The following is a 45,528-nucleotide window of genomic DNA, read 5'->3' on the forward strand; positions in this document are numbered from 1 at the left end:
CGGCCGGGGCGCTCGACTGTAGCAGGAACGAGGGGAGCTATTTGAGGATGCGTCGTGTGGCGAGCGCGGCGCCTGCGATCGCGGCGATGCCGGCTGCTCCAAGCGCCACGCCGAGCGGCGCGTTCGTGGTGCCGTCGCCCGTCTGGCTGAGCTTCGAGGTTTTTGCGGCTGTTTCGTTGCCGTTCTTCTCGTCTCCGTCGGCCTTGGGCAGGTTGACGGGCTCCTGCGCAGGGGCGGTTGGCTCTTCAAGGGAGGGCTTGCTGCTGTTCGCCACTTCTTTCGTCGGCTCTTGCAGACCTGATCCCGGCGTCGTTTCCGGGCTTTCGGGCGGCGTCGTGCTCTCCGGAGGCTTTGTTTCCTCGGGCGGCGTCGTTTCGGATCCAGCGGGAGGCGTCGTGTTCTCGGGGTTCGACGGCGATGCAGGCGGAGTTGGAGCCGCGCTGTCTCCGTCCGGCTTCGGGGTTTCGTCGGGATCGGCCTGTCCGGCGCCGTCGTTCGCGGGCGGGGCGGGTTCGTTCGGAGCGCTCGGCGGGTTCCCTTCGGGCGCTGCCGGCGGGTTCACCTCGGGCGGCAGGACGCTCTCGGGCGGTTTCGTCTCGCTCGAAGGCGCATCTCCGCTGCCTTCCTCGGGAGGGGTGTTCCCGACCGGCGGAACCGCAGGGGAATCCGCCGCAGGGGGCTCTTCCTCGACAGGAGGCACGGTGGGTTTCTCGGGAAGCAGGCTCAGGCACAGCTCCTTTTCCTGTTTGTACCTGTTCGTCCAGCCTTCGTGGTACTGCGGCTGGCCGTGGTAGAACTCGGCCACGTGCGCTATCACGTAATCGCACAGCGTGGTGACGAACTGTTCGTCGGTCATGTCGTTCGTCAGCCCGGCGCCGGGGTAGTTGTAGCTGTTGTAATATGTTCCGTTCACGTAGCCGTCGGACCAACCGCCCACGAATTTGTGCCATCCCGACGTGCCGAACAGGTTCGCCAGGCCCCAGCAAAGGCCTTTGACGCTGTCGGCGCGATTCGAGATGTCGATGCCGCGGCTTGCGAGGTACGTTTCAGCGGGGACGTAGTAGTTGTCGTATGCGAAGGTGTCCTGCAGTGCCGAGAACTCCGCGGGGTCGGCGGCGTATGCCGCATGCCAGGATTCGTTCAATTGCTGGCCGATGTCGGTCAGCCGATCCGCGTTCCCGTCGTACAGGTCTCCCGAAATGTTCGCGCTGGGAACCCAGGAGAACATCCGGTACTTGACCGGGTCGAAATTGTAGCAATAGGAAATAAAGCTTTTGAGCGAGTATCGGTTGTCGAATTGATAGTAGCCCATTGCATGGTAGCCATCGCCCCATGAGAGCCCCTGGTCGTAGTTCTGGTTGCTCTCGAATCGGGCGAAGTACTTCATCTCGTTCGAGAGGCTGCGCAGCTGCGTGTTGGCTGCCAGCGGGACGGCCAGCGTCCGTGCGATTGGCGCGACGGGGTTGTCGGAGTAGAAGTCGGCTTTATCGTAGCCATCGGGCTTGGCGGCCGCGCCCGAAGGGGCGGAGTCGGCGCCGCCGGCCGTTCCTCTAGCGGAATCGGCGGCGTTGGCGGACGCATCGTCTTCTGGGGCTTCGTCCGCAAAGGCCGCGCCCGGCAGCAGGCCGCACGCGAGGGAGAGCGAAACACCCAAGGCGAGCGCCTTCGGCGTAGTGGATTGTCCCATGAGGACCTCCTAGTTCTGCAAGTATGCTGCGTTTCAAGTGCGTTCGTAGTGTGTTTGCGCGCCCGCGGGCGCGTTGAAACTTAAGTCTCGCATGCGATTGCGGGCGGAGCCAAGTCCCGATAGCCCGTTTCCACAGCTCCCTGACAAACAAAACAAACTTCAGCAGGGAGGTGAGCCTGATGATGAAGATCATCGTTTCGCCAAGTCAGCGACTTTTTTGCGGGGCTTTCCAGCTCGGAATTCGTCGAAGGGGTCTTGAACCGGCAAAGCTATCCAGCTCGCATAGCGTCGGCGGAGCCTCGAATCGACCGAAGATGCCGTCCCGATGTCGGGATCGGCCTGAAACCATACTTGCATTCTCCCAGATAAAAGGGCAAATCAACAAAGAATTTCCACAGTTCGTAAAAATTTTTCTTGACTCGCCTTGACTTTCGACATATCTTAGGCAATTGCGACTTTTTCGCAGAAATGCGGGTGCACATGAAGGAGGAAAAGCCTCGTGGCTCAAGGAAAAACGACTGATCAGACCAGCCTTTACAGGGATCGGCGCAGCTTTGCGAAGATTCCGGACGTCATGGACGTCCCCAACCTCATCGCCATCCAGACGGACAGCTTTGAGTTTTTCAAGGGCGAGGGCCTGGCGCAAGCGTTCCAGGATATCAGCCCCATCGAGAACAACACCAAGGACATGTGCGTGGAGTTCGGCCGCCACGAGTTCGGCGAGCCGAAGTACACCGTGGACGAGTGCAAGGAGAAGGACGTCTCCTACCAGGCACCGCTGTTCGTGGAAATCCGCTTCATCAACCGCGAGACCGGCGAGATCAAGGAGCAGGACGTCTTCATGGGCGACTTCCCGCTCATGACGCCCCGCGGCACGTTCATCATCAACGGCACGGAGCGCGTCGTCGTCTCCCAGCTGGTGCGCTCCCCGGGCGTGTACTTCGCCTCCGAGCGCGACAAGGCGTCCGACAAGACGCTGTTCAACGCGAAGGTCATCCCCAGCCGCGGCGCGTGGCTTGAGTTCGAAACCGACAAGCGCGACATCCTGTCCGTGCGTATCGACCGCAAGCGCAAGCAGCCCGCGACGCTGCTCGTGCGCGCCCTCGGCCTGGCCGAGACGCGCGAGGAGATCATCGAGCTCCTCGGCAACGACGAGATGGTGCTGCGCACGCTCGACCGCGACCCGGCCACCACGAAGGAAGAGTCGCTGATCGAGCTGTACAAGCGCTTCCGCCCCGGCGAGCCGCCCACCATCGATTCCGCCCGCACGCTGCTGGAGGGTCTGTTCTTCAACCCGCAGCGCTACGACCTGGCGAAGGTCGGCCGCTACAAGATCAACAAGAAGCTGGGCTTCGACCCCGACTACGAGGCCTCCACGCTCACTGACGACGACATCGTGCGCACGATGCAGTACATCGTGGCGCTGCATGCCGGCGACGAGGGCGTGCAGACCGACGACATCGACCACTTCGGCAACCGCCGCATCCGCACGGTGGGCGAGCTGATCCAGAACCAGTTCCGTATCGGCCTGTCCCGCATGGAGCGCGTCGTGCGCGAGCGCATGAGCATGCAGGAGCCCGACGAGATCACGCCGCAGAGCCTCGTGAACATCCGCCCCATCGTGGCGGCCATCAAGGAGTTCTTCGGCTCCTCGCAGCTGTCCCAGTTCATGGACCAGACGAACCCCGCCGCCGGCATCACGCACAAGCGCCGTCTGTCGGCTCTGGGACCGGGCGGCCTGTCCCGCGAGCGCGCCGGCTTCGAGGTGCGCGACGTCCACACGTCCCACTACGGCCGCATGTGCCCCATCGAGACGCCTGAAGGCCCGAACATCGGCCTCATCGGCTCGCTGGCCACCTACGCCCGCATCAACCCCTACGGCTTCATCGAGACGCCGTACCGCCGCGTCGTCGACGGCAAGGTCACCGACGAGGTGGACTACCTCACGGCCGACGAGGAGGAGAACTACACCATCGCGCAGGCCAACGACCTGTTCGACCCCGAGACGCGCAAGTTCGGCACGTTCGACGACCAGGGCGTGTTCCACGAGGCCGTCCGCGTGCTCTGCCGTACGAAGGACGCCGCCGGCGTGTTCGGCGAGCCCGACGAGGTGGCGCCCGAGCTGGTGAACTACATGGACGTGTCCCCGCGCCAGATGGTTTCGGTGGCCACCTCCCTCATCCCGTTCCTCGAGCACGACGACGCGAACCGCGCCCTCATGGGCTCGAACATGCAGCGCCAGGCCGTTCCGCTGCTGCGCCCCGACGCGCCGCTGGTGGGCACCGGCATCGAGCACCGCATCGCGGTCGACTCCGGCGAGATCCTGGTCGCCCAGAACCCGGGCGTCGTCGACTACGTGGACGGCCAGACCATCATCGTGCTGAACAACGACGGCGAGTACGACGAGTACCTCGTGCCGAAGTTCCAGCGCTCCAACCAGTCGGGCTGCATCAACCACCGCCCCATCGTCCGCAAGGGCGACGAGGTGCAGGCGGGCGACGTGCTGGCCGACGGCCCCAGCTGCGACGGCGGCGAGCTCGCGCTCGGCCAGAACCTCATGGTGGCCTACATGCCGTGGGAAGGCTACAACTACGAGGACGCCATCATCGTGTCCGAGCGCGTGGTTGCCGAAGACCTGCTCACGTCCATCCACATCTCCGAGTACGAGGTCGACGCGCGCGACACGAAGCTGGGTCCCGAGGAGATCACCCGCGAGATCCCGAACATCTCCGACGACATGATCAGCGACCTCGATGCCGACGGCATCATCCGCGTGGGCGCCGAGGTGTTCCCGGGCGACGTGCTGGTGGGCAAGGTCACGCCGAAGGGCGAGACGGAGCTCACGGCCGAGGAGCGCCTGCTGCGCGCCATCTTCGGCGAGAAGGCCCGCGAGGTGCGCGACACGTCCCTCAAGGTGCCCCACGGCTCCGGCGGCCGCGTCATCGGCATGAGCCGCTTCAGCCGCGACGCCGGCGACGAGCTGGCTCCGGGCGTCAACGAGCTCGTGCGCATCTACGTGGCCCAGAAGCGCAAGGTGCAGCAGGGCGACAAGCTGTCCGGCCGCCACGGCAACAAGGGCGTCATCTCCCGCGTGCTGCCGGTGGAGGACATGCCCTACCTCGCCGACGGCACCCCCATCGACGTCATCCTCAACCCCCTGGGCGTTCCTTCCCGAATGAACGTGGGCCAGCTGCTGGAGAACCACCTCGGCTGGGCTGCGAAGTGGGGCTGGGACGACGCTGAGGAAACCGACGCCGTGGTGGAGGGCCCGATGCACGTGGCCACGCCGGTGTTCGACGGCGCCACGGAGAAGGAGATCTCCGATGCCATCGAGAAGGCGAACCGCAACCTCATCAACAAGAACCATGCCACGTACGGCGACCTGGCGCGCGACGAGTTCGTGCCGCAGCTGTCCCGCACGGGCAAGACGTGGCTGTACGACGGCCGCACGGGCGAGAAGTTCCGCGAGCCCATCACCGTGGGCCAGAGCTACATCCTGAAGCTCGGCCACATGGTGGACGACAAGATCCACGCGCGCTCGACCGGCCCCTACAGCCTGATCACCCAGCAACCGCTGGGCGGCAAGGCGCAGTTCGGCGGCCAGCGTTTCGGCGAGATGGAAGTGTGGGCGCTGTACGCGTACGGCGCATCGAACGTGCTGCAGGAGATCCTCACGGTGAAGTCCGACGACACCGCCGGCCGCGTGAAGTCCTACGAAGCCATCGTCAAGGGCGAGAACATCCCCGCCCCCGAGGTGCCCGAGAGCTTCAAGGTTCTCGTGAAGGAAATGAAGTCGCTGTGCCTGAACGTCGAGCTGGAGGGCCACGATCATCGCACGATCGACGTGACCCAGGACATCGACGGCCAGGAAGACGGCGATCGCGCGCTGTACGAGGCCATCGCGGCCGACGCGCGCAAGACCGAAGAAGACGACGCGGCCAATGCGCTCGACAGCATTGCCGCCGAGCTGGGAGAGCTGATGGGCGATAGCAACAACGATACGAACGACCTGATCGGTGAGGGAGAGGAGCGATAAATGACGACGGAATTCGACGTGAGCAATTTCGACGCCCTGCGCATCTCGCTCGCCAACGCCGAGGACGTGCGCAGCTGGTCGCGCGGCGAGGTGAAGAAGCCCGAGACGATCAACTACCGTACCCTCAAGCCCGAGAAGGACGGCCTGTTCTGCGAGAAGATCTTCGGCCCGACGAAGGACTGGGAGTGCGCCTGCGGCAAGTACAAGCGCGTGCGCTTCAAGGGCATCGTCTGCGAGCGCTGCGGCGTCGAGGTGACGCGCAGCAAGGTTCGCCGCGAGCGCATGGGCCACATCGAGCTGGCCGCCCCGGTCAGCCACATCTGGTACTTCAAGGGCTCGCCCTCGCGTCTGGGCTACCTCTTGGACATCGCACCGAAAGAGCTGGAGAAGGTGCTGTACTTCGCATCCTCCATCATCACCTCGGTGGATAAAGAGGCCCGCGAGGAGGACGCCGACGAGCTGCGCGACGAGCTGGCCGCCGACCTCGAGGAGCTGGACGCCGAGCGCGACCGCCTCGTGGAGGCCACGCGCAAGCTGTCCGTGGACTACGTGCCCGAGGACGACGACTTCGTTGACGACGTGGACGAGGACGAGCGCATGACGGCCGAGGAGGTCGACGAGGAGATCGCCGACATCTACGAGGAGTTCAACGAGCGCAAGGCGCTGCGCCAGGACGCTTTCGACGCCTTCATGAAGATCGAGCCGAAGCAGCTGGTGCCGGACGAGGCCCTCTATCGCGAGATGCGCCTCAACTACCGCGACTACTTCACGGGCGGCATGGGCGCCGAATCCGTGCGCGACCTGCTGGACGCCATGGACCTGGCCGCGACGGCCGACGAGCTGCGCGACGTCATCGCCAACGGCAAGGGCCAGAAGCGCGCCAAGGCCATCAAGCGCCTCAAGGTGGTCGACGCGTTCCTCAAGTCCGAGAACAAGCCGACGGACATGATTCTCGATGTCATCCCGGTGATCCCGCCCGACCTGCGCCCCATGGTGCAGCTGGACGGCGGCCGCTTCGCGACGTCGGACCTGAACGACCTGTACCGTCGCGTCATCAACCGCAACAACCGCCTCAAGCGCCTGCTGGACCTCGGCGCGCCTGAGATCATCGTCAACAACGAGAAGCGCATGCTGCAGGAGGCCGTCGACAGCCTGTTCGACAACGGCCGCCGCGGCCGTCCTGTCACGGGCCCGGGCAACCGCCCGCTGAAGTCGCTGTCCGACATGCTCAAGGGCAAGCAGGGCCGCTTCCGCCAGAACCTGCTGGGCAAGCGCGTCGACTACTCCGGCCGTTCGGTCATCGTCGTCGGCCCGCAGCTCAAGCTGCACCAGTGCGGCCTGCCGTCGCAGATGGCGCTGGAGCTGTTCAAGCCCTTCGTCATGAAGCGCCTGGTGGAGCTGGAGTACGCCGCCAACATCAAGGCCGCCAAGCGCGCCGTCGACCGCGGCGCCAGCTACGTGTGGGACGTGCTGGAAGAGGTCATCACCGAGCATCCCGTGCTGCTGAACCGCGCACCTACCCTGCACCGTCTGGGCATCCAGGCCTTCGAGCCGGTGCTGGTCGAGGGCAAGGCCATCAAGCTGCACCCGCTGGTCTGCACCGCCTTCAACGCCGACTTCGACGGCGACCAGATGGCCGTGCACGTGCCGCTGGGCGCCGAGGCGCAGGCCGAGGCCCGCGTGCTCATGCTGTCCGCCAACAACATCAAGTCGCCGGCCCATGGCCGTCCGCTGACCGTGCCCACCCAGGACATGATCATCGGCCTGTACTACCTCACGGCCGCCCGCGACGGCTTCGAGGGCGAGGGCCGCTCGTTCATCGACTTCGACGACGCCATGAACGCCTACGACGCGCGCGCCGAGCTTGACCTGCAGGCCAAGATCTGGGTGCGTCTGACCAAGGACACGCAGGTGGCCACGGCCTTCGGCGTGTTCGAGGAGCACAAGGCGGGCGAGCGCATCGAGACCACCATCGGCCGCATCACGTTCAACAACGTGCTGCCCGAGGACTACCCGTACCTCAACTACGAGATGAACAAGAAGGAGATCAGCCGCCTCGTCGAGGACGTGTGCAACCGCTACGAGCTGTCCAGCGTGCCGGCGATTCTCGACGGCCTCAAGGACGCGGGCTTCCACTACGCCACGCGTGCCGGCGTCACCGTTTCGGTGTACGACGCCACCGTGCCGCCGAACAAGGCCGAGATCCTGGCTGCCGCCGACGAGAAGGTCGCGGCCATCGACGAGGACTACGAGATGGGCCTCATGAGCCCCGACGAGCGCCACAAGCAGGTCGTCGACATCTGGAACGCCGCGAACGAAGAAGTCGGCGAGGCCATGGCCGAGAACTTCGACAAGTTCAACCCCATCTACATGATGGCGTTCTCCGGCGCTCGAGGCAACATCAAGCAGATCCGCCAGCTGGCCGGTATGCGAGGCCTCATGTCCGACCCGAAGGGCGAGATCATCGACCGCCCGATCAAGGCGAACTTCCGCGAGGGCCTGTCCGTTCTGGAGTACTTCATCTCCACGCACGGCGCCCGTAAGGGTCTGGCCGACACCGCGCTGCGTACCGCCGACTCGGGCTACCTGACCCGCCGTCTGGTGGACGTGGCCCAGGACGTCATCATCCGCGAGATCGACTGCGGCACCGCCGACGGCGTGCCGTACCCGCTGCACAACGAGAAGGGCGACGTCGACGAGAACCTCATCGGCCGCTGCCTGCTCAACGACGTGGCGGGCGTCGACGGCGAGGTGCTGCTGGCCGCGGGCGAGTACATCACCCATATGGACCAGCTCAAGGCCATGGACGCGGCGGGCGTCGAGACGCTCGTCATCCGCACGGTCATGACCTGCCATGCCGAGCACGGCGTGTGCCAGAAGTGCTACGGTTGGGATCTCGCCACGTCGCGTCCGGTGAACATCGGCACGGCGGTGGGCATCATCGCCGCCCAGTCCATCGGCGAGCCCGGCACCCAGCTGACCATGCGCACGTTCCACACCGGCGGCGTCGCCGGCGAGGACATCACCCACGGTCTGCCTCGTGTCCAGGAGCTGTTCGAGGCGCGCAAGCCCAAGGGCCTCGCCGTCCTCGCGGAGATCTCCGGCACGCTGCAGATCTCGGGCGACAAGCAGTCCAAGACCATCACGATCCACGACCAGCAGGGCAACTTCCGCGAGTACGTCGTGTCGGCGCGCGCCCAGATGCTGCCCGGCGTGATGGACGGCTGCGAAGTGAAGGTGGGCCAGCAGCTCACCAAGGGCTCGGTGAACCCGCACGACCTGCTGCGCCTCACCGATCCCAATACGACGCTGCGCTACATCGTCAGCCAGGTCCAGGGCGTGTACGTGTCCCAGGGCGTGGACATCAACGACAAGCACATCGAGGTCATCGCGCGCCAGATGCTGCGCAAGGTGGCCGTCATGGACGCCGGCGAGTCCGACTTCCTGCCGGGTCGCCAGGTGAACCGCTTCGAGTTCGAGGATGCCGCCAACGCGCTCATCGCCGAAGGCAAGGAGCCGCCCGTGGGCCAGCCGCTGCTGCTGGGCATCACGAAGGCGTCGCTGGCCACGGATTCGTTCCTGTCGGCCGCCTCGTTCCAGGAGACGACGAAGGTGCTCACCGACGCCGCGATCGAGGGCAAGATCGACCACTTGGCCGGCCTCAAGGAGAACGTCATCATCGGCAAGCCGATCCCGGCGGGCACGGGTCTGTCGCGTTACCGCGAAGTGGGCCTCACCTACAAGGGTCGTCCGGTTGCGCCGGTGGTGGGCGAGACGCTGCCCGACTTCGCGCCGGAGGCTTTGCGCGATATCGAGGAGCTGCTGCCCCAGCCGCAGGATTGGTCGCTCGACGGCGACGGCTACCTCAACATGGGCACGAACTACGGTAGCTACTACAGCGGGCTTTCGCTGGGCCATCGCGGCCCGCAGCTGTCCGACGAGGACGCGCGCCTGTACATCTACGACGACCTGGGCGTGTCGCAGCGCTGGGCCAACAAGTTCTCCGAGGCGGGCATCGAGACGGTGGCCGACCTCGTGGGCCACACCGAGGAGGACCTGCTGCGCATCGAGGGCATCGGCGTGAAGGCCATCGAGGAGCTGAAGGAAGGCCTCGAGGCCCACGATCTGACGCACGTGATCGAGGACGACCTCGCGGCTACGAGCGACGACATGTCGCAGCTGCTGGACATGGTGTTCTCGCCCGATGACACCATCCTCATCGGCGGCGACGAGCCCCCGACCTTCAACACCGAGGGCGAGGACATGCTGGGCGAGGCTCTGCCGCCGCGCTCCTACCAGCGCAACCTGGAAGAGCTCGACGCTCTGCTGGGCTCGGTAGGGTCGCTCGGCTTCGGCCTGACCACCAAGGAGTCCGAGGAAGCTTCCAACGCCGACGACGACGTGGAAGAATAAGTTCGACCTGCGGGGGCGCGCTTGGCGCGCCCCCTTTGCTTGCGGCTCTTGTGGCGGAGGATGCGGCGCAATGCCCAGTCGCTCAGACAGTCCTGCTCGCACGAAACGTCCGCTGGACGTTTCGGCTCGTGCGGAACTCGCTTGGTGGGCAACGCGCCGCACCCTCCTTCGCGAGTCTCTTGTCATCCTGAGCGGAGGCGGCGCAGCTGCCGGAGTCGAAGGATCCCGTGCGGCGCCAGCGGGTACGGCTGCGACCTGCGAGAGGCGGTCGGACCGGGACTCGCTGGAAAAGGGTTCTACCTGTGCGGTTCTCTTTAGTAGGAGGAGCATCATGTCTCAGAAAACCTATATCCCTTCCGGCGAAATGCCGCCTTCGTCGCAGATCGGGGCGACGTTCGAGGCGCTTGCCGCCACTATCGCAGCCCGGCGCGAGGCGGGGGAGGAGAGCTACACCTATCGTCTGCTCACCGGCTCTCCCGACGGGGTGCTGAAGAAGGTCATGGAGGAGGCGGGCGAGACGGCGCTTGCGGCGAAGGACGTGGAGTCGTGGGCGTGCTCGTCGCTGGCGGCATCGATCGCGGCAAGCGGCGCTGTCGACGAGACCGACGAGCTGGCCGTCGATCTGCCGCCCGAGTACGACGCGGCCATCGATCATCTGCGCTACGAGGCGGCCGACGTGGTGTACCACCTGCTCGTGGTGCTCGAGCGCTACGGCATCGGTCTCGACGAGTTCGCCGCCGAGCTGAACAACCGCATGACCGACGCGGAACGCCCCGAGGGCGGCGTCCGCTTGCATGAAGACCATGTGAAACGGGGGAAGTAGACCTTCCGGCGGTTATCCGCCGCCTCGAAAGCCCCGCTTACTTTGTTGAACCTGCTGGAAAGGAAAGAGCATGGCACGTTTATTTGGAACGGATGGGGTTCGCGGCGTCGCGAACAAGGAGCTGACGTGCGAGACGGCCTTCAAGCTGGGTCAGGCCGCCGTGGCCTTCCAGGGCAAGACCATCCTCATCGGCAAGGACACGCGCCTGTCCGGCGACATGCTGGAGTCGGCCGTGGCGTCCGGCATCATGTCGATGGGCGGCACGGCGCTCCTGGCCGGCATCATCCCGACGCCCGCCATCGCGCTTCTGGTGCGCGAGCTGCACTGCGACGGCGGCATCGTCATCTCGGCGTCGCACAACCCGCCCGAGTACAACGGCATCAAGCTGTTCGACGGCCAGGGCTTCAAGCTGCCGGATGCGGTTGAGGACGAGATCGAGGCTTATCTGGCGGCGGGCGGCCCATCGGCGGACGAGCTGCCGAACGGCGACGAGGTGGGCGTGGCGCTGCCGGTGGACGACGCCTGCGAGCTGTACATCGCGCACGCGGTGTCCACGGTGGCCGGCGAGGGCATCGACTTCGCGGGCCTCAAGGTGGCGCTCGACGCAGGCCATGGCGCATCCTGCATGACCAGCGCCGAGGCGCTGCGCCGTCTGGGCGCCGAGGTGGTTTCGATCAACGAGGACTTCGACGGCACCGACATCAACGTGCAGTGCGGCTCCACCCATCTCGAGCCGTTGCGCGCGCTCGTGGCCGAGACGGGCGCCGATGTGGGCATTGCGCACGACGGCGACGCCGACCGCGTCATGCTTGTGGACGCGAACGGCAACGAGATCGACGGCGACGTGGTGGAGGCCGTGTGCGCTATCGACCTGCACAAGCGCGGGCTGCTTGCCGGCGGCACCGCCGTGTCCACCGTCATGTGCAACCTCGGGCTCTCGCATGCTCTGCGCGATGCGGGCATCGAGCTCGTCCAGACGAAGGTTGGCGACCGTTACGTGCTGGAGGCCATGCGCGAGGGCGGCTTCGTCCTGGGCGGCGAGCAGAGCGGCCATATGATCTTCCTCGAGCACAACTCCACAGGCGACGGCTTGGTGACCGCCCTGCAGTTCCTGGCCGCTTGCCGGCGTGCCGGTTCCTCCATCGAGGATGTCGCCAGCGTCATGACGCGTTTCCCGCAGACGCTGATCAACGTGCGCGTGAACGACAAGCACGCCGTGGACGGCAATGCGGCTGTGCAGGCCGCCGTCGAAGCTGCCGAAGCGGAGCTGGGCGATTCGGGTCGCGTGCTGCTGCGTCCTTCCGGCACCGAGCCGGTGGTGCGCGTCATGGTGGAGGCCGCCAGCGCCGAGGAGGCCGACCGCCACGCGCAGGCCATCGCCGCCGTGGTCGAGCGCGAGGCGTGATTCCGCTGTCATCCTGAGCGAGCGCAAGCATTCGACAGTCCAGCGGACTGTAGAACTCCCGAGCACGCGAAGCGAGCGCAGGGAGGCCCCGCGAAGCGGGGACGCGAAGGATCCCGTGCGGCGTCAGCAGGAAGTCTTTCTGCCGGTGCCGTATTCGGGATCCTTCTATTGCGTAGTGCGCGCTTCGGGACGAAAAGCAAGCAGGGTTGCCCCCCCCTGCGTGCGGGCAAGTTCCCGACTTATGCGTACCTCTGCCATCGAAAACGCCCAAAAAGCACCATGTACGCGACTTATGTGCACCTCGGAAGCGGCCTGCGCGATCGAAGTATTTCATAGCTAACTTTTGACCAGGCTTTTTATTGGGCGACGCTTTGCCGCTTCGTCTGAAAAGGCCGTTTCGGCGTGGCAGAGGTGCGCATAAGTCATGGACAGAGGAGATTTCTCCGGTTTTCGTTGCAGGCGCTCCGTTTGACGGGGTGCCGCCACGTTCGCGTTCGGCCGATCATCGTAGGCAGGATCAAACAATGGCGCTTCGTCTTCGAAAGCGCCGGCTACCGCTTCGACGCCGAGTCGGGCCGCGTGCTGTGCTTCTGCTGCGATTCGGAACGCTTCTGGAAATATGTCGGCCGATGAGGAAAGGCGAGTAGCGGGAGGGTGGCAAGGCGGCAACGCTCAGCTGCGGCCTCTTGCGCACTCGCGCGCTTCATGGGATCGTGGTCGTTGCGACAGGGACGCGGCCGCGATATGCGCGCCGGTCGACCGCGGCATCCTCGGACTGCGCTCCTGCCGCATCATCCGAAAGCAACGCCCTCGGCTCCGAAGAGCCGAGGGCGTTTTCATGCGAGAGGAAGCGTGCCCTTATCGCACGAACAGGCTGAGGAAGCGCACGAGCAGGCTCGGCTTCTTCGCACCGCGCGTTGCGGGCGGGGCTGCCACCATGCCCTGCTCGGCGCACGGGCGCTCGCCGACAGGAGGTTCGATGGCGTCGGCTTCGAGTGCCGGGGCGGTGGCAGAGCCGACCGGAATAGCGGGCGCGGTTGCGGGCGCGATCCGGGACGATGCGGCCACGGATGCCTGAACGGCGGCTTCCGCAGCCGCTTCCGCCTCGCGCGCGGCCGCAGCCGCAGCGCGTTCCTCCGCGCGGATGCTCGCCTCGTCCTCGGTCATCTCGTGTGCCGCCATCAGCTGGGCCGAGCGTCGCCGAGCAGCATCGCGCGCCGCTTCGTCCTCGGCTGCTTCCAGGCGGCGCTGCTGCGCGCGCTTGATGAAGAACTCCTGCGATTCGAACAGCACGGTCTCGCCGTCGGCGTCTTCTTTCGCGAACGCGCCGAGCGGCGTGTAGCTGCCATCGGGCATGAGCTCACGCAGTTTGGCGGTGTCGCTCAGGCTCACGTCGAGGTATCCGAGGATCTGCTCGCGCAGTTCGCTGTCGAGGACGGGCCAGGCTATCTCGATGCGCTTGTCCATGTTGCGCGTCATGAGGTCGGCGCTAGACAGGTACACCTTCATATTGTCGCGCGGGCCGAAGCCGTAGATGCGGCTGTGCTCCAGCAGGCGCCCCACGATGGACACGACGCGCACGTGCTCGGTGTAGCCTTCCAGCCCCGGCACGATGCACGAGATGCCGCGCACGAACAGCGTCACGTTCACGCCGGCCTGCGACGCCTCCACGATCTTCTCGATCACGTCCTTGTCGGTGATGGAGTTCGTTTTGAAGAACAGCCCGCACGGCTCGCCGGCTTTCTTGCGTTCGATCTGCGCGTCGATCCCAGCGAGGATCATCGGCTTGATCTGCAACGGCGCCACCCACATGATGTCGTAGTTGTCGGAGGTGTTCTCGAGCCCCATGTTGCGGAAGAACTCGGTTGCGTCTCGCCCGAACGTCTCGTCGGTGGTGATGAACGACAGATCGGTGTACAGCTTCGCCGTCTTCTCGTTGTAGTTGCCGGTGCCCAGCTGGGTGATGTGCTGCAGCCCCTGGTCGGTTTGACGCGTGATGCAGCATATCTTCGAGTGCACCTTGAAGTCGCGGAAGCCGTAGATGACGTTGCATCCCGCCTGTTCGAAGCGCTGCGACCATTCGATGTTGTTGCTCTCGTCGAAGCGGGCGCGCAGCTCGAACAGCGCGGTCACCTCCTTGCCGTTCTCGGCTGCCGCGATGAGCGCCTCGGCTAGATGCGATTGGCTGGCCAGGCGGTACAGCGTGATCTTGATGGAGATGACGGTGGGGTCGTTCGCAGCCTCGCGCAGAAGCTGCACGAAGGCGTCCATGCTCTCGTACGGGTACGATAGCAGCACTTCCTTCTCGGCCACCTGGTCGATGATGCGACGGTTGCGGTCGAGGCAGCCGGGCCACTGCGGCGTGAACGGTACGTTCGTCAGCTCCGCGCGCGCGGCCTCGGGCAGATGGCCGGCCAGGCCCCACGTATAGCTCATGTCGAGCGGCACCTTCGTGACGTAAGCTTGGTGCGGCTTGAGGTTCAGGCGCTTGAGCAGCAGCTTCTCCAGGGTGGGCGACAGCGGCCGTTCGCTTTCGAGGCGTACCGGCGCCAGGCGCGAGCGCTTCTTCAAGATGCGCTTCATGTGCTCGCGATAGTCCTCGTCGCTCTCGTCGGTGCCTTCGGTGGCGTCGAGGTCGGCGTTGCGGGTGACGCAGATGACGTTCGTGTGCTTGATGGCGTACATGGAGAATATCTCGCTCGCCACCATCTCGATGGCGTGCTCCAGCAGGATGAACTGCAGTCCTTCGCCCGGCAGCGCGATCACGCGCTGGCATTGGCGCGGCATGGGGACGAGGCCCAGCGTCACGCCCTCGGCTCCGAGGTTCTTCCCCTTCTCCTCCTTGGGCGCCTTTTCGCCGTCCTTGGTCTTCGCCGCCTTCTTCTTCGCGCCCGGCTCCTCGTTGAGGCGCAGTACCACGTACAGCGCGCCGTTCTCCAAGTGAGGGAAGGGATGGCGCGAGTTGATGATCTGCGGCGACAGGAACGGCATCACGTTCTTGTGCACGTAATCGGACAGGAAGGCGCGCTGCTCGTCGTCGAGGTCTTCGGGGCGCAGGCTGCACACGCCGCGCGCGCACAGCTGTTTCCGCACGCTTTCGTAGGTGCGTTCCTGGATGGGGTACAGCTCGTGGCAGCGCGCGTAGATGGCATCGAGCTGCTCGGCGGGCGTCATGCCGGACTTCGAGTCGATGATGTGCTTCTTCACTAACGACAGGTCGGTCAGGCTGCCGACGCGCACCATGAAGAACTCCTGGAGGTTGCTCCAGAAGATGGAGATGAAGTTCAGGCGCTCGAGCAGCGGCACCGTCTCGTCGGCTCCCTGGTCGAGTACGCGCTCGTTGAACGTGAGCCATGACAGCTCTCGGTTCTGCAAGTAGGATTCTTTGCTCGGCTCGCCCTCGACGGAGGGGTTTGCGCCCTCGACCTCGTCGATTGACGCGCGCATCTCGTCCGCGCTCGTTTCCGCGAGAGCGTCCGGCGCTTGGCCGGCAGGAGTCTCGGCGGTGCTGGTCGTGGATTTCTTGGCTGTGTCCATGAACGTCCCCTTCCCGTAAACGTTCGCTTCCTGCGCGCCGCTACCGCAGCATGCGGTCGATCAGGTACCCTTCGCGCACGCCGTACTTGCATACGTCCAGACGCTCGGCTCCGCATGCGTCGAACAGCTCGCCGAGGATGATGCAGCCCGGTACCAGCGTGTGCACGCGCTCGGCCGAAGCCTTGAGCGCGGCGTGCGCGAACGTGTCGGGATCGGTGCGGCACCATGCAAGTATCGCATGAATTTGCTGTTTCGTCATGGTTTTCGGACGTACGGCCGCGCCGGTGGCTTGAGCATGCATCTTGGCGGCCGCGCGCACGCTTCCGCCGATGCCGTACAGCGCTTCCGAGCGGTACGCGTCGGGGTCGGGCAGACCGGCGAAGCGCTTGCGGAACGCTTCGGCTATGGCGTCCATCTCGCCGGGGGTCGGCAGGATAGCGCGTACGTGCTGGGCGAACGATGACAACGACCCTTGCCCGATGCTCGCGTTGTCGAAATCGAGGCTGCTTTCGATGCGTGTGAGCTCGGTCGAGCCGCCGCCGATGTCGACGAGCGTGCCCCGCTCTACTGCGCGGTCGCAGGTGGCGCCGACGAAGCCCAGGTGCGCCTCGTCGGTAGCCGACAGCAGCGAGATGGGCAGCTCGGCTGCCTCCTCGATGGCCGCGACGGCTTCCTCGCAGTTCAAGGCGTTGCGGATGACCGCGGTGGCGAACACCTCCATCTTCTCGCAATCGAAGTACCGTGCGCGCTTCGCATGTCCGCGCAGCACGCTGACGGCTCGGTCGATGCCGTCCTGGGTGAACACCCCGTCCACGACGTAGGCCGACAAGCCCGCCATCACCTTGTCGTTTATGAGACTCTTGAAATCTTTGTTCGTACACGTGCGCTTATGCGCGTCTTTCACGTCGTAGACGACGAGGCGTATCGAGTTCGACCCGAGGTCGATCACCGCGTAGTTGGGCATGGCATAGTCCGTCCGAAATCAAGCGGCTCGCCCGGGGCGATCCGCGATGTGCTCCATCGCTTCATTGTAGTGAACCGCGCCGGTCGCGGCCAGGCCGAGCGCGAACTGAAAGCTGGATTTTACTTTTCATCGCCTGCGCTCGGGACGACGGTCTGGTTCGCTCGTTCGGGTGGCGATGGGCCGGCCCTTGCAGGATGGCGGTCCGGTTCTTCGCGATCCTTGTGGTACCATGAGCTTCTCGAAGGAAAGGAAGCGCCATGCTGGAAACCGTCGATTTCTCACGCGAACCGCTCTCGAAGGACGCCTACAAGGCGCGTCGGGACGAGCTGATGGAGCGATTGGTGGTGCTGCAGCAGCAGGCGCGCGTGCAGGGCGTCGGCCTGGTGGTGCTGTTCGAAGGATGGAACGGCGCCGGCAAGGGCAGCCGCATCTCCGATCTCATGTACCACCTCGACGCGCGCGCCACCAGCGTGTACGTCACTGAAAACCTCGACGTGAAAGCCGCCCGCGCGTTCGCGGGCGCGAAGAGCGGCGTAACGGGCTTCTATCCCGTGATGCAGGAGTTCTGGAAGGGCCTGGGCCAGCGCGGCACCATCTCGTTCTTCGACCGCGGCTGGTACACCGCCGCCGTTCAGCACATGCTGTACACCGAGTTCGGCAAGCTCTCCCTGAAAGCCTCCAAGCGCAAGGGCCAGAAAGCCGTCGCGGCCGCCATGGCCGAGGCGCGCGACGAACGCCACATCGACGTGCTGCGCCGCTACCTCACCTCTGCGTCCGATTTCGAGCGGCAGCTAGCCGACGACGGTTACCTTGTGGTCAAGTTCTTCGTGCACGTCACGAAGGAGGCGCAGAAGAAGCGCCTCACGCGCCTGCATGACGATCCGGCCACGCGCTGGCGCGTGGGCGAGGACAAGCTGGCCACCATCGGCAACTACGAGGAGGCGTACCGCCTGTACGACAACCTGCTGAAGGGCAGCGACTTCTCGTTCGCCCCATGGCATCTCGTGAACGGCGAGGACAAGCGCCGCGCCAACCTGCAGATCGCCGAGACGCTGGTGAACGCGCTTACGAGCGCGTTCGAGGCGGCGCCCGACGCCGAAGCCGCCGTAGCGGCGGCCAAGGCGCAGGCCAACTCCGCCGGCGCTCTCGATGAAGCGCCCCTGTTCGGCCGTTCTCCCGAAGAGGAGGCGCGCGTGCGCGAGGAGGCGGAAGCCGCCGCAGCCGCTGCTTCCGCCCGCGCTCCGCGCGTTTCGAGGTTCCGTCAGGTGGACGACCCGCCGTGCCTCGAGAGCGTCGACCACGCGCTCGCGCTCGACCCCGAGACGTACAAGGTCGAGCTCAAGGCCCAGCAGGAGCGCCTCAACAGGCTGGAGATGGAGATGTACCAGAAGCGCATCCCGCTCATGATCATGTACGAAGGCTGGGACGCCGCGGGCAAGGGCGGCAACATCAAGCGCGTGGCCCAAGCGCTCGACGCCCGCGCCTATACCATTTTTCCCAGTCCCGCCCCCACGAAGCCCGAGCTGCTGCATCCGCACCTGTGGCGCTATTGGACGCGTCTGCCGAAGGCGGGCCACGTGGGCATCTACGACCGCAGCTGGTACGGTCGCGTGCTCGTGGAGCGCGTCGAAGGTTTCGCTTCGGTGTCGGAATGGACGCGGGCGTACGACGAGATCAACGAATTCGAGCGCGATCTGGTGCGGTGGGGCGCCATCCTGCTGAAGTTCTGGGTTGACGTGAGTCCCGAAGAGCAGTTGCGACGCTTTCGCGACCGCGAGCAAGATCCTGCGAAACAGTGGAAGATCACCGATGAGGATTGGCGCAACCGCGACAAGTATCCCCAGTACAAAGCCGCGGTCGAGGATATCTTCCGCTTGACCAGCACGCCGTTCGCCCCCTGGATAATCCTCGAGAGCGACGACAAGCGCTACGCGCGCGTCAAGGCGCTCAAAATTATCAACGACGCCCTGGAAGCGCGCTTGCGCGAAAACTGAGATCGCGTTACTATGGGCAGCAGTACTCGAAACGACCGTGCGCATTCGCGCGCTTGAACGAAAAAAAGGGGTAAACAGTCATGACTCTGTTCGGAATCACCGTGCCCATGGAGGCTATCTGGGTCATCGTCGCGATCATCGTCCTCGTCATCGTCGGCTTCATCGCGAAAGGCTTCATCGACGAGATGAAGAAGTAGCCGCTTCGGCGAACAGCGGTCCCTATCGTGAAAATTGCGTTTTTGCGAACATCGCGCCCCCATCATGGGGGCGTTTGTTTATTATGGTAACGGTCTGGCGACGGCGGGGTTCCGCTGTTTGAAGATCATCCCGAAAGGTGAACATGTCCGAGTACCGACAGCATCCCGGCCCTGCTCCAAGCGGGCGACCTGCGCAGCAGCGCGCGCCGAGGGGCGCCGCGCCCGACGTGCGGGCAGGGGCGCAACCGGGCGCCTACCGGCCGGCCACCGCGCAGCATGCCGCCTACCGCTCCGCTCAGCCTGCCCAGCGCAGATCGGCTGGAGGCGGAGGCTACCCGTATCGACAGCAACCGACCTATCAGCAGCCCGGTTCCGGACGGCCTCGGAAGAAGAGCGGGCCGTGGCGCGTGGTGTTCTGGATCGCGCTCGTGGTGTTCGTCGTGGCGCTGGCCGCGCTCGGTGCCATCGGCTTCAGTTACTGGCAGGGTCAGCAAACCTATAACGATGTCGCGCGGGAGGGTTTCACGCCGCCCGACGATCTGTCGGCCACGTCGCTCGCCGACTTCACGGTGGACTGGGATGCGCTCAAGGCCATCAATCCCGACACGGTGGGGTGGATCTACATTCCCGGCACCGTGGTGAACTACCCCATCGTGCAAGCGGCCGACGACGAGAAGTACCTTACGCACGACTTCAAGGGATCGGAAGGCTGGATCGCCACGTTCGGCGCCATCTTTTTGGCGGCCGAGAACAGCTCCGACTTCTCCGACCCGAACAACATCATCTACGGCCATCATCTGAACGACGGCTCGATGTTCGCCTGCGTCGCCGATTTCAGCGATGCCGCCCAGTTCAACGACCATCGCACGGTGTACATCCTCACGCCTGAGGGCAACTACGAGCTGAGCACGTTCGCGCTCGTGCATGTGGCGGCCGACGATCCGTTGGCGCAGACGCGGTTCGCCGATGAGGACGAACGCGTGGCCTACGTGCAGGACAAGATCGACCGATCGGTGGTGCCCGCTTCCGACATACCTGCTGCTTCCGATATCAAACACACCTTCGCCCTCGCCACGTGCGACAATCTGCCGTCGGACGGGCGTTACGTGCTGTATTCGTACGTGAAGGCCAGCACGGTGGGCGAGGGCGACGGCGACGTCATCGACCCCGATGCCGTCGCGGCCATCGATTCCGCAGAACAGGAGATCGCTTCATGAGCACGTCCATCCTGCCGGGCGAGCGCCCCGACCGCCTCGAAGAGGAGTGCGCCGTGTTCGGCGTGTTCGCTCCCGGCGAAGACGTGGCGCGCATGACGTGCTTCGGCTTGCAAGCGCTGCAGCATCGCGGTCAGGAGAGCGCCGGCATCGCCGTGGGCGACGGTGCGACGGTCATGGTGTCGAAAGACCTCGGCCTTGTGACCCAGGTGTTCGACGAAGCAAGCCTGGCCGCGCTCGAGGGCTTCGTGGCCGTGGGCCACGCGCGCTACTCCACGAGCGGCGGCGCCGCGTCGTGGGAGGCTGCGCAGCCGCACATCTCGGCCATCGACGACGTGCTGATCGCGCTGGCGCACAACGGCACGCTCGTCAACACGAACGCCTTGCGCGCCCGTCTCGTCGACGAGGGCGTGCAGTTCCGTTCCGGCACCGACAGCGAGGTGGCGGCGAAGGCAATCGGCCGGGTGACCCAGGAAACGCACCACTTGCGCAACGGCATCCGCCGCGCTATGGAGGAGCTGTCGGGCGCCTACGCCATGGTGCTGGCCAGCCCCGATTCGCTGTACGCGTTCCGCGACCCCAACGGTATCCGCCCGCTGTGCATCGGCGAGCTGCCCGACGGCCGCGGCTGGGCGGTGTCCAGCGAGACGTGCGGGCTCGACATCGTGGGCGCGCAGTACGTGCGCGACGTCGAACCGGGCGAGATCGTGCGCTTCAACCGCGACGGCATGCACGCCGAGCAGGGCGTTGCCGCCCGCAAGTCGGCGGCGTGCATCTTCGAGTACGTGTACTTCGCGCGCCCCGACAGCGTGATCGACGGCCAGAGCGTGTACCAGGCGCGGCGCAACATGGGGCGCATTCTGGCGCAGGAGGCGCCCGTGGAGGCCGACCTCGTGCTGGGCGTGCCCGACTCGGGCGTGCCGTCGGCCATGGGCTACGCGTTTGAGAGCGGCATCCCGTACGCCGACGGCATCGTGAAGAACCGCTACGTGGGACGCACGTTCATCGAGCCCACCCAGGCCATGCGCCAGCTGGGCATCCGTTTGAAGCTGAACCCGCTGCGCTCGGTGATCGAGGGCAAGCGCCTCGTGGTCATCGACGACAGCATCGTGCGCGGTAACACCAGCAAGAAGCTCGTGCAGATGCTGCGCGATGCGGGCGCGGCCGAGGTGCATCTGCGCATCGTGAGCCCCGAGGTGCTGTGGCCGTGCTTTTACGGCATCGACACCGACACGCGCGACCAGCTGATCGCCGCGAACATGGATCTGGACGAGATGAACGCGTGGATCGGCTCGGACTCGCTGGCCTTCATCTCGCTCGAGGGCCTGCGCGCCTCCGTGCCCGATGCGCGCCGCCAGGGGTTCTGCGACGCATGTTTCACCGGCGACTACCCGGTGGCCATCCCCGATTCGGTGGCCAAGAAGAGCTTACTCACGAAGAAGGATTTCGAAGAGACTTACGGCGAAGGTGCGGCCGACGAGGCGCGCCCTCGCACGCGATAGCAGCATGACAGGGGGAACCGCCCCGACATGGACGATACGGCACAAGGAGCAGAGATGACCGAGAGAGTAACCGTGAACGCAGCGCAGACCGACGACGGCCCGCACATGCCCAGCTGGATGGACGAGGACGCGGTGACCTACGCGCAGGCGGGCGTGGACACGGCCGAGGGCGCGCGCGCCGTCGAAGCCATCAAGGGCGTCGTGCACGACACGTACCGTCCCGAGGTGGTGGGCGACATCGGCGGCTTCGGCGGCCTGTTCTCCATCGCGGCGGCCAAGGACATGGACGATCCGCTGCTGGTCAGCGGCACCGACGGCGTGGGCACGAAGCTCAAGGTGGCCCAGATGGCCGGCAAGCACGACACGGTGGGCATCGATCTGGTGGCCATGTGCGCCAACGACATCCTGGCCACCGGCGCCGAGCCGCTGTTCTTCCTCGATTACGTGGCCATCGGCAAGCTGAAGGCCGAGAACGTGGCCGAGATCGTGGCGGGCATCGGCGAGGGCTGCAAGCAGGCCGGCTGCGCGCTCATCGGCGGCGAGATGGCCGAGCATCCCGGCGTCATGGACCCGGACGACTACGACCTGTCCGGCTTCTGCGTGGGCGTGGTCGACCGCGCGAAGATGCTCGATCCCGCGGCGGTTCGCGAGGGCGATGTGCTGATCGGCCTGGCGTCCAGCGGCCTGCACTCCAACGGCTACTCGCTGGCGCGCAAGGTGTGCGTGGAGGGCAAGACCCACTACGAGCTGCGCATCGAGCGCGAGGAGCTGGGCGGGCGCAGCCTGCAGGATGCGCTTTTGGAGCCCACGCGCATCTACGTGAAGCCGGTGCGCGCCGTGCTGGAGGCTTGCGAGGGCGCCGTGCACGCGCTCGCGCACATCACGGGCGGCGGCATCTCCGAGAACCTCGACCGTGCGCTGCCGAAGAGCTGCGCCGCCGAGGTCGACCTGGGCACGTGGCCGGTGCCGGCCATCGCGTCGTTCGTGTGCGACGCGGCGCACCTCGACGAAGCCGAGGCGCTCAAGACGTTCAACATGGGCCTCGGCATGGTGCTCATCGTGGACGCGGCGCGCGCCGACGAGGTGGAGGCCGCGCTGACGCAGGCCGGCGAGACCACGTACCGCGTCGGCCGCATCGTGGCGGGCGAGGGCGAGGTCCGCTACGCGAACGACGGCAAGCTGTACGGCTTCGGTGCGGAGGCGTAAGGGCATGACCGAACCGCTGAAAATCGGCGTGCTGCTGAGCGGCAGCGGCACGAATTTGCAAGCCATCATCGATGCGGCGGCCGAGGGGCTGCCCGTGGAGATCGTGCACGTGGTGTCGTCGCGCCCCGATGCGTTCGGCATCGAGCGCGCGCATCGGGCGGGCATCCCGGTCACGGTGCTCAACCGCGACGTGTACGCCGACCCCGTCGAAGCCGACAAGCGCATCGCCGAGACGCTGCGCTACGCGCACGCCGAGTACGTGGTGATGGCGGGGTACATGCGCAAGGTGACGCCCGTGCTGCTGGACGCGTTCCCCGACCGCGTGCTGAACCTGCACCCGGCGCTGCTGCCGTCGTTCAAGGGCGCGCACGCCATCCAGGACGCGTTCGACGCGGGCGTGAAGGTGACGGGCATCACCGTCCACTTCGCGAACGAGGACTACGACAAGGGCCCCATCGTGGCGCAACGCGCCGTGGAGGTGCGCGAGGACGACACCCTCGACGACCTCGAAGCCCGCATCCACGAGGTCGAGCACGTCCTGTACCCCGAAGTGCTGCGCCTCGTGGCCGAAGGCCGCGTGACCGTGGGCGAGGATCGCAAGGTGCATATCGCCCCCGCCCGATGAACCCGCGGGGAAACCCGCAGGCCAACCGTCCGTTCCGCGCGTAAGCTCGTCGTCCGCCCAGGCAAATGCCCGCCAGCTCGAACCTCGAAGGAGCCCTCATGAACAAGGAAGCCCTCCAATCCGTCATCGCCGCCCTCCGCGAGGGCCGCACGCCGTCCTTGAGCGTGGAGGATTTCCCGTGCTTCTCGCCCGAGGCGACCGAAGGCAACCAGCACGTGGAGCCGACGTATCTCGACGTGGTGGCGAAAAGCCTCACGGCCGACGACGCGCCCACGTTCGAGCGCGCCCTGCGCGCGATGGAGGAGGGCGACCTCGCCTGGCTCGGTTTCAAGATCGTCTACGATGCGGACGCGGCTCAGCGCAACACCGACAACGAGGTGACGAAGAAGTACGGCGACGAGGGCTCGGCCGACGGCGAGCCGCTCGTGTTCTTCTGCAACGACGCGAAGGAGATCGTGGCGTCGCGGCCGTACTCGCCCCGCGACACGTTCCAGATGAAGGACGTCACGCGCGGCCCCTCGATGCACAACGAGCAGTTCGAGGGTCTCACCTGGGCGAGCGTCCCTCTGTTCGACCAGGTGCATGTTTGGCTGCTGGGCGCGTCCGACGCGGCCAGCGAAGTGGCGGCGCTCGCCGACCACGTGGGCTTCGCCGTGACGGTGGTCGACTACGATCCGGCCTATGTGAGCGAAGCGCGCTTCCCTGCGGCGAAGCGCATCGTGCTCGAGGGCGGCAACTTCGACGCGCTCGAGCAGTTGGACGCCGCTCCCGAGGATTACGTATGCGTGCTCACGCGCGGCCACATGTTCGACCCCGAGGGCTGCGTCTGGGCGACGAAGCATGCCGTGCACTACGTGGGCATGATGGGCTGCGCCGGCAAGAACGATCGCGTGCGCGAGCTGGTTCTGGCCTCCGGCGCCACCGAGGAGGACTGGGAGCGCGTCAAGCGCCCCATCGGCCTGAAGTTCGGGGCGAAGACGCCCGCCGAGCTGGCCATCGCCATCGTCGCCGAGCTCGTGGATGTGCGTTACCGCCAACGCTACAGCGCCGAAGCGCGCGAGCGCCACGAGAAGAGCCTGGGCCGCTGACATGGGCGAACGCCTCTTTGACGCCCTTATTGTCATCGACGTGCAGCAGGCTCTTGTCGACGGTCATCCGTCGAAGGAGGATTCGTTCCTCGTTGCGGTGGGTGCGATGATCGATGCGTGCCGTCGCGCAGGCGTTCCTGTGCTGTACGTGTGCCACGATGGAGGAGCGGGCGATGAGCTGGAACGCGGCACGGATGGCTGGCGGGTGCATTGCGCCGTCGCGCCGCAGGCTGGCGAAATAGTCGTTGACAAGCGATTCAACAGCGCTTTTCGGCAGACAGGCCTTCATGAAACGCTGCAATCTTTGGGCGCGAAGCGCATCGTCATGTGCGGCATGCAGACGGAATTTTGCTTCGACGTGTCCGTCAAGGTGGCTTTCGAGCTGGGTTACGACGTGACTGTGCCACGTGAGGCCGTCACCACGTTCGACAGCGGGTTCGCCCCTGGCGAAGTTCTTACCGCCTACTTCGAAGATCGCATCTGGGACGGCCGTTATGCGCGCGTGCTGGATACGGACGGCGTCGTCGAAGAGCTTGCCGCTCGCTGACCTTTTCGTCGTGCGCGTTTGCGGGATATGCGCGCGCTTCCTCGTTGACCTCGCGGTTCGGGTGGTACCATGCGTCGCAGGAGATTGGACGCAAGGGGCCGTTCAGTCGCAGACAAGAGGAAAGGATGTAAGGCCATATGAGCAATCCTAAGGTCAAGCGCGTGCTCGTGTCCGTTACGGACAAGAGCGGCGTTGCGGACTTCGCCCGCGCGCTCGTCGACGAGTTCGGGGCGGAAATCATCTCGACGGGCGGCACCGCCCGCGCGCTCAAGGACGCCGGCGTGCCGGTCACGCCCATCGACGACGTGACGCAGTTCCCCGAGATGATGGACGGTCGCGTGAAGACGCTGCACCCGCGCGTGCACGGCGGTCTGCTGGCCAAGCGCGACAACGAGGCCCACATGGCCCAAGCGGCCGAGCACGGCATCGAGATGATCGACATGGTGGTGGTGAACCTCTACGCCTTCGAGAAGACGGTGGAAAGCGGCGCCGATTTCGGCACCTGCATCGAGAACATCGACATCGGCGGCCCGTCCATGCTGCGCTCCGCGGCCAAGAACTTCGAGAGCGTGGCCGTGGTCACGCGCCCGGCGAGCTACGACGCCATCCTGGCCGAGATGCGCGCCAACGACGGCGCCACCCTGCGCGACACGCGCGCCAAGCTGGCGCTCGACGTGTTCGAGACCACGGCGGCTTACGACGGCGCCATCGCCGCGTGGATGGGCGCCCAGCTCAAGGACGAGGGCGACGTGAAGTTCCCCGCCGACCGCACGCTGCATCTCTCGAAGGTGCAGGACCTGCGTTACGGCGAGAACCCGCACCAGTCCGCCGCGTTCTACCGTCGCGACGACTACGCCGACGCCCCGCACAGCCTGGCCCATGCCAAGCAGCATCAGGGCAAGGAGCTGTCGTACAACAACTACCTCGACCTCGACGCGGCTTGGACGGCCGTGCGCGAGTTCGACGAGCCGGCCTGCGTCATCGTCAAGCACCTCACGCCCTGCGGCGTGTGCCAGAACGACGACCTCGTCGAGGCCTACCAGCGCGCGCACGCGTGCGACCCGGTGAGCGCCTACGGCGGCGTCATGGCGTTCAACCGTCCCGTCACCTCCGACGTGGTGGTGGCCATCTTCGACAACAAGCAGTTCGTCGAGGCCATCGTGGCCCCCGAGTTCGCGGGCGACGCGCTTGACATGTACAGCGCGAAGAAGAACGCGCGCCTGCTGTCCACGGGCGGCGTGAACCCGGCCGGCGGGGAAGTGGAGTACCGCTCGGTCGAGGGCGGCCTGCTGGCCCAGGACTCCGACGCCGTGGCCGAGGATCCGGCGACCTTCACGGTTCCCACGAAGCGCCAGCCCACCGAGGAGGAGCTCGCCGAGCTGCTGTTCGCGTGGAAGGTGTGCAAGTCCATCAAGTCCAACGCCATCGCCATCACGAAGGGCCACGCTACCATCGGCGTGGGCGGCGGCCAGCCGAACCGCGTGAACTCCGCGCGCATCGCGGTCGAGCAGGCGGGCGAGGAAGCCAAGGGCGCCGTGGCCGCCTCCGACGCGTTCTTCCCGTTCCGCGACGGCCTCGACGCGCTGGCCGAGGCCGGCGTGACGGCCATTATCGAGCCGGGCGGTTCCATCCGTGACGAAGAGGTGATCGCCGCCGCCGACGAGCACGGCATCGCGCTCGTCTTCACCGGCCACCGCCACTTCAGGCACTAGATCCGGCGGCATACCATGTTGCAAGCGGCAGCTTCGGAAACGAAGCTGCCGCTTTTTGCGGGCGCCCCGTAGCGGGATCCGACTTCCTCGGTTCGCTCGACGCGTCAAGTTGCAGCCTTCTCGTCCGACGTGGACGCAAAACGGCAGCTGTGGCAAAGTTAGCCTTGGTTTCAAGTGGATTTCGTACTTTGGATTTCGCGCGATCTGGGGTTTCGTGGATGCTCACGACGCTTACAACGTTCGTCGCGACCCGATGATTGCCATGGCTACCGTTTTGCGTCCAACTTCCACGCCGGACGACGATGTTTCCGCGGCTTGTCGGGGCTTGTGGATGTTCTCTGACGGGATGATGGCGGGGGAGGGGCGGCGCGTATAGTGGGAACATGAAGAAATCCGAAGCGCTCAACATCCTGGGGCTCTCAGACGGCGCGACCGACGATGCGGTCAAACAGGCCCACCGCAAGCTGGTGATCGAGCACCATCCTGACAAGTTCGCGCTTGGATCGAAGGAGCGCGAGGAGGCGGAAGAGTTCACGAAGCGCATCAACGAAGCGCGTGACGTGCTGCTCAACCGTTCATGGACGCCCGAGTTCGATCCGCGCCGCGATCCTCGCCCCTACGCGAACAACCCGTACGCCCACCCCACGCAGAACCCTTACGGCGGCGCGGGTCAGGGTGGCGATCCCTTCGCGGGCTGGCCGTTCGGCCAGGCCCCTGGCCAAGGCCAGGGGCAGACCACCTACGTATGGACGTCGTGGGACGTGCCGCGCTCCGGCGGTTCCGGCGTGGGCAGCCAGCCGTTCGACCCTTTCGACCCGTTCGCGCCCTTCCGCGCAACGGCCGAGCCGCGCAAGACCCCGCAGGAAGCTCTCGACGAAGTCAAGCACGACCTCGGGCGCGAAGGGCTCGTCATTGCGGGCAAGGTGGCGCTGTTGGCGGTGGCGGCGCTCGCGGGCACCGCGGCCACCGGGCTGTTCCTGTACGTGATGATCTCCATCGTATACGGCCTGTGGAAGCGCTTCGGCTCGTGCCTCATCGGTCTCATCGTGCCGCTCATGCTGCTGGGCGCGCCCTTCGTGTTCATCATCGCGCCCCGGCAGGGGGTCGTCACCGCAGGGCTGGCCGTTGCGTTCTTGTTCGCGGTGCTGTTCGACGTGGTGAACGTGCGCAACCTCCTGCGCGCCCTGCGCGTCGCGCGCCGGGCGACGTCCTAGCGGAGCCTCTGTGGCGGGACCGCCGCGTCCCGCTTGCAGCGCGCACCCTCATGCTATACTGAATCATTCCGTCATGGTTCGTCGAAAGGGGACGCTGGTTGAAGAAAGCGCTGCTGCTCGTCATCGGCATCGTCGCAGTGTGCTTTCTCATCGCGAACGCCGATTACCTGGCGAGCTTCCTCGCGACGCTCAAGACCGGCGCGCTCGTGCCGCTGGTCGTGGCTTGCGTGCTCATGCTGGCGCGCCACCTCGTGCAGGCGGCGTCCTACGACGCGGCCTTCGAGGCGGTCGGCCATAAGACGGGCTTCTGGCACAACGTCGTGCTCATCTTCTCGCTGGTGTTCATCAACACGTTCTGCCTGTTCTCGGGGGCGACGGGCGTGGCGTTCATCATCGACGACGCGCACCGCACGGGCGCGGACGCGGGCACGTCCACCAGCGGCGCTATCCTCTCGCAGATCGGCTACTTCGCCGCCATCCTCGTGATCTCCGTCATCGGCTTTCTCACCATGCTGCTGTCCGGCAGCATGAACACGCTGTTCCTCGTCGGGGGGCTGGCGTTGGCGGCGGTGCTGGCGGCGCTGTCCAGCATGTTCGTGGTGGGCTACCGCAAACCGCGCGTGCTGTTCCGCCTGTTCATCGGCATTGAGTCGCTCATCAACAAGGCGCTGGGGCTGCTGAAGAAACATCTCAAGCCGGCCTGGGGGCGCAAGATGGCCAGCTCCTTCATCTCGTCGGCGGGCATCCTCGCGAAGAACCCGCAGGGCACCATGGTCACCGTGTCCTACGCGTCGTTCTCGGCCATCCTCAACATGGCGTGCCTCGTGGCCATCGGCTACGCGTTCGGCTTCGAGAACGTGGCCGCGCTCGTGGCGGCGTTCGCGGTGGCGGCCATCTCGGTCATCCTGAGCCCCACGCCTCAGGGCGTGGGCGTGGTGGAGGCGGCCATCGCCGCCATCCTCACGGCGCACGGATGCTCGCTGGCCACAGCCACGGCCATCGCGCTGGTGTACCGCGGTATCATGTTCTGGATCCCTTTCTGCATCGGCGCGCTGCTGCTGTCGCAGTCGGGGTTCTTCGCCGACAAGAAGAGCCCTACCGAGGAGAAGCGCGCGAAGGACACGGCTTGGGTTTCGGGCACCATCGTGCTCATCGTGGGACTCGTGAACATCGGCATGGCGTTGATTCCGCAGACGTTCAGGCCGTTCACCGCGCTCACGGATTGGATCAACATGGGCGGCCTGCTCATCGGTCCGTTCCTTATCGTGGGGAGCATCGTGCTCGTGGTGCTGGCCGTGGGACTCATCCTGCGCTTCCGTACGGCGTGGGCGCTCACGTTGGGCGTGCTCGTGCTGGTGGCTGGCGCGGAGTTCCTCTACGTGAACACCGTGCAGGTTGCCGTGGCGGCTCTGCTGCTGGTGATGTGGCTGTTCTGGAAGCGCGACGCGTTCGACCGTCCTATCGCTCCGCAAGACGACGCGCCGCGCCTCGTGCGCGAGTTCCGCGAGAACGTCGAGCGGTTCCGCGCTTGGCGCGCCAGGCGGGCTGCGGCGAAGGCGGCGGGTGAGCAGCCGCTCGCCGGCATCGGCAGCGCCATAGCCTCGCGCCGAGAAGAGGGCGGCGCGCGCTCGCCTGCGAAAAGGAAAACGGGTTGGGAACAACGTGCCGAAAAAGGCGCGGAGATCATCCGCGAAGCGGGACATGAGGGTATACTGCCCTTTGGCGATGATGCCGAGCCGGCGCCCGCGGGGGCGGCAACGGCAGGCGTCGCCGATTCTGCAGCAATGAAGGAGGAGTCAAACCATGATCGTGCTCGATGAGCCCTACGTGTCCGAACCTCTGATCGCCTGGCTTGAGGAGTCCCAGCATCCCGTGCTGGACAACGCTTTCGCGCGTTCGATCGCCGACGGACGCGCTCTGAACCTCGTATCGTCCGACGAGGCGGTTCGCCGTATCGACGCAGGGGAGCGCGTGTACACGAACTCCGAGAACGCCCTGGCCTGGATCGTCGAGAGCGCCCACAACGAAAGCCTGTCGCGCGCCATCGGCCTGTTCAAGGACAAGGCCGCCATGCGAGCTGCGCTGGCCGGCCTCGACCCCGACCTGTTCTTCAAATCCTGTTCGGTGGACGAGTTGTTCAAGCTCGATTTCTCCCAGCTTCCGGCGCCTTTCGTGCTGAAGCCGTCGGTGGGTTTCTGCAGCATGGGCGTCTACGCCATCCAGAACCGCGAGGACTGGGAGCGCGCTCTGGCCGACATCCAGCAGAACGCCTCGTCGTGGCACGACATGTACCCCGAAAGCGTCATCGGCGCCGGGTCGTTCATTCTCGAAGGCTATCTTGAGGGCACCGAGTACGCGCTGGACGCGTACTTCGACGAGACGGGTCGCGCGCACATCCTCAATGTGCTGCGCCACGACTTCACCTCGCCTGAAGATACCTCCGATCGCATGTACGTGACCAGCGCCTCCATCGTGCGCGACACCTCCACGATGTTCGCCTCTTGGCTCGACCGCGTGAACGCGCTCATCGGCGCGCGGAACTTCCCCGTGCACGTGGAGGTGCGCGTGTCGGACGGGCATGTGAGCCCCATCGAGTTCAATCCGCTGCGGTTTGCGGGCCTCGGCGGCACCGACGTCAGCTGGTACGGCTACGGCTACCGCACCTACCAGGCGTTCCTCGAAGACGACGAGCCCGACTTCGATGCGGCGTTCGACGGCAAGACCGACAAGGTGTACTCCATGTCGCTGCTGAACGCGCCGGCCGATGCCTCGGGCGACGAAGACTTCGACTACGACGCGTTCCTCGGTCGATTCTCCCACGTGTTGGAGATGCGCCCCTTCGACGTGAAGCGCGTGGGCAACTACGGCTTCCTGTTCTTGGAGACGGATCCGTCCACGTCCGACGAGCTGGATTTCCTCATGCGCTCCGATCTTAAGGAGTTCCTCCGCTAAGGCGGAGGAGCGCACGGCGCACGGGCTGATCGGTGAAGAAGCTCACCATTCGAAACCTGCTCATCGGACTGGTCATCGTCATCGTGCTGGCCGTGGTGCTGCTGCGCGGCGACCAGCTGGTCGAGCTCGTCGAGACCATCAAAAAAGGTGCCGTCATTCCGCTTATCGCGGCGGTGTGCACCCAGTTGGGCAAGTACTTCGCGCAAAGCTTCTCGTACTCGTACGCCTTCGAGGCCGTCGACGAGCACATGAATCCGCGCGAGACGCTGCCGCTCGTGTTCGGTACGTTCTTCGTGAACACTATCGCGCCCTCTCTCAACTTGGCAGGCACCACGCTCGTGGTGGACGATGCGCGCCGTCGCGGCATCGCGCCCGGCAAGGCTACGAGCGCTGCGTTGCTCATGCAGATCACCGTGGACTCGGGCTTCGCTACCATCATGCTCATCGCGTTCGGCATCTTGGCGGCCACGGTGGGTTTGTCGCCCTTGTGGTTTCTGTTGGGGCTGCTGGTTATAGCGCTGGTCAGCGCGATGGTGCTTATCCTCGTGCTGGGACGCAAGCGTCCGGCTCTCGTCCTGCGCGCCCTGCGTCCCATCGAACGGCTTGTCGACCGCGTCCTCGTGCGCTTCAAGAAAAAGCCCCTCGACCCCTGGGTCGAGCGCATCGTGGGCTCGTTTTCCGACGCTGCCGGCCTTATCGCGCATAACCCCAAGACAACGGCGAAGGCGTTCGGCTGCTCCATTGCGGCCAGCGCTTGCGAGCTGGCCTGCTTCAGCTTGGTGGGCGTGGCGTTCGGCGTGCATCAGCCCGAACCTCTCATCTGCGGCTACGTAGTCGCCACGTTGTTCGCCATGATCTCTATCACGCCGCAGGGCGTAGGCGTGGTGGAGGCTGCCGTGGTGGTGGCGTTCACGTCGTTCGGCGTGTCGGGCGCGGCGGGCCTGTCTATCGCGCTCGTGTACCGCGGCATCGTGTTCTGGATGCCGTTCCTCATCGGCGCCATCCTCATCCAAACCACCAAGACGTTCAAGCACGACGCGAAGCGGGCCGTGCGCGACCAGAAAGGCAAGGGCTTGCGCCGTTAAGCCCGAAGCCCGTCATCCGTTCGGCGCATCCAGCCTTCCTCCGCGGCCTCAATGGTAAATTGACGACGTTTCGGTGTGCTCCATGTTCTAGAATGGCAGGATGCATGCAGCGCGGCTCCGGCTGCCGTACGGAACGAGGGGACTATGAAAAAGAATGTCATAGGGCGCGCGGGCACGGCTTTCGCGCTTGTCGGCGCTTTGGCGCTTGCGGGTTGCTCGGGTTCTTCGGCGCCCTCGGAGGATGCGGTTTCGTCCGTGCTCGACCCGTCCGATCCGGTGCAGGTGGAGCTGTGGACCTATTACAACGGCACGCAGCAGCAGGCTTTCGAAGACCTCGTCAAGGACTTCAATGCGACGAAAGGCAAGGATCTCGGCATCGTGGTGACCAGCTCCAGCCAAGGCGGCGTCAACGACCTGGCCTCCGCTGTCACCGATTCCGCGCAGGAGCTTGTGGGTTCGGAGGCGATGCCCGACGCGTTCCTGTCGTATTCCGATACGGCGTCGGTCATAGACGGGTTCGGCATGGTGGCCGATCTGTCGGGCTACCTTACTGAAGAGGAGAAGGCCGGATTCGTGGAGGGCTTTCTGGAAGAGGGCGATCTGAACGGCAACGGCAGCCTCAAAGTGTTCCCGGTGGGCAAGTCCACCGAGACGCTGCAGATCAACATGACCGATTTCCAGACGTTCGCCGATGCCACCGGCACTTCGCTCGACGAGATGAGCACCATTGAGGGCATCGTGAGAGTCGCGGAGCGCTACTACGAGTGGACCGACGCGCAGACGCCGGGCGTCATGGGTGACGGCCGTCCGTTCTTCGGACGCGATGCTATGGCGAACTACCTGATCACAGGTTCAAAACAGCTGGGTCACGAGATTTTTGAAATTGAGAACGGCGTGTGCGCGCTGAACTTCGACCGCGCTACGATGAAGACGCTCTGGGACAACTACTACGTGCCCATGGTGCAGGGCTGGTTCTCGGCGGAGGGCAAGTTCCGTTCGGATGCGGTGAAGACGGGCGATCTCATCTGCTATGTGGGCTCATCGTCCTCGGTGGTGTACTTCCCGCAAACAGTGACGGTGGACGATGCCACGAGCTATCCTATCCAGTTGGGCGCGTTGCCCAACCCGTCTTTCGAGCACGGCAAGCCGTGCTCGCCGCAGCAGGGCGCCGGGTTCGTGGTGACGAAGTCCGACGAGAAAAAGGAAACTGCGTGCGTCGAGTTCCTCAAGTGGTTCACCGCTAAAGAGCAGAACACCGACTTCTCGGTGAGCGCCGGCTACGTGCCGGTCACCAAGGATGCGCTGACGCTTGAGAACCTCCAGGCGGCGGCCGAGTCGATCGACGGCGCTTCGGGCAACTATCTGGTGAACCTGCCTGCCACGCTGGATACCATCGAGGCCGGTGTGTACGCGAACCCGCCGTTCAAAGGCGGCGTTGAGGCGCGCGCCGTCCTTGACCGCGCGCTGTCGGACAGGGCGGTGGCCGATCGTGCGGCGGTGGTCGAAGCAATGGCGGCGGGAGCATCGTCCGAAGAGGCTGTGGCTCCGTATCTAGACGACGCAGGGTTCGACGCTTGGCTCGCCGACCTGGAGACCCAGCTCAGGGAAGCGATCGCTTAATATTGAGGATGCGTTCCGGACAGAAGCGCACGGCTAGACGGCGAGGAGTGACGTTTCGAGCTCTCGTCGTTTTGCCGTTCTGCGTCGCGTTGGGAATCCAGGGCGTCGTCTGCGCTACCGTGCTCGCGCGCAGCGAGATACTCAAACAGATGGAGATCGACGCGTACGATCTGTTCTCGGAGCGCGTGGCGAGCCGTGCGGGTTATCTGGAAAACGATATGATATTCCGCTGGTCGGACTTCGATCCCGTGGTGGAAAGCGCGACCGCCAGCATTGACAAGGCGCTGGCCGCGGCTCAGGCAACGTCGGCGGATATCGAAACCAGGTCCGATCTGGCCATCTCCATAATCGAGGCGACTTCCCAAGACCTTCTGGCCTATTCTCATCGCGCCGAAGTCGACGGCGTGTTCCTCGTGCTGGCTGACGGCGCAGAAGGACAATCGGACAATCGGACGGCGCTGTACATCCGCGACTCGAACCCCAAGGTGGAGGTTGCCAACGGTTCCGATCTCATGTTGGCCGCCTGCCCCATCAGCATCGGGCGACAGCTGGGCGTCACCCTCGACAGCATGTGGTCCGCCACGTTCCCCTTGGCAGCCGAGGGTGAAAGCCGGAGCGCATTCTATTACGAGCCCGTGCGCGCTGCCGAGCGCTACCCTGAGGCCAGCACGAACGATCTGGGTTACTGGGGCCGTCCGGTCGACTTCGGATGGGCGGGAACCCCTTCCATTACGTACAGCAAGCCTATCAGGGATGCGCAAGGGGGCATCGTGGGCGTCATAGGCGTGGAAGTGCGCCTCGACCGCGTTGCATCCTTCTTCCCGTATCGCGATCTCGCCAGCAGCGGCAACGGTTCGTACGTGCTGGCCATCACGAACGAGGACGGCGGCTTCGTCCGAGACGGCGGCGTGGCGCCGCTGCCGGACAAGGAGCGGGTGTACGAGGCGCTTACCACCACCGGCGCATCGCAGAGCCTGTACCTGAAGGAGTCTGCGTTCTCCGCGTCGATCGACGGCGCCGGACGCATGGTGGTAGATCCGGCGGACGACGCTTCCTCCGACGCGCGAGCCGTCGCCAGTGCAGCCGAGATCCAGCTCTACGACAGCACGTCCCCGTTCGCGTACGAGCATTGGGCGCTCGTCGGGCTTGAGCGCGAAGGCGAGATGTTCTCCGCATCGAAGACGCTGTCCGACAACCTCACCGCCGTGTTCGCCGCATCGCTCGTGGTGGGCTTGCTGATTGCCGTCGTCGCTGCGTGGCTGTCGTCCTCACGTTTGCGGCATCTCATGTCCGAGGTGCGCGCGGCGCAGCCCGAGCAGCCTATTGCGTTCACTCCCACGGGCATCGTGGAGGTCGACGAGCTGTCCGAGGCCATCGAGTCGATGGGGGAGGAAGTGGCCATGACCGCATCGCGCCTATCGCGCATCCTGCGCCTGTCCGACCGCGGCATCGGCGCCTTCGAGTACAGCTACGAAACAGATGCCATCACCTTTACCGACGGGTTCTTCGCCACGTTGTCGACGCTGGAACCTCCTGATCCCTCGTACTTCGATCCGCAGCGCATTGCGACGGGGTCGTTGAGCGCGAGCGAGTTCGAGAGCCTTATGAAATGGTACGTTCCCTACATCGAGGTGGAGGAAGAGGGCCGCTACCTCTTCACGGGCCCGCATCGAACCTCGTGGGTTCGTCTCGTGGTGGTGGAAAGCGGCGAGCACAACCGCGTGCTCGGCCTCGTGGAGGACGTGACGCATGAGATCGAGACGCGTCGCCGCATCGAGCATGAGCGCGACCATGACATCCTCACCGGGCTGTTCAACCGCCGTGCATTCGAGCAGGAGGTTACCGACCTGCTCGCGCAACGCCCGCCTGCGCTGGGAGCGATGCTGATGCTCGACCTCGACAACCTCAAGTTCATCAACGATATCTACGGGCACGATTGGGGCGATCAGTACATCAAGGCGGCGGGCCGCGTGGTGGACGAGGCGTTCAGGGACAAGGGATTCTACTCGCGCATCTCCGGTGACGAGTTCCTCGTGTTCGTCGACGTATGCCCTGATCGCACATCGGTGGAAGACCTTTTCGCCACGTTCCGCGCCATGCTCGATGCCAGCTCCATCGTGGCGCCCGACGGAAAGACGCTCAAGGTGCGCGCGTCCATGGGCGCAGCGTTCTATCCGGAGGATGCGACGGACTTCGCTCACCTGCGCGAATACGCCGACTTCGCCATGTACCTGGCGAAGAGCAGCCGCAAGGGGGATCTGTTCTCGTTCGATCGGCAAAGCTACGAAGAGAAGTCGTTCATCGTCAACAACAAGGAGGACTTGAACCGCTTGCTGGAGGAGGGTCTCGTCGAGTATCACTTCCAACCCATCGTCGACCTGCGTGCGGGCGAGCCGGTGGCGTACGAAGCGCTCATGCGCTCGCAGTTGGACACCATTCCGACGCCCGACCAGGTTCTGGCGCTGGCGCGCTCGCAGTCGAAGCTCTACCGTGTGGAACACCTCACGTTTTTCGGCGCGCTCGAGGCGTTCTCCCGTTATCCCGAGGCGCATGGGGCCACTCTGTTCGTGAACAGCATCGCTACGCAGCGCTTGTCGTCCGACGACGAGCTCGTACTGAACGAGCGCTATCCGGACCTGCTCAAGCGCCTCGTCATCGAGATCACCGAGAGCGACTACAGCCGCGAGATGGCGTTGTACAAAGAGGCGCTGGCGCGGCGCTTCGGCGCGCGTCTCGCCATCGACGACTTCGGCAGCGGCAACAACGGCGAGACGTCGCTTTTGGACTACCACGTGGACTTCGTGAAGATTGACATGGAGATCGTTCGCGACATCGACGTGGCGAAAGACCATCAAGACATCGCCCGCAACCTGATCGTGTACGCGCATGATCGCGGCATCCGCGTGATCGCGGAAGGAGTGGAGACCGAGGCCGAGCTGCGAGCGTTGCGCGAATTGGGCGCCGATTACGTGCAGGGCTACCTCACCGGACGGCCTGCTCCTGAGCCGCGCGATGTCGACGACGAGGTCAAGCGCCTTATCCGCAGCCTGAACGACGGGCGGTAGGGGAGGGACGGCAGCGCGGGTCTGTCCGGTGCCGCGATGGCGCGCTGCGGGTATACTTGACGAAAAACCGCACGGAGGCCGCGACGATGCGGCCTCGTTAACGAAGGAGGCTTCCATGGCGTTGACCGATACGCTGCACATCGAGACCGTTTCCGCCGACAAGCGCCACGTCGAGGCGACGATGCCCATCGTGCCCGAGGTGTTCCAGCCGCACGGCTACCTGCACGGCGGCGCCACCATCGCGCTGCTGGAAACGGTGGCAAGCATCGGCACCGAGCAGAACACGGATTTCGACAAGGAGCGCCCCTTCGGAATCGACGTGCAGGTTCGCCATCGTAAAAGCGGCAAGGAGGGCACGCTGCGCGGCGTGGCCGACCTCGACCGCGAGGAGGTGTCGGAGCGCACGGGGGCCATCAAGCAGTACTGGAACGTGGCGGCGTACGACGATGCGGGCGACGTGGTGTCGGACGGCGTGATCATGACGAAGATCGTATCGCTCGCCCGCCTCGCCCAGAAGGAGCAGGAGCGGACGTCTTAGAGCGAATCGACTCTTTTAGACGCGTTTGCGGGCAGCGTGACGACGACGACCGTGCCGCGCGGTTCGTTGGGTTCGAGGGCGATGGAGCCGCCGTGCGCTTCCACGATGTGTTGCGCGAGCGAGAGTCCCAGCCCGTAGCCGCCCGTCTCGCGCGAGCGGGCCTTGTCGGCGCGATAGAACCGCTCGAATACGTGCGCGAGGTCTTCGGGGTCTATGCCGCAGCCCGTGTCGGCCACCTCGACGACGCACTGTTTCGGTCCCGATGCGCGCGTGCGCACGGTTATCTCGTCGCCGGGCGCGGTGTACTTGAGCGCGTTGTCCAGCACGATGCCCAGCAGCTGCCGCAACTTGTCGGCATCGGCCTCTATCGTTTCGCGCGAGCCCGTTTCCACTTCGAGGCGCTTATCTTGGAGCGTGGCGAAGTCTTCGTAAGCTGCGCACGCGTCGCGTACGAGCGCGTCGAGGTTCACCGCGCTCGCATCGAGCGACGAGCGCCCGGCATCGCCCAGCGACAGCTCCATGAGGTCGTCCACCAGCCGCGCGAGACGCTTCGTCTCCGAGGTGATGGCGTTCACGTCCTCGAAGCGGTCGACGATGCGGCTATTGGGGCTGTCCAGCAGCAGCTCGCCGGTGGTCTGGATCACGGCGAGCGGCGTGCGCAGCTCGTGCGAGGCGTTCTGCACGAATTCCGTCTGCGCGCGCATGTTCGCCACGATGGGCTTGAGCGTGCGCCGCGAAAGCAAGTAGCTTGCGCCCGCTGCCACGACGACGGCTGCCGCCAAGTAGACGATCAACGTGCGCGTGAAGCCGTCTAGAATGGCGATCTCCGAGTCGACGTTCACCAGCGTCTGAAGATACGTGGTCTCGCCTTCGTCGCTTGCCGCATACGTGATGCCGCGGTACTCGTGACCCCCCGCGGCAATCTGGTAGACGCGTTCGAGGTCGTTCTTGTCGAAGGGGATATGGCGCAGGAAGGAAGGATAGGAGGCGTACAGCCCCACGGTCTCGAGAAGGTCGCCCTGCTCGTTTCGTATGAGCGTGATGAACTGCGGATCGGCGTCCACGATGCTCTGCTGAAGCGTGAGGGAGAGGTCGTCGATCGCCGTGGCGTCGGAGGGGGCGGCGCCGTCGGGCTCTTCTACCACGACGTCGTCGACGATCGCGGATCCGCTGCCGGCGGCATCGAGGGTTATGTAATCCGATTCCATGCCAATGGCCTGCAGGTTTTCGTCGGCGTTTCGGTAGATATTCGAGCTCACCATGGAGTAGACGCCTGCGCCCAGCAGCGCGAACAGCAAAGCGAACACGAAGAACAGCAGCGCCGTCTGCCGAACCAGCTCTCGGCGGATCAGCGCGCGCTCAGTCATGATCGTCCTCCGTGAACAGGTAGCCTGCTCCGCGGATGGTCTTGATGTAGCGATCGTAGCCGGTCGGAGCCAGCGCTTTGCGCAGCGCGCTCACGTACACCTCCACGACGTTCGAGGACGTGTCCGACATGAATCCCCATATCTTGTCGAACAACCGCTCTTTCGAGATGAGACTGCCCTGGTGGCTGACCAGGTATTCGAGAATGTCGTACTGCTTGCCTTTCAGAGCAAGGGGCTCGTCTGCGATGAAGGCCTGCCGGGTTCGCGTGTGCAGCGCAAGCTCCTTGAACGCAACGATGCCCACGTCGCGCCGGCCCGTCGTGCGGCGCAGGATGGCCTCGATGCGGGCGAGCAGCTCGTCCCGGTCGAAGGGCTTTGCGAGATAGTCGTCGGCTCCCGAGCGCAGGCCGCGAAGCTTGTCGGCGGTCGCGCTCCGAGCCGTCAGCATGAGCACGGGCGTGTCCACGCCTTGTGCGCGCAAGGCTTCCAGCACCGAGAAGCCGTCGCGTTCGGGCAGCATAACGTCGAGCACGACGAGGTCGTACACGTCCTGAGCGGCGTAGAACAGGCCTTCTTCGCCGTCGAACGCCTGGTCGACGGCGTAAGCGTCCCGCAGGCTGCGGGCTAGGGCGTTTGAGAGGAGTCGGTCGTCCTCCACGATCAGCAGTTTCATGCGGTCATTCTAGCACGCGCAACCTGAAACGATCCTGAAACCGACCCCCTCGGCAAGCTTCGGCGGGGAGACGCGAAAAACATCGCCGCGGTTCAGGAAGTTTTAAGGCGGCTTTCGTTAGACTGGCCGCCGGAAGATATCGAGACGACGCGCAGAAGTGCGCAGTGAGGAGTCGACGATGGGGTCGAAAGGGTTCAAGGTGCTCGTCGGAGTGCTGGTTGCGGTTATCGTCGTGCTGGGAGGTTTGCTGGTTGCCAAGAACCTGCTTCCCGAAGCGGGAGGAACCGATGCGCCGGAGACTGCGAAAACCCGAAACGAAGCCACGGCTCAGGACGTCATAGCGGAGCCGACGCCCTCGGTCGAGGGCGAGACGTACGTTCCCTGATCGACATCGGCAATCTTGGCATCGTGAACTATAGAAAGGAACGCAATTGTGAAAAGCATAGTAGGCAAGTCCGTGACCGTCGTGCTTCTGCTGGCCGTTGCGAGCGGGCTGGCCGCTTGGCTCGTGTTCGGCGACAAGATATCGGCGGCGCTTTCCGGTGAGCCTCAGACCGTTTCGCCGCTGACCGCTCCCGTGGAGCGAGGATCCGTGCAGCAGACCGTCACCGGCGTTGGCGAGGTGAAGCCGCTGGAAACCGTGAAGCTCAGGCCTGCGGACAGCTGGCATTGGCTGCAATCGTTCGACGCGCCGCTTAACAAGCGCGTTGCTGCAGGCGAGACGCTGGTGACCTACGCCAACGGCGAGAAGTGGGCGGCTCCGTACGACCTCGTGGTCACCTCGCGCGAGCTTCCGGAGAAAAACAAAGGCGCCGTGACGAAGGACGACCACTATATCGAGGTGCAGCGCATCGACACGGTGTCGGTCACCATGGAGGTTTCCGAGAAGGATCTGGGGCTTTTGTCCGAAGGGCAAAGCGTGAAGGTGAAGCTGGGATCCGATAACGGCCGCGAGTACGACGGAACCATCTCCAACATCAACGAGGTGGGTACGTACGGCGCGACGGGCTCCAAGTTCACGGTCACGGTCAAAGTGCCCAACGACGGCAGCATCAAGCTGGGGATGTCGGCCAACCTGTCCATCACCGTTGCGGAAGCCTCCGACGTGCTCACGGTGCCGGTGAGCGCCGTGATCGGCGCGGGCGACGACAAGTTCGTCCAGGTGTACGATCTCGCATCCGGCGAGCAGCGTGCGGAGCCGGTGACCACGGGCATATCCAACGGCACCATGGTCGAGGTGTCGGGCGAGGGTCTGAAGGAAGGCGATCTCGTGGTTCTCAACGAGGCAGAGCCTGCGGGCGGCGGCTTCTCGGAAGGCGATGCCGAAGAGGGGCCTATAACCGTGACTCCGGTGTTAGAGTAGGCGGTCGGCGATGATCCTCTTGGAGAGCGTTTCCAAAACCTACGAGATGGGCGAAGGGGTCGTTCGCGCCCTCGATCATGTGGATCTTCAAGTCGACCAAGGCGATTTCCTCGCTATCGTGGGGCCGTCCGGATCTGGCAAGTCGACGCTGATGAACATCCTCGGGCTGCTCGACGTGCCCGACGAGGGTCGCTACCTGCTCGACGGCATGGATGTCGGGGCTTTGTCCGACAATCGGCTAGCCTCCATCCGCAACGAAAAGATAGGGTTCGTGTTCCAAAGCTTTAATCTGCTGGGCAAGCTCACGGCGCTCGAGAACGTGAAGCTGCCGCTGAGCTATGCCGGGGTACGCCTGAAAGAAGCCGACGCCCGTGCCCGCAAGCAGCTCTCGCTCGTGGGTCTCGAAGGGCGCGAGCACCACCTGCCGAACCAGCTGTCCGGAGGCCAGCAGCAGCGCGTGGCCATCGCCCGTGCGTTGGTGTGCGAGCCGGAGATCATCCTGGCCGACGAGCCCACCGGCGCGCTCGATTCGCGCACCGGCGTGGAGATCATGGAGCTGTTCAAGAGCCTGCACGCCGAGGGTCAGACGGTTATCCTCATCACGCACAACCAGGAGCTCGCCGACGAGGCGCAGCGTGTCGTGCGCATTGCTGACGGCTTGATACAGGAAATGGAAAGGGGTTCGCATGCGGTATAGTCAATTGGCGCGAACTGCCGTTCAGGCTGTGTTCGGCAACGGGTTGCGCTCGGCTCTGACCATGCTGGGTCTCGTCATCGGCATTTCGTCGGTCATCATCCTCGTGGGCATCGGCGACGGGACGAACCGGCAGGTGAGCGAAAAGATGAAAGCTCTCGGCGGAGACGCACTGTCGGCTTACCTGTTCGACGGCGACATGGGCTACAACGACCTTTCGGGCATGAACGACCTCGGTGCCGTGGATGGCGTGGCGCCCTCGAAGTCCCTGATGAAGAAGCTTTCGGTGGGCACGACGGTTGCTAACAAGGCGTTCGTGGAGGCCACTGACGAGCACTACCTGCACGTGCGCAACCTCAAATTGCAAGAAGGCCGCAACTTGAGCGCTGTCGACCGGGAGAATCGTAGCAAGGTCATCGTGCTGGGCTCCGATGTGGCGAAGACGCTGCTTGGCTCGGCCGACGGCGCGGTCGGCCGCACCGTCAAGCTCGACGGCGATGAGTTCACCGTGGTCGGCGTGCTGCAGAACCAGGGCCAGTCGATGGGCCTCAACACGGGCAACGTGGCGCTCGTTCCCTTCTCCACTGCCGTGAGCATGGGGGAGAGCGGCACGATCACCTCTTTCTACGCGAAAGCGCGCGGCGAGGACGCCATCGAGGCGGCGAAAGGGGAGATAGGCTCGTACCTCACGGGCACGGTGCATATTCCCCCCGGACGTTTCGACATCATCTCCCAGGACGAGATGCTGCGGGCCGGCAACGAGATCGACGGCACCATGACTTTGCTGTTGGCGGGCATCGCGGGCATATCGCTTGTGGTTGCGGGCATCGGCGTGATGAACGTGATGCTGGTGTCGGTGACCGAGCGCACCCGCGAAATCGGCATCAAGAAAGCTCTGGGCGCGCGCCGCTTCGACATCCTCGTGCAGTTTCTGCTCGAAGCCCTCGTGCTCAGCATCATCGGAGGCGTTCTGGGCATCGCGGCGGGCATCGCGCTGGGACTGCTCATGGGCACCGTGGGGCTGGCGTTCGTGGTGTCGTGGGGCGTGGTGGCGGTTGCCGTTGCAGCAGCCACGGCCATCGGCCTGGTGTTCGGCATCTTCCCCGCCTACCGGGCGTCCCGCAAGAACCCCATCGAGGCTTTGCGCACCGAATAAGCTGCGCCGCCCGATCGCTTACAAGTCGCCGCGCTTCGCAAGAACGGTCAGTTTCCCAATGCATGCAAATACTCCCTACAGCACCGGTGAAGAAGGCGTGGAAAAAGAAATATTGTCGTAATTTCTTTTACCTTCGATTACATTGTGCTATCATATCCGTCGCTGCTTGAAGCAGTACATCGGGTTGTGGCTCAGCTTGGTAGAGCGCTGCGTTCGGGACGCAGAGGCCGCAGGTTCAAATCCTGTCAACCCGACCAGAAATTGCAGGTCAGCCGTTCGCGGCTGACCTTTTTCTTTTCCCGTGTGGGTTCAATCGGAACATAAACGGCTCCGGGCAGAAAACCCTCACTTCGCATCGCGCGGTCAGCACGCCTTCGGCGCTTCGCTTGAGCTCTTCTGACCAGCGTTGTCTTTGGCTCCCGTCGATACCCAAACATACAGGTTTTGTTCTCGGCTCGTGTTATTCTTAGGGTCGATCATTCATCCGATCGGGTTTTTCGGGTCTCCAGAAGTTGCCCTGATGCCTGCGATCAAAGGATTGACTATGAAACGAGTTTCGGTACCCTTTCTAATCGGCGCGATGCTCTTCACGGTGATCGGCTTGTATGGTTGCGCTTCGGATGGCGAGCGGGTTGCGCCCGTCGACGCCTCTATCGGCATCATCGAAACGCGAGGGACGGATGAAACGAGCAGGATCGTCTTCTACGATGGGGAGTTGAACGAGGTGGCGCAGCTTCCGCTGCGCTATGCGAACTTGGGTGACGTTTTTCACAATCCCCTGGTTTACCAGGGCAGTCTTTTTGTTATTCCCCAAGGAAGGTCTAAGGTTAGAGACGGCGAGGCCGTCCTTCAGGTCGATGTAGCTTCCCTTGCATCCAAAACACACGCTATCGGTCGATCGGGCATGAATGATGTGGCCGTGAACGATGAGTACGTCTTCACCTGCGATTCGTCTTATATAAACCGCTGCCGAATCGACAACGGGGACGTGTCGAAGATAGCTATCGAGGGGGTTTATGTATCGAAAATCGTTTGGTGCGAAGACAGTCTGTATGCTTTCGCATTGTCTCTCGATGACGACTCTTCGATGATTTATTGCTACGACGAAGACTTGGCCCTCAAAGAATCAATCGATTGCAGCACCTATGATTCGAACGCCTATAGGGTTGCGGACGCCTACCGGGCGGTTGTGCATGAAGGCAAAATCTATTTCTGCAGCGTTGGCCTTGTGGAAAGACAGATTGGCGTACTCGACACCGAAGGCAACACGTTGAGCTTCATTCCATTGAGCAAGGGCGGTCCTTCAAGCGTGGCTATCGCGGACGGCAAGCTTTACATTGCCCACTACAATGTCGTTCAAGGTCAAGACGATAGCGCGCTGAGCATCGTGGATCTAGAGACGGGGGCTATCGAAGAGCATGCTTTCGAGCACGAAGCGATACAAATGGTTGTGACTGAAGGGTCGATATACGTGCTCGGAGATTGGGCGATATACCAATACGATGCCGAAAGCGTAGAGCTCATCGGAAGCAAGCCGATTGATAAAATGCCCGGTAGTTATAGCTATCTTTCGGGGCTGTTCTCTGCGAAGTAGGGCCTCGATACTCAAGATTTCTGCATAGGGTCGGTGGTCTCCGACCGAATAGCGGTTTCAAAACGGGGTTCAAAATGGATTCAATTGGTTGATGACCGCGTCTCGTCCGGTTGGCTGTGCTCTACGGCAAAGGCTTCTCGCCATGGCGAAGCCGGGGCATATCAGTGGAGAAGGCGTGGAAAGGGGATTATCGCTGCATTTTCTTTTACCTTCTATAACATTGTGCTATCATAACCGTCGCTGCGAAAGCAGTTATTTGGTTGCTAAAGGGGATGGGGAACATCCCTTTTTTGCATAGGCATGTGACCCTGGCTGCGTCAGGGGGAGCGAGGTCGCAGAAGCGCTTCGCACGAGCAATTTGGAGGAACGTATGAAAATCCTGGGAATGGGAATGCCTGAGCTTCTCATCATTCTCGCGGTAATCCTGCTCATCTTCGGGCCGAAGAACCTCCCGAAGCTCGGCGGCGCCATCGGCAAGACCGTCAAGAACCTGCGCGAAGGCATGGGCGGCGGCGATAAGAACATCGTCGAGGCCGATGACGAGGAAGAAGTGATCGAAGAGGTCGAGGAGCCCGTCAAGAAGACGACCGCGGCCAAGAAGACCACCACCGCGGCTAAGAAGAAAGCCGAGTAGTTTTACATTCGTCTGGTTCGCGGTATGTGCAGTCGCTCGGCGCTCTGCACATACCGCTTTTTTCATATCAGGTACCGGTAGCACGCTTGCGGACGAGCGTGCATGTTTTTGTAAATGGACAGGTGAGCATTCATGGCAGACGGCAATTTCATTCTCACGCAAGAAGGCAAGGACAAGCTCGAGGAAGAACTCCACTTCCTGGAAACCGAGAAACGCGCCGAGATCGGCGAGCGCATCAAGGTGGCGCGCGAGTTCGGCGACATCTCGGAGAATTCCGAGTACGACGACGCCAAGAACGAGCAGGGCATGATGGAGGCGCGTATTGCCGAGATCAGCCGCATCCTTTCCGAGGCGACGGTGGTCAACACCCCGAAGCGCTCGAACAGCGTGCACATCGGCTCGACGGTGACGGTCGACATGGGTGGGCGCGAGCGCGTGTTCACTATCGTGGGCGGCGCCGAGAGCGATGCCGCCGCCGGCAAGATCTCCAACGAGTCCCCGGTGGGTTCGGTGCTGCTGGGCCACAAGAAGGGCGACGTGGTGGAGACCACGGGTCCCACCGGCCGCAAGATCACCATGACCATTCTCAAGCTGGAACACTAGTGAGTTGCGCCGTTCTGCGA

31 protein-coding genes and 1 tRNA gene are annotated in these 45,528 nt (G+C 64.3%); 27 read left to right on the forward strand and 5 right to left on the reverse strand.

Going from position 1 to position 45,528, the window contains the following annotated elements:
• Positions 1-37: 37 nt before the first annotated feature.
• Positions 38-1,687, reverse strand: a complete 1,650-nt coding sequence (locus GT613_RS07290) for a hypothetical protein (protein WP_009607793.1) — start codon at positions 1,685-1,687, stop codon at positions 38-40.
• 499 nt (positions 1,688-2,186) lie between these two features.
• On the opposite strand from GT613_RS07290, the gene GT613_RS07295 reads away from it, so the two are divergent.
• The 4 genes from GT613_RS07295 to glmM all read left to right on the forward strand — a co-directional run bounded on the left by GT613_RS07295 (position 2,187) and on the right by glmM (position 12,364).
• Positions 2,187-5,723, forward strand: a complete 3,537-nt coding sequence (locus GT613_RS07295) for a DNA-directed RNA polymerase subunit beta (RefSeq protein WP_009306451.1) — start codon at positions 2,187-2,189, stop codon at positions 5,721-5,723.
• Entirely contained in the window at positions 5,724-10,136 is a 4,413-nt protein-coding gene (locus tag GT613_RS07300; RefSeq protein ID WP_009607893.1) for a DNA-directed RNA polymerase subunit beta', read from the forward strand.
• A 331-nt stretch (positions 10,137-10,467) separates the two neighbouring features.
• Positions 10,468-10,959, forward strand: a complete 492-nt coding sequence (locus GT613_RS07305; protein ID WP_009607803.1) for a phosphoribosyl-ATP pyrophosphatase — start codon at positions 10,468-10,470, stop codon at positions 10,957-10,959.
• 70 nt (positions 10,960-11,029) lie between these two features.
• Positions 11,030-12,364, forward strand: a complete 1,335-nt coding sequence (gene glmM, locus GT613_RS07310; RefSeq protein WP_009306448.1) for a phosphoglucosamine mutase — start codon at positions 11,030-11,032, stop codon at positions 12,362-12,364.
• Positions 12,365-13,222: 858 nt separating this feature from the next.
• Here glmM and ppk1 read toward each other — a convergent pair.
• Both ppk1 and GT613_RS07320 read right to left on the reverse strand, forming a co-directional pair.
• On the reverse strand, positions 13,223-15,901 hold the full coding sequence (gene ppk1 / locus GT613_RS07315) for a polyphosphate kinase 1 (protein ID WP_114550085.1): 2,679 nt from the start codon (positions 15,899-15,901) through the stop codon (positions 13,223-13,225).
• A 40-nt stretch (positions 15,902-15,941) separates the two neighbouring features.
• On the reverse strand, positions 15,942-16,865 hold the full coding sequence (locus tag GT613_RS07320; protein ID WP_009306445.1) for an exopolyphosphatase: 924 nt from the start codon (positions 16,863-16,865) through the stop codon (positions 15,942-15,944).
• A gap of 257 nt (positions 16,866-17,122) precedes the next feature.
• Here GT613_RS07320 and GT613_RS07325 point away from each other — a divergent pair, with 257 nt between their 5' ends.
• The 15 genes from GT613_RS07325 (at position 17,123) to GT613_RS07395 (ending at position 37,424) form a co-directional block, all read left to right on the forward strand.
• Complete coding sequence (locus GT613_RS07325; RefSeq protein WP_009306444.1) at positions 17,123-18,859, forward strand: polyphosphate:AMP phosphotransferase; 1,737 nt, start codon at positions 17,123-17,125, stop codon at positions 18,857-18,859.
• Between the two features lie 340 nt (positions 18,860-19,199).
• Positions 19,200-20,273 carry a class B sortase gene (gene srtB / locus GT613_RS07330; RefSeq protein WP_114519587.1) on the forward strand — a complete coding sequence of 358 codons (1,074 nt, stop codon included), beginning with the start codon at positions 19,200-19,202 and terminating at the stop codon, positions 20,271-20,273.
• The gene (gene purF / locus GT613_RS07335) at positions 20,270-21,772 is read left to right on the forward strand and encodes an amidophosphoribosyltransferase (protein ID WP_114519549.1); all 1,503 of its coding nucleotides are present in this window, start codon (positions 20,270-20,272) and stop codon (positions 21,770-21,772) included. Before srtB ends, purF begins: the two co-directional genes overlap by 4 nt.
• Positions 21,773-21,826: 54 nt before the next feature.
• Positions 21,827-22,978 (forward strand): phosphoribosylformylglycinamidine cyclo-ligase, encoded by a 1,152-nt coding sequence (gene purM, locus GT613_RS07340; RefSeq protein ID WP_114550086.1) that lies wholly within the window; start codon positions 21,827-21,829, stop codon positions 22,976-22,978.
• 4 nt (positions 22,979-22,982) lie between these two features.
• Positions 22,983-23,603, forward strand: a complete 621-nt coding sequence (purN, locus tag GT613_RS07345) for a phosphoribosylglycinamide formyltransferase (RefSeq protein WP_114519551.1) — start codon at positions 22,983-22,985, stop codon at positions 23,601-23,603.
• A gap of 98 nt (positions 23,604-23,701) precedes the next feature.
• Entirely contained in the window at positions 23,702-24,691 is a 990-nt protein-coding gene (locus GT613_RS07350; protein ID WP_114516397.1) for an XdhC family protein, read from the forward strand.
• A gap of 1 nt (position 24,692) precedes the next feature.
• A complete protein-coding gene (locus GT613_RS07355) occupies positions 24,693-25,238 on the forward strand; it encodes a cysteine hydrolase family protein (protein WP_114516398.1) in 546 nt (181 codons plus the stop codon).
• A 137-nt stretch (positions 25,239-25,375) separates the two neighbouring features.
• Positions 25,376-26,950, forward strand: coding sequence for a bifunctional phosphoribosylaminoimidazolecarboxamide formyltransferase/IMP cyclohydrolase (purH, locus tag GT613_RS07360; protein WP_156732789.1), 1,575 nt, complete (start codon positions 25,376-25,378; stop codon positions 26,948-26,950).
• Positions 26,951-27,333: 383 nt separating this feature from the next.
• A complete protein-coding gene (locus tag GT613_RS07365; RefSeq protein WP_114551410.1) occupies positions 27,334-28,164 on the forward strand; it encodes a J domain-containing protein in 831 nt (276 codons plus the stop codon).
• Positions 28,165-28,262: 98 nt separating this feature from the next.
• Positions 28,263-29,984 carry a lysylphosphatidylglycerol synthase transmembrane domain-containing protein gene (locus GT613_RS07370; protein WP_009607832.1) on the forward strand — a complete coding sequence of 574 codons (1,722 nt, stop codon included), beginning with the start codon at positions 28,263-28,265 and terminating at the stop codon, positions 29,982-29,984.
• On the forward strand, positions 29,968-31,116 hold the full coding sequence (locus GT613_RS07375) for an ATP-grasp domain-containing protein (RefSeq protein WP_009306434.1): 1,149 nt from the start codon (positions 29,968-29,970) through the stop codon (positions 31,114-31,116). Before GT613_RS07370 ends, GT613_RS07375 begins: the two co-directional genes overlap by 17 nt.
• 32 nt (positions 31,117-31,148) lie before the next feature.
• A complete protein-coding gene (locus GT613_RS07380; protein WP_161172575.1) occupies positions 31,149-32,201 on the forward strand; it encodes a lysylphosphatidylglycerol synthase transmembrane domain-containing protein in 1,053 nt (350 codons plus the stop codon).
• Between the two features lie 144 nt (positions 32,202-32,345).
• Complete coding sequence (locus GT613_RS07385; RefSeq protein WP_114516401.1) at positions 32,346-33,821, forward strand: extracellular solute-binding protein; 1,476 nt, start codon at positions 32,346-32,348, stop codon at positions 33,819-33,821.
• Between the two features lie 47 nt (positions 33,822-33,868).
• Entirely contained in the window at positions 33,869-36,886 is a 3,018-nt protein-coding gene (locus GT613_RS07390) for an EAL domain-containing protein (protein ID WP_227791102.1), read from the forward strand.
• A 115-nt stretch (positions 36,887-37,001) separates the two neighbouring features.
• Entirely contained in the window at positions 37,002-37,424 is a 423-nt protein-coding gene (locus tag GT613_RS07395; RefSeq protein WP_114551412.1) for a PaaI family thioesterase, read from the forward strand.
• Here GT613_RS07395 and GT613_RS07400 read toward each other — a convergent pair.
• The gene (locus GT613_RS07400; RefSeq protein WP_161170882.1) at positions 37,421-38,791 is read right to left on the reverse strand and encodes a cell wall metabolism sensor histidine kinase WalK; all 1,371 of its coding nucleotides are present in this window, start codon (positions 38,789-38,791) and stop codon (positions 37,421-37,423) included. The genes GT613_RS07395 and GT613_RS07400 overlap by 4 nt on opposite strands.
• Positions 38,784-39,464: a response regulator transcription factor gene (locus GT613_RS07405; RefSeq protein ID WP_009607858.1), complete on the reverse strand. Its 681-nt coding sequence runs from the start codon at positions 39,462-39,464 to the stop codon at positions 38,784-38,786. The genes GT613_RS07400 and GT613_RS07405 overlap by 8 nt, the downstream gene beginning before the upstream one ends.
• A gap of 178 nt (positions 39,465-39,642) precedes the next feature.
• Between GT613_RS07405 and GT613_RS07410 the strand changes: the two genes are divergently transcribed.
• The 8 genes from GT613_RS07410 (at position 39,643) to greA (ending at position 45,508) form a co-directional block, all read left to right on the forward strand.
• Entirely contained in the window at positions 39,643-39,849 is a 207-nt protein-coding gene (locus tag GT613_RS07410; RefSeq protein ID WP_009306427.1) for a hypothetical protein, read from the forward strand.
• A gap of 48 nt (positions 39,850-39,897) precedes the next feature.
• Positions 39,898-40,827, forward strand: coding sequence for an efflux RND transporter periplasmic adaptor subunit (locus GT613_RS07415; RefSeq protein WP_009607883.1), 930 nt, complete (start codon positions 39,898-39,900; stop codon positions 40,825-40,827).
• Between the two features lie 10 nt (positions 40,828-40,837).
• The gene (locus GT613_RS07420) at positions 40,838-41,524 is read left to right on the forward strand and encodes an ABC transporter ATP-binding protein (protein ID WP_009306425.1); all 687 of its coding nucleotides are present in this window, start codon (positions 40,838-40,840) and stop codon (positions 41,522-41,524) included.
• Positions 41,514-42,677, forward strand: a complete 1,164-nt coding sequence (locus GT613_RS07425) for an ABC transporter permease (protein WP_086414415.1) — start codon at positions 41,514-41,516, stop codon at positions 42,675-42,677. Before GT613_RS07420 ends, GT613_RS07425 begins: the two co-directional genes overlap by 11 nt.
• 180 nt (positions 42,678-42,857) lie before the next feature.
• Positions 42,858-42,934, forward strand: a tRNA-Pro gene (locus GT613_RS07430).
• A gap of 287 nt (positions 42,935-43,221) precedes the next feature.
• On the forward strand, positions 43,222-44,271 hold the full coding sequence (locus GT613_RS07435) for a hypothetical protein (RefSeq protein WP_009607885.1): 1,050 nt from the start codon (positions 43,222-43,224) through the stop codon (positions 44,269-44,271).
• 370 nt (positions 44,272-44,641) lie between these two features.
• Positions 44,642-44,905 (forward strand): twin-arginine translocase TatA/TatE family subunit, encoded by a 264-nt coding sequence (tatA, locus tag GT613_RS07440; RefSeq protein ID WP_009306422.1) that lies wholly within the window; start codon positions 44,642-44,644, stop codon positions 44,903-44,905.
• 132 nt (positions 44,906-45,037) lie between these two features.
• Entirely contained in the window at positions 45,038-45,508 is a 471-nt protein-coding gene (greA, locus tag GT613_RS07445) for a transcription elongation factor GreA (protein ID WP_009306421.1), read from the forward strand.
• Positions 45,509-45,528 lie beyond the last annotated feature (20 nt).

It is taken from the genome of Eggerthella sp. BIOML-A4, assembly GCF_009875575.1.
Classification (GTDB): Bacteria; Actinomycetota; Coriobacteriia; order Coriobacteriales; family Eggerthellaceae; genus Eggerthella; species Eggerthella lenta.

Bases quoted from the DNA above. Each gene is read 5' to 3' on its own strand.
- GT613_RS07290 (WP_009607793.1), bottom strand. From the start codon at position 1,687: ATGGGACAATCCACTACGCCGAAGGCGCTCGCCTTGGGTGTTTCGCTC.
- GT613_RS07300 (WP_009607893.1), top strand. From the start codon at position 5,724: ATGACGACGGAATTCGACGTGAGCAATTTCGACGCCCTGCGCATCTCG.
- GT613_RS07305 (WP_009607803.1), top strand. From the start codon at position 10,468: ATGTCTCAGAAAACCTATATCCCTTCCGGCGAAATGCCGCCTTCGTCG.
- glmM (WP_009306448.1), top strand. From the start codon at position 11,030: ATGGCACGTTTATTTGGAACGGATGGGGTTCGCGGCGTCGCGAACAAG.
- ppk1 (WP_114550085.1), bottom strand. From the start codon at position 15,901: ATGGACACAGCCAAGAAATCCACGACCAGCACCGCCGAGACTCCTGCC.
- GT613_RS07320 (WP_009306445.1), bottom strand. From the start codon at position 16,865: ATGCCCAACTACGCGGTGATCGACCTCGGGTCGAACTCGATACGCCTC.
- GT613_RS07325 (WP_009306444.1), top strand. From the start codon at position 17,123: ATGCTGGAAACCGTCGATTTCTCACGCGAACCGCTCTCGAAGGACGCC.
- srtB (WP_114519587.1), top strand. From the start codon at position 19,200: ATGTCCGAGTACCGACAGCATCCCGGCCCTGCTCCAAGCGGGCGACCT.
- purF (WP_114519549.1), top strand. From the start codon at position 20,270: ATGAGCACGTCCATCCTGCCGGGCGAGCGCCCCGACCGCCTCGAAGAG.
- purM (WP_114550086.1), top strand. From the start codon at position 21,827: ATGACCGAGAGAGTAACCGTGAACGCAGCGCAGACCGACGACGGCCCG.
- purN (WP_114519551.1), top strand. From the start codon at position 22,983: ATGACCGAACCGCTGAAAATCGGCGTGCTGCTGAGCGGCAGCGGCACG.
- GT613_RS07350 (WP_114516397.1), top strand. From the start codon at position 23,702: ATGAACAAGGAAGCCCTCCAATCCGTCATCGCCGCCCTCCGCGAGGGC.
- GT613_RS07355 (WP_114516398.1), top strand. From the start codon at position 24,693: ATGGGCGAACGCCTCTTTGACGCCCTTATTGTCATCGACGTGCAGCAG.
- purH (WP_156732789.1), top strand. From the start codon at position 25,376: ATGAGCAATCCTAAGGTCAAGCGCGTGCTCGTGTCCGTTACGGACAAG.
- GT613_RS07365 (WP_114551410.1), top strand. From the start codon at position 27,334: ATGAAGAAATCCGAAGCGCTCAACATCCTGGGGCTCTCAGACGGCGCG.
- GT613_RS07375 (WP_009306434.1), top strand. From the start codon at position 29,968: ATGATCGTGCTCGATGAGCCCTACGTGTCCGAACCTCTGATCGCCTGG.
- GT613_RS07385 (WP_114516401.1), top strand. From the start codon at position 32,346: ATGAAAAAGAATGTCATAGGGCGCGCGGGCACGGCTTTCGCGCTTGTC.
- GT613_RS07395 (WP_114551412.1), top strand. From the start codon at position 37,002: ATGGCGTTGACCGATACGCTGCACATCGAGACCGTTTCCGCCGACAAG.
- GT613_RS07400 (WP_161170882.1), bottom strand. From the start codon at position 38,791: ATGACTGAGCGCGCGCTGATCCGCCGAGAGCTGGTTCGGCAGACGGCG.
- GT613_RS07405 (WP_009607858.1), bottom strand. From the start codon at position 39,464: ATGAAACTGCTGATCGTGGAGGACGACCGACTCCTCTCAAACGCCCTA.
- GT613_RS07410 (WP_009306427.1), top strand. From the start codon at position 39,643: ATGGGGTCGAAAGGGTTCAAGGTGCTCGTCGGAGTGCTGGTTGCGGTT.
- GT613_RS07420 (WP_009306425.1), top strand. From the start codon at position 40,838: ATGATCCTCTTGGAGAGCGTTTCCAAAACCTACGAGATGGGCGAAGGG.
- GT613_RS07425 (WP_086414415.1), top strand. From the start codon at position 41,514: ATGCGGTATAGTCAATTGGCGCGAACTGCCGTTCAGGCTGTGTTCGGC.
- GT613_RS07435 (WP_009607885.1), top strand. From the start codon at position 43,222: ATGAAACGAGTTTCGGTACCCTTTCTAATCGGCGCGATGCTCTTCACG.
- tatA (WP_009306422.1), top strand. From the start codon at position 44,642: ATGAAAATCCTGGGAATGGGAATGCCTGAGCTTCTCATCATTCTCGCG.
- greA (WP_009306421.1), top strand. From the start codon at position 45,038: ATGGCAGACGGCAATTTCATTCTCACGCAAGAAGGCAAGGACAAGCTC.